The organism is Microbacterium sp. G2-16M (assembly GCF_055809115.1).
On record NZ_CM147897.1, the window covers coordinates 1475277 to 1532947 of the forward strand.

General features: G+C 71.0%; 44 protein-coding genes (2 of these 44 cut by a window edge). 28 read left to right on the forward strand and 16 right to left on the reverse strand.

The genetic code is table 11. The features are described 5' to 3' along the window. Positions 1 to 740 carry the end of an ABC-F family ATP-binding cassette domain-containing protein gene (locus AC0L6F_RS07005; RefSeq protein WP_473539680.1) on the forward strand. It extends 925 nt beyond the left edge of the window, so the window shows 740 of its 1665 coding nt (coding positions 926-1665); its start codon lies off the left edge, out of view; the stop codon is at positions 738 to 740. 118 nt (positions 741 to 858) lie between these two features. Next, positions 859 to 1038: a PspC domain-containing protein gene (locus tag AC0L6F_RS07010; protein ID WP_473539681.1), complete on the forward strand. Its 180-nt coding sequence runs from the start codon at positions 859 to 861 to the stop codon at positions 1036 to 1038. A gap of 38 nt (positions 1039 to 1076) precedes the next feature. On the opposite strand, the gene AC0L6F_RS07015 is transcribed toward AC0L6F_RS07010, so the two are convergent. Beyond that, positions 1077 to 1481, reverse strand: coding sequence for a GreA/GreB family elongation factor (locus AC0L6F_RS07015; RefSeq protein ID WP_473539682.1), 405 nt, complete (start codon positions 1479 to 1481; stop codon positions 1077 to 1079). Positions 1482 to 1588: 107 nt separating this feature from the next. Between AC0L6F_RS07015 and AC0L6F_RS07020 the strand changes: the two genes are divergently transcribed. From AC0L6F_RS07020 to AC0L6F_RS07065, 10 genes are all read left to right on the forward strand, one after another. Continuing rightward, positions 1589 to 6232, forward strand: a complete 4644-nt coding sequence (locus AC0L6F_RS07020; protein ID WP_473539976.1) for an ATP-dependent helicase — start codon at positions 1589 to 1591, stop codon at positions 6230 to 6232. Then, positions 6225 to 6998, forward strand: a complete 774-nt coding sequence (locus AC0L6F_RS07025; RefSeq protein WP_473539683.1) for a DNA-formamidopyrimidine glycosylase family protein — start codon at positions 6225 to 6227, stop codon at positions 6996 to 6998. Before AC0L6F_RS07020 ends, AC0L6F_RS07025 begins: the two co-directional genes overlap by 8 nt. A 169-nt stretch (positions 6999 to 7167) precedes the next feature. Then, positions 7168 to 8343 (forward strand): ABC transporter ATP-binding protein, encoded by a 1176-nt coding sequence (locus AC0L6F_RS07030; RefSeq protein WP_274635932.1) that lies wholly within the window; start codon positions 7168 to 7170, stop codon positions 8341 to 8343. 25 nt (positions 8344 to 8368) lie between these two features. Then, positions 8369 to 9562, forward strand: coding sequence for a polyamine ABC transporter substrate-binding protein (locus AC0L6F_RS07035; RefSeq protein WP_274635933.1), 1194 nt, complete (start codon positions 8369 to 8371; stop codon positions 9560 to 9562). Continuing rightward, entirely contained in the window at positions 9555 to 10445 is an 891-nt protein-coding gene (locus AC0L6F_RS07040) for an ABC transporter permease (protein ID WP_473539685.1), read from the forward strand. The genes AC0L6F_RS07035 and AC0L6F_RS07040 overlap by 8 nt, the downstream gene beginning before the upstream one ends. Further along, positions 10442 to 11398 carry an ABC transporter permease gene (locus AC0L6F_RS07045; protein ID WP_274635935.1) on the forward strand — a complete coding sequence of 319 codons (957 nt, stop codon included), beginning with the start codon at positions 10442 to 10444 and terminating at the stop codon, positions 11396 to 11398. Before AC0L6F_RS07040 ends, AC0L6F_RS07045 begins: the two co-directional genes overlap by 4 nt. Before the next feature lie 23 nt (positions 11399 to 11421). Beyond that, positions 11422 to 13068, forward strand: coding sequence for an amidohydrolase (locus AC0L6F_RS07050; protein ID WP_473539686.1), 1647 nt, complete (start codon positions 11422 to 11424; stop codon positions 13066 to 13068). A gap of 123 nt (positions 13069 to 13191) precedes the next feature. Further along, positions 13192 to 14637, forward strand: a complete 1446-nt coding sequence (locus tag AC0L6F_RS07055) for an NAD(P)/FAD-dependent oxidoreductase (RefSeq protein WP_473539687.1) — start codon at positions 13192 to 13194, stop codon at positions 14635 to 14637. Next, positions 14634 to 14981 (forward strand): cupin domain-containing protein, encoded by a 348-nt coding sequence (locus tag AC0L6F_RS07060; protein ID WP_473539688.1) that lies wholly within the window; start codon positions 14634 to 14636, stop codon positions 14979 to 14981. The genes AC0L6F_RS07055 and AC0L6F_RS07060 overlap by 4 nt, the downstream gene beginning before the upstream one ends. Positions 14982 to 15104: 123 nt before the next feature. Beyond that, on the forward strand, positions 15105 to 16292 hold the full coding sequence (locus tag AC0L6F_RS07065) for an MBL fold metallo-hydrolase (RefSeq protein ID WP_473539689.1): 1188 nt from the start codon (positions 15105 to 15107) through the stop codon (positions 16290 to 16292). 346 nt (positions 16293 to 16638) lie between these two features. Here AC0L6F_RS07065 and AC0L6F_RS07070 read toward each other — a convergent pair whose 3' ends face one another. Next, a complete protein-coding gene (locus AC0L6F_RS07070; RefSeq protein ID WP_473539975.1) occupies positions 16639 to 17778 on the reverse strand; it encodes an IS110 family RNA-guided transposase in 1140 nt (379 codons plus the stop codon). Between the two features lie 90 nt (positions 17779 to 17868). Then, entirely contained in the window at positions 17869 to 19500 is a 1632-nt protein-coding gene (locus AC0L6F_RS07075; protein ID WP_473539690.1) for a PucR family transcriptional regulator, read from the reverse strand. A 172-nt stretch (positions 19501 to 19672) separates the two neighbouring features. Between AC0L6F_RS07075 and AC0L6F_RS07080 the strand changes: the two genes are divergently transcribed. From AC0L6F_RS07080 to AC0L6F_RS07105, 6 genes are all read left to right on the forward strand, one after another. After that, a complete protein-coding gene (locus AC0L6F_RS07080; RefSeq protein ID WP_473539691.1) occupies positions 19673 to 21130 on the forward strand; it encodes an AAA family ATPase in 1458 nt (485 codons plus the stop codon). 254 nt (positions 21131 to 21384) lie between these two features. After that, complete coding sequence (locus tag AC0L6F_RS07085) at positions 21385 to 23163, forward strand: MFS transporter (RefSeq protein WP_473539692.1); 1779 nt, start codon at positions 21385 to 21387, stop codon at positions 23161 to 23163. Between the two features lie 55 nt (positions 23164 to 23218). Next, positions 23219 to 23626, forward strand: coding sequence for a transferase (locus tag AC0L6F_RS07090; RefSeq protein ID WP_259612633.1), 408 nt, complete (start codon positions 23219 to 23221; stop codon positions 23624 to 23626). 292 nt (positions 23627 to 23918) lie between these two features. Next, a complete protein-coding gene (locus tag AC0L6F_RS07095; protein WP_259613212.1) occupies positions 23919 to 25427 on the forward strand; it encodes a CoA-acylating methylmalonate-semialdehyde dehydrogenase in 1509 nt (502 codons plus the stop codon). A gap of 11 nt (positions 25428 to 25438) precedes the next feature. Next, positions 25439 to 26803 carry an aminotransferase class III-fold pyridoxal phosphate-dependent enzyme gene (locus tag AC0L6F_RS07100; RefSeq protein WP_473539693.1) on the forward strand — a complete coding sequence of 455 codons (1365 nt, stop codon included), beginning with the start codon at positions 25439 to 25441 and terminating at the stop codon, positions 26801 to 26803. A gap of 257 nt (positions 26804 to 27060) precedes the next feature. Beyond that, complete coding sequence (locus tag AC0L6F_RS07105) at positions 27061 to 28479, forward strand: aminobutyraldehyde dehydrogenase (RefSeq protein ID WP_473539694.1); 1419 nt, start codon at positions 27061 to 27063, stop codon at positions 28477 to 28479. Positions 28480 to 28752: 273 nt separating this feature from the next. Here the strand turns inward: AC0L6F_RS07105 and AC0L6F_RS07110 are convergent, their stop codons facing one another. Then, positions 28753 to 30138, reverse strand: coding sequence for an NAD(P)/FAD-dependent oxidoreductase (locus AC0L6F_RS07110; RefSeq protein ID WP_473539695.1), 1386 nt, complete (start codon positions 30136 to 30138; stop codon positions 28753 to 28755). 87 nt (positions 30139 to 30225) lie between these two features. Here AC0L6F_RS07110 and AC0L6F_RS07115 point away from each other — a divergent pair, with 87 nt between their 5' ends. The 3 genes from AC0L6F_RS07115 to AC0L6F_RS07125 all read left to right on the forward strand — a co-directional run bounded on the left by AC0L6F_RS07115 (position 30226) and on the right by AC0L6F_RS07125 (position 33103). Continuing rightward, positions 30226 to 30690, forward strand: coding sequence for an Lrp/AsnC family transcriptional regulator (locus tag AC0L6F_RS07115; protein WP_473539696.1), 465 nt, complete (start codon positions 30226 to 30228; stop codon positions 30688 to 30690). Further along, positions 30687 to 32084: an aspartate aminotransferase family protein gene (locus AC0L6F_RS07120; RefSeq protein WP_473539697.1), complete on the forward strand. Its 1398-nt coding sequence runs from the start codon at positions 30687 to 30689 to the stop codon at positions 32082 to 32084. Before AC0L6F_RS07115 ends, AC0L6F_RS07120 begins: the two co-directional genes overlap by 4 nt. Positions 32085 to 32446: 362 nt before the next feature. Further along, positions 32447 to 33103, forward strand: coding sequence for a LysR substrate-binding domain-containing protein (locus AC0L6F_RS07125; protein ID WP_473539698.1), 657 nt, complete (start codon positions 32447 to 32449; stop codon positions 33101 to 33103). Positions 33104 to 33412: 309 nt separating this feature from the next. Here the strand turns inward: AC0L6F_RS07125 and AC0L6F_RS07130 are convergent, their stop codons facing one another. From AC0L6F_RS07130 to AC0L6F_RS07160, 7 genes are all read right to left on the reverse strand, one after another. Then, a complete protein-coding gene (locus AC0L6F_RS07130) occupies positions 33413 to 35008 on the reverse strand; it encodes a S8 family peptidase (protein ID WP_473539699.1) in 1596 nt (531 codons plus the stop codon). Between the two features lie 277 nt (positions 35009 to 35285). After that, positions 35286 to 37760 (reverse strand): CHAT domain-containing protein, encoded by a 2475-nt coding sequence (locus AC0L6F_RS07135; protein ID WP_473539700.1) that lies wholly within the window; start codon positions 37758 to 37760, stop codon positions 35286 to 35288. A 45-nt stretch (positions 37761 to 37805) separates the two neighbouring features. Further along, positions 37806 to 38273 carry a hypothetical protein gene (locus AC0L6F_RS07140; protein WP_473539701.1) on the reverse strand — a complete coding sequence of 156 codons (468 nt, stop codon included), beginning with the start codon at positions 38271 to 38273 and terminating at the stop codon, positions 37806 to 37808. Further along, a complete protein-coding gene (locus AC0L6F_RS07145; protein WP_473539702.1) occupies positions 38263 to 38877 on the reverse strand; it encodes an RNA polymerase sigma factor in 615 nt (204 codons plus the stop codon). The genes AC0L6F_RS07140 and AC0L6F_RS07145 overlap by 11 nt, the downstream gene beginning before the upstream one ends. A 650-nt stretch (positions 38878 to 39527) precedes the next feature. Continuing rightward, positions 39528 to 41708, reverse strand: a complete 2181-nt coding sequence (gene glgX / locus AC0L6F_RS07150; protein ID WP_473539703.1) for a glycogen debranching protein GlgX — start codon at positions 41706 to 41708, stop codon at positions 39528 to 39530. 47 nt (positions 41709 to 41755) lie between these two features. Then, positions 41756 to 42235 carry a glutaminase gene (locus tag AC0L6F_RS07155; protein WP_473539704.1) on the reverse strand — a complete coding sequence of 160 codons (480 nt, stop codon included), beginning with the start codon at positions 42233 to 42235 and terminating at the stop codon, positions 41756 to 41758. A gap of 194 nt (positions 42236 to 42429) precedes the next feature. Next, positions 42430 to 43125 carry a GTP pyrophosphokinase gene (locus AC0L6F_RS07160; protein ID WP_473539705.1) on the reverse strand — a complete coding sequence of 232 codons (696 nt, stop codon included), beginning with the start codon at positions 43123 to 43125 and terminating at the stop codon, positions 42430 to 42432. Between the two features lie 132 nt (positions 43126 to 43257). On the opposite strand from AC0L6F_RS07160, the gene AC0L6F_RS07165 reads away from it, so the two are divergent. Together AC0L6F_RS07165 and AC0L6F_RS07170 are read left to right on the forward strand one after the other, a co-directional pair. After that, on the forward strand, positions 43258 to 43935 hold the full coding sequence (locus tag AC0L6F_RS07165) for a TetR/AcrR family transcriptional regulator (RefSeq protein ID WP_473539706.1): 678 nt from the start codon (positions 43258 to 43260) through the stop codon (positions 43933 to 43935). Then, positions 43932 to 45650: an MDR family MFS transporter gene (locus AC0L6F_RS07170; RefSeq protein ID WP_274635957.1), complete on the forward strand. Its 1719-nt coding sequence runs from the start codon at positions 43932 to 43934 to the stop codon at positions 45648 to 45650. Before AC0L6F_RS07165 ends, AC0L6F_RS07170 begins: the two co-directional genes overlap by 4 nt. Before the next feature lie 171 nt (positions 45651 to 45821). On the opposite strand, the gene AC0L6F_RS07175 is transcribed toward AC0L6F_RS07170, so the two are convergent. Further along, positions 45822 to 47009: a cation:proton antiporter gene (locus AC0L6F_RS07175; protein ID WP_473539707.1), complete on the reverse strand. Its 1188-nt coding sequence runs from the start codon at positions 47007 to 47009 to the stop codon at positions 45822 to 45824. A 53-nt stretch (positions 47010 to 47062) separates the two neighbouring features. On the opposite strand from AC0L6F_RS07175, the gene AC0L6F_RS07180 reads away from it, so the two are divergent. From AC0L6F_RS07180 to ctaD, 3 genes are all read left to right on the forward strand, one after another. Next, positions 47063 to 47677, forward strand: coding sequence for an FMN-binding negative transcriptional regulator (locus AC0L6F_RS07180; protein WP_473539708.1), 615 nt, complete (start codon positions 47063 to 47065; stop codon positions 47675 to 47677). Positions 47678 to 48046: 369 nt separating this feature from the next. Beyond that, the gene (locus AC0L6F_RS07185; protein ID WP_473539709.1) at positions 48047 to 49471 is read left to right on the forward strand and encodes an HNH endonuclease signature motif containing protein; all 1425 of its coding nucleotides are present in this window, start codon (positions 48047 to 48049) and stop codon (positions 49469 to 49471) included. Between the two features lie 77 nt (positions 49472 to 49548). Further along, complete coding sequence (gene ctaD, locus AC0L6F_RS07190; RefSeq protein WP_473539710.1) at positions 49549 to 51249, forward strand: aa3-type cytochrome oxidase subunit I; 1701 nt, start codon at positions 49549 to 49551, stop codon at positions 51247 to 51249. Between the two features lie 139 nt (positions 51250 to 51388). Here ctaD and AC0L6F_RS07195 read toward each other — a convergent pair whose 3' ends face one another. Continuing rightward, entirely contained in the window at positions 51389 to 52132 is a 744-nt protein-coding gene (locus AC0L6F_RS07195) for an NRDE family protein (RefSeq protein WP_473539712.1), read from the reverse strand. 35 nt (positions 52133 to 52167) lie between these two features. Between AC0L6F_RS07195 and coaBC the strand changes: the two genes are divergently transcribed. Then, entirely contained in the window at positions 52168 to 53370 is a 1203-nt protein-coding gene (gene coaBC / locus AC0L6F_RS07200; RefSeq protein ID WP_473539713.1) for a bifunctional phosphopantothenoylcysteine decarboxylase/phosphopantothenate--cysteine ligase CoaBC, read from the forward strand. Between the two features lie 111 nt (positions 53371 to 53481). Continuing rightward, complete coding sequence (locus AC0L6F_RS07205; protein ID WP_473539714.1) at positions 53482 to 54678, forward strand: phospholipase effector Tle1 domain-containing protein; 1197 nt, start codon at positions 53482 to 53484, stop codon at positions 54676 to 54678. Here AC0L6F_RS07205 and AC0L6F_RS07210 read toward each other — a convergent pair. The 3 genes from AC0L6F_RS07210 to AC0L6F_RS07220 form a co-directional block, all read right to left on the reverse strand. Further along, positions 54623 to 55861, reverse strand: coding sequence for an FAD-dependent oxidoreductase (locus AC0L6F_RS07210; protein ID WP_473539715.1), 1239 nt, complete (start codon positions 55859 to 55861; stop codon positions 54623 to 54625). The genes AC0L6F_RS07205 and AC0L6F_RS07210 overlap by 56 nt on opposite strands. Before the next feature lie 55 nt (positions 55862 to 55916). Next, positions 55917 to 57065 (reverse strand): mannose-6-phosphate isomerase, class I, encoded by a 1149-nt coding sequence (manA, locus tag AC0L6F_RS07215; RefSeq protein ID WP_473539716.1) that lies wholly within the window; start codon positions 57063 to 57065, stop codon positions 55917 to 55919. 390 nt (positions 57066 to 57455) lie between these two features. Continuing rightward, positions 57456 to 57671, reverse strand: the final stretch of a protein-coding gene (locus AC0L6F_RS07220; protein WP_473539717.1) for a ribokinase. Its footprint extends 612 nt past the window's final position; 216 of the gene's 828 nt are visible here — the last part of the coding sequence; its start codon lies off the right edge, out of view; the stop codon is at positions 57456 to 57458.

Below are 57671 nucleotides of genomic sequence, written 5' to 3' on the forward strand. Positions count from 1 at the left end.
AGTCCGCCGCCCGCGCCGCCCTGGACGCCGCCGAGCGTCGTGTGCGCGACGACGACGCGGTGCTGATCGACCTGCCCGACCCGGGCGTGCCCGCCGGGCGCCGGATCGCGACCCTCGCCGACGACGCGCGCGAGTGGGTCGTCGCGGGGCCCGAGCGGGTGGCCCTGATCGGGCCGAACGGCGCCGGGAAGACCACGCTGCTCGAGGAGCTGGTGGCATCGGCCGTGCAGAACTCCGGAGTTTCGGACGCGCCCGCCTCAGCCCGGGCCGATTCCGGCCCATTCGGGCTGCATCTCCGGAGTTCTGCACGCGCCCAGGCCCACACCGACCGCGTCGGATACCTGCCGCAGCGCGTGGACGGGCTGGATGATGCCGCCTCGGTGCTGCAGAACGTGCGGGCCGCCGCGCCCGGGACGCCGCCGGCCGAGATCCGCAATCGCCTCGCGCGATTCCTGATCCGGGGGGATGCCGTGGACCGGCCGGTCGCGGCGCTCTCGGGCGGCGAGCGGTTCCGGGTGGCGCTGGCGCGCCTGCTGCTGGCCGATCCCCCGCCCCAGCTGGTGGTGCTGGACGAGCCGACGAACAACCTCGACCTGGACACCGTGGATCAACTCGTGGACGCCCTGTCGGCCTACCGCGGCGCGGTGCTGGTCGTCAGTCACGACGACGCGTTCCTGCAGCGGCTCGGCGTGGACACGACCCTCGAGCTGACCCCCGACGGCCTGGCCGAGCGACGCTGAGCGACTCACAGGGTTCGGAGGATCGCGCCGACCTCGGATGAATTCGCCCAGGTCGTCCGAAGAAGGCCGGATTCTCCGGACCCTGTGAACGCGGGGGCGGCGGTGGGAGGATGTCGGCATGGCCACACTCATCCGTCCGCGCCAGGACCGCGTGTTCGCGGGCGTCTGCGCCGCCGTCGCGCACCGCTTCGGCTGCCGCGTCCTGGTCGTCCGCGTGCTCGCCGCGGCCGGCCTCATGTTCTTCGGCGTCGGCCTGTGGCCGTACCTGTTCCTGTGGGTGCTGATCCCGTCGGAGTGACGGCTGCGCGTACGGGAGTGACCGCTGCGACGTGATCGCTACGCGTACGGGGTGACCGCGACGATCGACACCTCGAGGGTCGCGCCGTTCGGCGCGGCGAAGCTGACCGCCTCGCCCACCCGGTGTCCGTCGATGGCGGAGCCCAGCGGGGACGTGGGCGAATACACCTCGATGTCGCCGTCGGTGCGCACCAGGTCGCGGCTGCCGAGCAGGAAGGTCTCCACCGAGCCGTCCGCCTGGAACTTCACGGTGATGCGCATGCCCGGCTCGACGACGCCGTCGTCGGGCTTCGTCCCGACCTCCGCACGGCGGATCAGCTCGCGCAGCTCGAGCACCCGCGCCTGCGAGGCCTCGTCGCTGGGCATGGCCGTGAGCTCGTCGAGTTCGCTCTGCAGGGCCGCGAGGGCGGCCGGGGTCATCCAGACGGTGTCCGTTCCGGTCACGTTCGACACGATCGGCTCCCTTCTCACTGTTCTCAGGGGTGGCAAAGAACTTCCAGCTTAGCCCGGATGTCGGTGATACCGGCAAAGATGGGGAGGTGGGCGACGTGATGGACCTCTTCGGCGCGGCGACGCGGGAGTGGTTCCGCGGCGCTTTCGCGCACCCGACCGACGCGCAGCGCGGCGCGTGGGAGGCCATCGCCGCCGGCAAGCACGCCCTCGTGGTGGCGCCCACCGGATCGGGCAAGACCCTGTCGGCGTTCCTCTGGGCGATCGACCGGGTCTTCCACGCGCGGGATGCCGGTGGCCCGGCCGCCGATCCGCGCCGCCCCACCACCTCCGGGCCGAGCACCGCGGCCCGACGCACCCGCGTCCTCTACGTCTCTCCGCTGAAGGCGCTGGGCGTGGACGTGGAGCGCAACCTGCGCTCGCCCCTGGTCGGGATCGCGCAGCAGGCGCGACGCCTCGGCGTTCCGATCCCGGATGTCACGGTCGGCGTGCGCTCCGGCGACACGTCGGCGTCCGATCGCCGCAGGCTCGTGACTGCTCCCCCCGACATCCTCATCACGACCCCCGAGTCGCTGTATCTCATGCTCACCAGCCAGGCCGCCGAGACCCTGCGCGGCGTGGACACCGTGATCGTCGACGAGGTGCACGCGGTGGCCGCCACCAAGCGCGGGGCGCACCTGGCGGTGAGCCTGGAGCGGCTGGACGAGCTGCTGGACCGGCCCGCCCAGCGCATCGGCCTGTCGGCCACGGTGCGGCCGATCGACGAGGTCGCCCGGTTCCTCGGCGGCGCGGCCCCGGTCGAGATCGTCGCCCCGCGGGCGACGAAGACATTCGAGCTGAACGTCGTGGTCCCCGTCGATGACATGCGCAATCCGCCGCCGGCGCCCGAGTCCCCGGCTTCCGGATCCCCTGCTTCCGACGACTCCGCCCCGGCAGCGGATGCCGCGAACGGCGATGCGGCCGACGGCCAGTGGTATGCCCCCGCCCCGGAGAGCACCGAGATGACCGGCTCGATCTGGCCGCACGTGGAAGAGGCCATCGTCGACCGGGTGCTGCAGAACAAGTCGACCATCGTGTTCGCGAACTCGCGGCGGCTCGCCGAGCGGCTGACCGGCCGGCTCAACGAGATCTACGCGGAGCGCCTCTCGGCCGATGCGGACGCCGACGAACCGCCCGTGCTCGCCAAGGCGCACCACGGCTCGGTGTCCAAGGAGCAGCGGGCCGAGGTCGAGGACGAGCTCAAGCGCGGCATCCTGCGCTGCGTGGTGGCCACCTCGAGCCTCGAGCTGGGCATCGACATGGGCGCGGTCGATCTGGTCATCCAGGTCGAGGCGCCGCCGTCCGCGGCATCCGGCCTGCAGCGCGTGGGCCGGGCCGGCCACCAGGTCGGCGAGATCAGCCGCGCGGCGCTCTTCCCGAAGCACCGCAGCGACGTGCTGCACACGGCGGTGGTGACCGAGCGGATGCTGTCGGGCCAGATCGAGGCGCTCTCGGTGCCGCAGAATCCGCTCGACATCCTCGCCCAGCAGACCGTGGCCGCCTGCGCCGTCGGTCCGGTCGATGTCGAGGGCTGGTACGTGACGGTGCGGCGCAGCGCCCCGTTCCGCACGCTTCCGCGCTCGGCGTACGAGGCGACGCTCGATCTGCTCGCCGGCCGGTTCCCGTCCGACGAGTTCGCCGAGCTGCGCCCCCGCGTGGTCTGGGACCGCGACCAGGGCACGCTCACCGGCCGCCCCGGCGCGCAGCGGATCGCGGTCACCAGCGGCGGGACGATCCCCGACCGCGGCATGTTCGGCGTGTACGCCGCCGGCGAGAAGGTCGGCGCCCGGGTCGGCGAGCTGGACGAGGAGATGGTCTACGAGTCGCGCGTCAACGACGTGTTCACCCTCGGCACGACCAGCTGGCGGATCGTGGAGATCACGCACGACCGGGTCAACGTCGTGCCGGCGTTCGGACAGCCCGGCAAGGTGCCGTTCTGGCACGGGGACGGCATCGGCCGTCCGGCCGAACTGGGCGAGGCGCTCGGCCGGTTCTCGCGCGAGGTGGCGGCCTCCGCACCCGAGAAGGCGCAGGCCCGGCTCGTCGAGTCCGGGCTCGACGAGAACGCCATCGACAACCTGCTGGGCTATCTGGCCGAGCAGCGCGAGGCCACCGGGACGCTTCCCACCGACCGGACGCTGACCGTCGAGCGCTCGCGCGACGAGGTCGGGGACTGGCGCGTCATCCTTCATTCCCCGTACGGCATGCAAGTGCATGCGCCGTGGGCGCTGGCGGTGAACGCCCGCATCCGCGAGCGGCTCGGGGTCGAGGGATCGGCGGTCGCCAGCGACGACGGGATCATCGCCCGGATCCCGGATGCCGAAGCCGAGCCCCCAGGGGCCGAGCTGTTCGTGTTCGAGCCGGACGAGATCGACCAGCTCGTCACCGACGAGGTCGGCGGGTCTGCGCTGTTCGCCTCGCGGTTCCGCGAATGCGCGGCACGCGCGCTGCTCATGCCCCGGCTGAACCCGGGCCGCCGCAGCCCGCTGTGGCAGCAGCGGCAGCGGGCCGCGCAGCTGCTGGAGGTGGCCCGCCGGCATCCGACGTTCCCGATCATCCTCGAGACGCTGCGCGAGGTGCTGCAGGACGTGTACGACCTGCCGGCGCTGCTGCAGCTGTGCCGCGGCATCGGCGAGCGCCGCATCCGGCTCGTCGAGGTCTCGACATCCCAGCCGTCGCCGTACGCCCGCGACCTGCTGTTCGGATATGTCGGCGCGTTCATGTACGAGGGCGACTCGCCACTGGCCGAGCGACGCGCGGCGGCGCTGTCGGTCGATCCGGCGCTGCTGAGCGAACTGCTGGGCAAGGTCGAGATGCGCGAGCTGCTCGACCCGGAGATCATCGCCCAGTTCGAGCGCGAGGTGCAGCGGCTCGACCCCGAGCGGCACGTGCGCGGCGTGGAGGGCGTGGCCGATCTGCTGCGGATGCTGGGGCCGCTGGATGCCGCCGAGGTCGCCGCACGGCTGGAAGCCGAGCCCGCCTCCGCGGCACCGACGCCGGCCGCGGCATCCACCCACCTCGACGCCCTCGTCGCCGCGCATCGCGCGATCCCGGTCACGATCGGCGGGATGCCGCGGGTCGCCGCGATCGAGGATGCCGGGCGGCTGCGCGATGCCCTCGGCACCGCGCTGCCGGTCGGCATCCCCACCGCGTTCCTCGAACCGGTCGCCGATCCCCTCGGCGACCTGGTGGCCCGGTTCGCCCGCACGCACGGGCCGTTCCGGGCGGATGCCGCGGCCGAACGCCTGGGCGTCGGCGTCGCGGTCGCGCGTCTCACCCTGCAACGGCTGGAGGCCGCCGGCCGGGTCACCAGCGGATTCTTCCTGCCGGAGGCCTCTGCCGGGTCCGGCCCGGACGACGCCGAGTGGTGCGACGCCGAGGCCCTGCGCCGGCTGCGGATGCGGAGCCTGGCGGCCATCCGCGGCAGCGTCGAGCCGGTCGCACCCCACGCGTACGCGCGCTTCCTGCCGGTGTGGCAGCACCTCGACCGGCCGCTGGAGGGCATCGACGGCGTCGCGGCGGTGGTCGAGCAGCTCGCCGGCGTGCCGATCCCCGCCAGCGCGTGGGAGTCGCTCGTCCTCGCCTCGCGGGTGCGGGACTACTCGCCCGGCATGCTCGACGAGCTCACCGCGAGCGGCGAAGTGGTGTGGTCCGGGCACGGCGCGCTGCCCGGCCGGGACGGCTGGGTCGCCCTGCACCCCGCCGATGCGGCGCCGGTGACCCTGGCCGAGCCGGTGGGCGAGATCGTGCCCGGATCGCTCGAGGAGCGGCTGCTGAATGTCCTCGGCGCGGGCGGCGCGTACTTCGCGGGTCAGCTGCGGACGCTGGCGGATGCCGAGAACGAGCAGTCTGTGATCGAGGCGCTCTGGTCGCTGACCTGGGCGGGGCGGGTGACCAACGACACGTTCGCGCCGCTGCGCACGCTGCTTTCGGGCGGGTCGCAGGCGCACAAGGTGTCGCGGCGCACGCCCCGCGCACGGATGTACCGCGGCGCGTCGCCGTCCCGGGCATCCGCCCCGCCGCGTCCGCCGGCGATCGGCGGCCGGTGGTCGGTGCTGCCCGCGCCCGAGGCCGACCCCGCGCTGCGGGCCACCGCGACGGCCAGCCTGCTGCTGGACCGCTACGGCGTGGTCACCCGCGGCTCGGTGGTCGCCGAGCAGGTGCCGGGCGGCTTCGCGCAGATGTATCGGATCCTCGCCGGATTCGAAGAGGCCGGGCACTGCCGGCGCGGGTACGTGATCGAGCGGCTCGGGGCGGCGCAGTTCGCGGCATCCGCCACCATCGACCGCCTGCGCGAGTTCGCCGGCCTCACCGACCCGCCCCCGCTGACCGCCCGCACCCTCGCGGCGGCCGACCCGGCCAATCCGTATGGGGCGGCGCTGGGCTGGCCGGCGCTGGAGGGCAGCGCGCACCGGCCCGGCCGCAAGGCCGGGGCGCTCGTCGTGCTCGTGGACGGCGAGCTCGTGCTGTACCTGGAGCGCGGCGGCAAGACCGCGCTGGCGTTCAGCGAGCATGACGCCGTGCTGGGTGCCGGATGCCGGAGCCTCGCCGAGACCGCGCGGGCCCGGCGCCTGGAGACCCTGACCATCGAGCAGGTGAACGGCGCGTTCGTGTTCGGCACCCCGGTCGGTCGCGCCCTGCGCGCAGCCGGCTTCGTCGAGTCGACGCGCGGGCTGACGCTGCGCAAGGTCACCGCCCGTGCCTGAGGGCGACACCGTCTGGCAGACCGCGCGCCGGCTGCACGAGGCGCTGACGGGGCGGACGCTGACCCGGTGCGAGCTGCGCGTCCCCCAGGCGGCGACCGTCGACCTCACCGGGCAGATCGTCCGAGAGGTGGTGCCGCGCGGCAAGCACCTCCTGCACCGGATCGGCGAGTGGACGCTGCACTCGCACCTGAAGATGGAGGGCATGTGGGTGGTCCTCGGTTCGGGCGCCCGCTGGCCGCGACCGGCACACACCGCCCGCGCGATCCTGTGCACCGCCGCATGCGACGCGATCGGGTTCGACCTCGCCGAGGTCGCCGTCGTGCCCACCCGCGACGAGTCCACGCTCGTCGGACACCTCGGCCCCGACCCGCTGCAGCCGGACTGGGATCCTGCCGAGGCCGCTCGGCGTCTGGCCGGCGACGCGCGTCCCGTGCACGTGGCTCTGCAGGATCAGCGCAACCTCGCCGGGCTCGGCAACGAGTACGTCAACGAGGTGCTGTTCGTCCGCGGCATCCTGCCCACCGCCCCCGCATCGCAGGTGGACGGCGTCGCGCTGGTGGCCACGGCGGCACGGATGCTGCAGTCCAACCGCGATCGGACGACCCGCACGTTCACCGGCGACAGCCGACGCGGCGCCGCACGCTGGGTGTACGGCCGCGACCGGCAGCCGTGCCGGCGCTGCGGCACCCCGATCCGGCGCAGCGCGCTGGGCGCCGACCCGACGCGGGAGCGGCTCGTCTACTGGTGCCCTTCCTGCCAGCGCTGACCCCGGCATCCCGCCCCCGCAGACCCGCGGGCATCGTCCGGACAGAGTGTCTGGCCGACGTCGACCGGCAGGCGGATTCGTCCGTTTCGGACCCGCGCGTATTGCGCCCGCGCGGGTCCCGGGATTGAATCGCGTTCCAAGGGGCGACGTCGCCCGAGAGGGAGGCTCCGTGACCACCACCACCCCGGCCCGTCCGGAACCCGAAACGGACGAGACGACGGGCGCGGTTGCGATCGAGCGGGTGACGAAGCGCTACGGCGACCAGACCGCCGTGGACGACCTGTCGCTGGACATCCGCGCCGGCGAGTTCCTCTCCCTGCTCGGACCGTCCGGCTGCGGCAAGACCACGACGCTGCGGATGATCGCGGGGTTCGAACGACCGGATGCCGGGGACATCCGGATCTCCGGACGATCCGTCCTGAGCCTGCCGCCGTACAAGCGCAACGTGAACACCGTGTTCCAGGCGTACGCGCTGTTCCCGCACATGAGCGTGGCTCAGAACGTCGCCTACGGGCTGCAGCAGAAGCGGGTGCCGAAATCCGAGGTGCGCGAGCGCGTGGCGTCCGCCCTCGGCATGGTGCAGATGGTCTCGTTCGCCGACCGGCGGCCGGCTCAGCTGTCCGGCGGTCAGCAGCAGCGCGTGGCGCTGGCCCGGGCGCTGGTCAATCGTCCGTCCGTGCTCCTGCTGGACGAGCCGCTCGGGGCGCTGGATCGGAAGCTGCGCGAGGAGATGCAGCTCGAGCTCAAGCTGATCCAGGCACAGCTGGGCATCACGTTCATCTTCGTCACGCACGACCAGGGCGAGGCCCTGTCGATGAGCGACAGGATCGCGGTGATGCGCGCCGGACGGATCGAGCAGCTCGCCGACTCGGACACCATCTACGGCGCGCCCGCATCGGCGTACGTCGCCGCCTTCGTCGGCCAGCAGAACTTCTTCGACGGCACCGTCGCCGCCGACGGATCGAGCGTCGACAGCGCGCACGCCCGGCTGCGCCCGGCGGCGCGGATCACCGATATCTCCCCCGGCATCCCGGCGCTGGCCGCCGTCCGGCCCGAGTTCGTCGAGATCTCGGTCGAGCGACCGGACGGCGACGCCAACGTCGCCGAGGGGCGCATCATCGGCGTCTCGCACCTGGGCGAGACCATGCAGTTCCTGATCCAGTTCGGTCGCGAGATGTCGATCATCGCGCGGCGCCCCACCCCGGACGCACCGCGGGTGGCCATCAACGACACGGTGTGGTGCACCTGGCGGCCGGAGTCGGTCCAGGTCTTCCCGACCGACGAATCCGCCATCCACGGCGGCTTCGTCCAGCCGCCCACCACCGGCACCGTCCGCACGCGCTGATACCCGACCGGCCGAGAGGAACACCATGCCCGAGAACAACACCGTCCGCATCCTCGCCAACCAGCCCGCGGCGAACCGCCTCGTGGGCGACATGACCCGGCGAGGGTTCTTCTCGATCGCCGGCATGGTCGGCGGCACCGTGCTGCTGGCCGCCTGCTCCAGCGGAGGCGGGGCGGGCGGCGGCGCCAAGCCGGGCCCGCAGGCCACCGGCGGCAAGCTGGAGAGCTCGCTGTCGATGTACTCGTGGGGCGACTACGACGCACCCGAGGTGCTGGCCGCGTTCACGAAGGAGCTCGGGCCGAAGCTGACCGTCGACTCGTTCGGCTCGAACGAGGAGCTGATCGCGAAGCTCGTGGCGGCCAAGGGCACCGGCGGGTACGACATCATCGTGCCGACCGGCGTGTACATCCCGCAGATGGTGCAGAACAACCTGCTGATGAAGCTGAACAAGGACCTCATCCCCAACCTGAAGTACATGGACCCCGCCTACCTCAGCCGCGGGTGGGACAAGAACAACGACTACTCCATCTGCAAGGCATGGGGCACCACCGGCTTCGTCTACGACAAGTCCAAGATCACCCGTGAGCTGAAGACCTGGAACGACTTCCTGGACTGCGCGCAGAAGGAGGCCAGCGGCAAGACGAGCGTGCTGGACGATCCCGCCGAGATCACCGGCATGTACTACTGGGCCAACGGCATCGACTGGAACACGACCGATGACGCCGAGATCGACAAGTGCGAGAAGTTCATCGTGGAAACGCTCGCCCCGCACATCGCGGCGTTCGACTCGTACCCGGGCAGCGGGGCCATCCCGCAGAGCGCGCACACCCTGATCGAGGTGTGGAACGGCGACGCCCGCCAGGGCATCCTCGCCTCGGACGACCCGGACAAGTGGCAGTGGGTGCTGGGGTCGCCGACCACCGAGCTGTGGATGGACAACTGGGCGATCGTCTCGTCCGCCCCGCATCCCGAGGCCGCGCACGCGTTCATCAACTTCGTGCTCACGCCCGAGAACCAGATCAAGAACGTCGACTACATCGGCTACCACACCGGCGCGAAGGACATCGAGGCGACGGCCCGCAAGGACGGCCTCGAGATGCTCGACCTGGTCTTCTTCACACCCGACCAGCTGGCGACGATGAAGGACGGCGAGGTCAACTCGGCGCAGACCCGCACGGTCGACATCTACAACAAGGCGAAGGCCGCTGCCGGTGCGTAGAGTCCGCCTTCCCGGCTTCATCCTCGCCGTCCCGGCGTGGCTGTGGCTGCTGGCCTTCTTCGTCGCGCCCGTCCTGGTGGTGTTCTGGTACAGCCTCGGATACAAGCCCGGGCTGTTCGCCACGCACGCCAATGACAAGCTGTCGCTGGACCGGTACGCCGAGGTGCTCACCCCGACGTTCTTCGACACGTTCTGGAACACCCTGTGGATCGGGATCGCCGGCACGCTGCTGTGCTTCGTGATCGGGGCGCCGGTCGCGTATTGGATGGCGCTGAAGGCCCCGGCGCGCATGAAGGGGCTGCTGATCGCCCTGGTGCTGGTGCCGTTCTGGACGAACTTCCTCGTGCGCACCATCGGCTGGATGGTGATCCTGTCGCCCGAGGGGTGGATCTCGCACGCGCTGCAGGCCGTCGGGCTGGCGCCGCTGGACATCCTCTACACGAGACCGGCGGTGCTCTTCGGGGTCGTGTACAACTATCTGCCGCTGATGATCCTGCCGCTGTTCGTCGCGTTCGACCGGGTCGAGCTGTCGGTGCGCGAGGCGTCCAAGGACCTCGGCGCCAACCGCTGGCGCACGTTCGCGCGGGTGACGTTCCCGCTGGCACGGCCCGGCATCATCGTGGGCGCCCTGCTCGTGTACATCCCGCTGATGGGCGACTACATCACGGCGACCGTGCTGGGCGGCGCGAAGGGCAACATGGTCGGCCAGCTCGTGGCATCCCAGTTCCAGACGGCGCAGAACTGGGCGCTCGGCTCGGCGATGGCGGTGATGCTGATCCTCATCATCCTGGGCTCGGTCGCCCTGATGGCCGGGATCATCTGGCTGCTCGCCCTGCCCATGCGCATGCGCAATCGGGTCACGATCCAGGAGGTCGCCGCATGACATCGGTCGAGCCCGGTCTGGGCAGCATCCCGGCCGCCGCCGTCGACATCGATGAGGGCACGCCCGTCTTCCGCGCCGGCGCCGACCGACACGAGGACGTGCCCCAGCACCGGCAGCGCCGCGCGATCACCGATCGGCTGCTGACGGTGTGGAGCGTGCTGGTCTACATCTTCCTGTTCACCCCGATCCTCGTGATCGTCATCTACTCGTTCAACAACGGCCGGCTGCTGGTCGCATTCGACAGCTTCGGCTTCGACGGCTATCTGGCCCTGTTCCGCAAGCCGGTGATCGCGGATGCCGTCATGGTGTCGCTGCGCACCGGTGCGATCGCCTCGATCCTGGCCTCGGTCCTCGGGACTCTCGCCGGGATCGCGCTGGCGCGCAAGCCCGGCAAGTGGACGTACTGGTTCGTCGGGATGCTGCTGCTGGTCGCCGTCACGCCCGAGATCGTGGACGCGGTCTCGCTGCTTCCGTGGCTCGTCTTCCTGGGCCAGGACCTGGGCATGTCGATCTTCAACGACGGCACCATGCGGCTGGTCGTGGGGCACTCGCTGTTCTCGGTCGCGGTGGTCACCTACATCGTGCGCGCCCGGCTGGTGGGCATGCCGGCCAACCTCGAAGAGGCCTCGGCGGACCTGTTCGCCCCGCCGCTGCGCACGTTCTTCCGGGTGACGCTGCCGCTGGCGATGCCGGCGGTGCTGGCCGGGCTCCTGCTCTCGTTCACGTTCAGCCTGGACAACACGATCGTCTCGGCGTTCGTGCAGGTGTCGGGGTCCACGCCGTGGCCGGTCTACGTGCTCAGCTCGCTGCGCAGCGGACTGCGCCCCGAGATCGCCGGCGTGTCCACCATCATGCTGCTGGTGACCCTGCTGGCCCTGTCCGTCGTCGCGATCGTGCTGAAGCGGGCCGGCGACTCCGCCGCCGACATCGCCCGCACGATGGCCGGCGGCTGACCAGATCCCCGAAGGAGTCCCCCATGCCCTACGCCGACCTCGTCTTCTCCGGCGGACCGGTCTTCACCGCGAACACGGTGCGCTCCCGCGCGAGCGCCGTGGCCGTCACCGCCGGGCGGATCGTCGCCGTCGGTCACGACCTGGGCGAACTGGTCGGCCCGCGCACCGAGGTGGTCGACCTGCGGGGGCGGATGCTGGTGCCCGGCTTTCAGGACGCCCATGTGCATCCGGTGTGGGGCGGACTGGACATGCTGCGGTGCGATCTGTCGCCGTACGAGTCGGCGCCGGACTACCTCGACGCCATCGGCCGGTACGCGGCATCCCACCCCGACGAGGGGTGGGTGCTCGGCGGTGGATGGGCGATGTCGGCCTTCCCCGGCGGCACTCCCACCGCATCCGCCCTCGACACCGTCGTGCCCGACCGGCCGGCGTTCCTGCCGAACCGCGACGGTCATGGCGCCTGGGTGAACTCGGTCGCCCTGCGGCGCGCGGGCATCGACCGCGACACCCCCGACCCGGCCGACGGGCGGATCGAGCGGGATGCCGACGGCGTCCCGACCGGCATGCTGCACGAGGGGGCGATGACGCTGGTCAACACGCTGCTGCCGGCCGAGCCGCCGTCGCGCCTGGTGGAGGCGCTGCGGCAGGGGCAGCGCTATCTGCATTCCTACGGGATCACCGCCTGGCAGGATGCGATCGTCGGCTCGTACGGCGATGCCGGCGACCCCGGGCCCGCCTATCTGTCGGCGGCCGCCGACGGACTGCTGACCGCCCGCGTCGTGGGTGCCATCTGGTGGGACCGCGCCGCCGGCCTCGAGCAGATCCCGTCGATCGTCGCGCGCCGCGAGCAGTACCGCGGCGGGCGGTTCGCCGCCACCAGCGTCAAGGTCATGCAGGACGGCGTGGCCGAGAACTTCACCGCATCGATGCTGGAGCCGTACGGCGACGGGCACGGGCATCCCACCGACAACTCGGGGATCTCGTTCGTCGACCCGGCGATCCTGAACGAGGCGGTGCCGCAGCTGGACGCGCTCGGCTTCCAGGTGCACTTCCACGCGATCGGCGACCGCGCGGTGCGGCAGTGCCTGGATGCCGTGGAGCAGGCGATCGGTCGCAACGGCCGCACCGACAATCGGCACCACATCGCGCACCTGCAGGTGGTGCACCCGGACGACATCCCGCGGTTCCGGCGCCTGGGCGTGGCGGCGAACATGCAGTCGCTGTGGGCGACGCTGGAGCCGCAGATGGTCGAGCTGACCCTGCCGTTCCTGGGCGAGCCGCGCGCGGGCTGGCAGTATCCGTTCGGCGACCTGCTGCGCGCCGGCACCGTGCTGGCCGCCGGCAGCGACTGGTCGGTGTCCAGCCCGAACCCGCTGGCCGCGATCCACACCGCGGTGAACCGCACCGCCGCACCGGGCTACGAAGAGGGCGAGTACGACCCGTTCCTGCCGGAGCAGGCGATCGACCTGGCGACCTCGCTGACCGCGTACACCGCCGGTTCGGCGTGGGTGAACCACCTCGACGCCGACACCGGGACGATCGAGGCCGGCAAGTACGCCGATCTGGTGGTGCTGGACCGCGATCCGTTCGCCGGGCCGGCCGATCAGATCGGCGCCACCCGGGTGCTGCAGACCTTCGTCGAGGGCGAGCGGGTCTACGCCGTGGACTGACGCGCGAGCCCTCCCGGCCGACAGCAGGAGATCCCGGCCGGGGAAGGAGATGTGAACGATCACACATCCTTCTGCCGCCGGAATCTCCTTCCCCCACCCTGCAACCGAACGGAGCTGATACCCGTGGGCACCACCGTCTTCGAACGACGCCGACCCGCCGCATCCACCGTCGCGCACGCCCTGCGCGACACCGCACACGCCGTCTTCTGGCGCGACGACCTGCCCCCCGGGCTGACGCCGGACCGGCCGGCACTGACCGGCGCGCACACCGCCGACCTGGTGATCGTCGGCGGCGGATACACCGGCCTCTGGGCGGCCCTGCTGGCCACCGAGCGGATGCCGGATGCCCGGATCGTGCTGGTGGAGGCGCAGCGGGTGGGCTGGGCGGCATCCGGGCGCAACGGCGGCTTCTGCGAGACGAGCCTCACCCACGGACGCGAGAACGGCCTGTCGCGCTGGCCGGACGACATGCCGCTGCTCGAGCGGCTGGGCATGGCCAACCTCGACGCGATCGAGGCCAGCGAGGCGCAGTACGGCATGGACTTCGAGTTCCAGCGCACCGGCGAGCTGTCGCCGGCGACCGAGCCGCACCAGGTGCCGTGGCTGCACGAGTGGCACGACGAGGCCGTCGCCCGGGGCGAGGAGGGCGTCGTCTTCCTCGATCAGGATGCCGTGCGCGCCCAGGTGAACTCGCCCACCTACCTGGCCGGGGTCTGGGAGCAGCGCACGTGCGGCATCCTGCATCCCGCGCGGCTGGCCGCCGAGCTGGCACGCGTCGCCGAGGAGCGCGGGGTCGAGATCTTCGAGCAGAGCCGGGTCCGCGCGCTGCAGACCCCGGGCAAGGTGCGCGCGACCGTCGTCACCGAGCACGGGCAGGTGCAGGCCGACCAGGTGATCCTGGCCACGAACGTGTTCCCGTCTCTGCTCAAGCGCAACCGGCTGATGACCGTGCCGGTGTACGACTACGTGCTGATGACCGAGCCGCTGACCGACCAGCAGCTGGCCTCGATCGGCTGGCAGGCCCGGCAGGGGATCGGCGACCTGGCCAACCAGTTCCACTACTACCGGATCACCAAGAGCAACCGCATCCTGTTCGGCGGCTACGACGCGATCTATCACTACGGCCGCAAGGTACGCGCGGAGTATGAGGACCGACCCGCATCGTATGAGCGTCTGGCCGGCCACTTCTTCACCACGTTCCCCCAGCTGGAGGGGCTGCGCTTCACACACCGGTGGGCGGGCGCGATCGACTCGAGCACCCAGTTCGCCGCGTTCTACGGCACCGCACGCGACCGCCGCGTCGCGTACGCCGCCGGTTTCACCGGACTGGGGGTGGGGTCGACCCGATTCGCGGGCGAGGTGATGCTCGACCTGCTGGAGGGCGCCGAGAACGAGCGGACGAGTCTGGAGATGGTGCGCAAGCGGCCGCTGCCGTTCCCGCCCGAGCCGGCCGCCGCGATCGGAATCAACGCCACCCGCTGGTCGATGGATCGCGCCGACCACAACGAGGGCAGGCGCAATCTCCTGCTGAAGACGCTGGATGCCGTCGGTCTGGGGTTCGACTCATGACCAGAATGGATGCCGGTGCCGCCGCGGTCGCGGCATCCCTGGAGATCCCGGACGAACCGGTGCCCGCCGACCGGGTGCGCGCCGGCTCGCCCCGGACCGGCTTCCTCGATCTGGACGAGACCGAGGGTCGGTCGATCGGAGTCTGGGAGCACACCCCCGGCGTCTCGACGGATGTCGAAGCCGACGAGGTCTTCGTGGTGGTCGCCGGCGCCGGACTGATCGAGTTCACCCGGCCCGCGCTGCCGCCGGTGGAGCTGCGCCCGGGAGTGATCGTGCGGCTCGCCGCGGGGATGCACACGGTGTGGACCGTGCGCGAGACCCTGCGCAAGGTCTACATCGCCTGATCGCGGCGCCGCGGCGTCCTGCTCGGCATCGACACCGGTGATACGCACCATCGGCGGATCGGGGTTTGCCGCGTCTCCGCCGTGGTGTCGAATGAAGCCACGCCTTCACGACCGGCGCCCTCGATGACGAAGGAGATGCGACGCAGCATGTGCGACGACGCCACGACGAACCCCGACGGAACCCCCGGCCCCCGCGACGCGACCCGATCCGGCATCTCACGGCGCGGGCTCCTCGGCGCCGCCGCGGCGTCCGCGGTCATCGCGACCACCAGCGGCCTGCTCCGCCCCTCGGCGCCCGCATCGGCCGCCGTCGCGTCGCGACCGCCGGCCGAGTCGAGAGGACTGTCGGTCACTCTGCTCGGCACCGCGGGCGGCCCGCCCCCGCAGGCCTACCGCAGCGGGATCTCATCGGCGCTGGTCGTCGACGGCAAGACGTACGTGATCGACTGCGGTCGCGGGGCCGTGAGCCAGTACATGCGCGCGGGGCTGTCGATGCCATCGCTGACCGGGATCTTCCTCACGCATCTGCACTCCGACCACACCGTCGACTACTTCTCGTTCCCGCTGCTGTCCGCCGGCGTCGTCGGGCCGCAGGGGTTCCAGTCGCCGATCGGAGTCTGGGGACCGGGGACCGCCGGCGAGCCGTCGAAGCTGGCCGGGGCGAGCGGACCCGTGCCGGGCATCGTCGAGCAGACGGCGCTGGCCAACCAGAGCTTCGCGGCGTCCACGACCTTCTTCCTCACCGAGCACTTCGGCGTGGACCCGGCCACCATGCTGCAGGTGCACGACGTGCTGCCCCCGGCATCCGCGGGCGCTTCTCCGGCGAACCCGGCACCGGCCATGGCGCCCTTCGACGTGATGGAGGACGACCGGGTGAAGGTGACGGCCATCCTCGTCCCGCACGGCGCCGTCTGGCCGTCGCTGGCCTACCGGTTCGACACCGATCACGGCAGCGTCGTCTTCTCGGGCGACACCGCGCGCACCCCCAACATCCCCACCCTCGCCCAGGGCGCCGACCTGCTGGTCCACGAGGCGGCAGACTTCGCCGCCCTGCCGAAACTGGGCTACCCGGCCCCGGTGATCGAGCACATCAAGCTCGTGCACACCGATGTGGCCGAGCTCGGAGCGGTGGCCCGGGAGGCGGATGTCGCGAAGCTCGTCGCAACACATCTCAGCCCTGCCGACTCGTCGGTGGTCTCAGACAGCGAATGGCGCAAGCTGCTGCGCAACAGCGCGAAGGCGGCCGGCTACCGCGGTGAGATCGAACTCGGCACCGACCTGATGCGGGTTCCCGTGGGCGGGCGCCGGTAGGCCGAGGGCGCAGATCTCGCCGGCTGAATTCGGCGGGCAGCTCCGAGCTGCTCGCCTGATATGTAGCTTCGTTTGTCAAGGGGGCAGGGTGGAGCGCCGCCGGGCTGGCTGCTCGGCGGCGCTCCGTCATTCGCTCCAGGGCGTTTCGGGGTGCGGCGTGTCTGGTGACGCGTGGTCAGTCTGATATGCGCGGGTTGGTTACCGCATGACCCTGTTTCGGCGAGAACGGTCAGGCTGGTCTGAGGTCGAGCGTGGCGATCGTGGTCGCCGCTCACAGGCGAATCGCTGGTCCGTTCCTCACGCTGCATGCTGTCCGGTGGTGCCGGGCGGGCGAATGAGCCTTCGATCAGTCCATGACGGCCAGAGACCAGCACCAGCCGGCGAGCTCGCGGGCGATCGCGGTGTTGGCAACCGTGTGCTTCTTCTTGTGCGTGGTCAGGACCTGCCACCGGTGGTGCAGGCGCCGGTTGCCGGCATCACCGCGCGCGGCCGCACCAGGGGTGCTCTTCGCCCACCGGTCGGTCATCGTCTTCCCAGCGACGTAGCGGGCCTTGTGGTGCCAGGCGGCTTCGATCAGCAGCCTGCGGGCGTGCGTGTTCCCGGTCTTCGTGATCGCCCCCAGCGACCTTGACCCTCCCGAGGAGTGCTCGGATGGGACCAGGCCGAGGTAGGCGGCGATCGTGCGGCCGGTGAACCTGTCCCAGTCGCCGATCTCGACCGCCAACGCGAGCCCGGTGAGGGTGGAGATCCCACGCAGACAGGCCAGCCGGTTCGTCACCGCGGTGAACTCACTGTCGGCGGCCAGGTCGGCGATCTGCGCGTCGAGCCGGTCCCGACGAGCGAGGGTCATCGTGACCGCGTCGAACGCGGCATCGAACGCGGCCAGGGTGCCGCGTCCTGCGTCGCCGAGACCGTCTTTGCGGACCCGGCGCAGCCAGGCATCATGGGGCCGATTCCAGGTCACGGACCCGTCATAGACGATCCCGCGGCGCAGCAGCAGCTTCGAGAGCCGGTGACGCGCCGACAGCAGATCCGTGCGGGCATCGTCCCGGGCCCGCACCAGATCGCGGGCCGATTCCTCCGCCACGGTCGGGACTCGCACCGCAACCAGCTCGTCCATCCGCAGCAACCGTGCCAGCAGCAGCGCGTCACGGGCGTCGGTCTTCACCCGATCCCCGGCCGGGCGGATCAGCTTCGACGGCGCCGCGACCGTCACCGGCACCCCGGCCGCGATCAGCATGCGTGCCAGCCCGAAACCCGTCGGCCCAGCCTCATACGCGGCAGCGACCGGCCCGTGCTGCTCCGCGATCCCGGCCACCCACCGTGCCACCCCATCACTGCCCGGCGGGAGCTTCGCCTCGACCACTTCACCCGTCGACGTGTCCAACGCCGCCGCTCGCACGCTGCGCGCGTGCACATCCAAACCAATCGTCGTACGCTCGTTGAACACCAGGGCCTCCGCTGCATGTCGGCATCCCCAGCCCATCTGGGGATGATCCACGAATCTGCACCGTGAGGCCCTGGGCCACAAGACCAACCTCAGAACCCCACCCTCATAGGGTCTGACCGGTGGGCGCTATCGACCCGAACTGCGACGGACCAGCAGCGCCAGATGCAGCGCGGTCTGGGTCTCGCCGTCGTCCAGGTCGACGTCTAGCAGCCGCTCGATCTGGGCGAAGCGCTGGTAGAAGACCGAACGCGAAAGGTGCGAGGCCGACGCGGCTGCCGTGCGATTCGCGGGGTGCGACAGCGCGGCGGCCAGCACGTCGAGCAGGTCGCCGTCGCGGGCCAGGTCGTGCTCGATCAGGGGCGCCAGCATCCGCTCTCCGTGCTCGAGCAGCCGGTGGTCGTCGCGGAGGGTGGAGACAAGACGCACGAGGGGTCGGTCGTCGGCGCGCCGCAGCTGTGGGCCGCTGCGCTCGCCGCGCACCCGGTTGCGGGCCAGATCGATCGCCTCCTGCAGCGAGACCAGCGCGGCATCCAGTCCGGTCGCCGGCGACCCCACCGACACCACGACGCGATCCGAGCCGTCGGTCGCCTCCACCCCGAACGCGAGCGCGGCGGCGTCGCTGAACACGCTGCCCGCCGGCAGCGACAGCAGGATGCCGGCGGCCGGACCGGCCACGTTCGCCGGCGCGGATCCGGTCACAGCGCGTCCCCCGACCGCCCGGGCCGCGGCATCCACGCGCTCCGGGGTGACCGTCGCCCGCGCGAGGACGACGCCGTGCAGCACGCGGCCCTCGACGGGCAGGCCGGCGGCGGCCAGGCGGGCGGCGGCGCCCTCGGTGCTCGCGAAGCGTCCGGACAGCAGGCGGTCCAGCAGCCGGCGACGTGCCTGTCGCTCCCATTCGTCGACCGGCCCGTCAGCGAGCCGCCCGAGGGCGAGGGCGATCGCGCCCTGCTGCAGCACGCCGAGTCGGCCGGCGGGATGCGCCGGCCCCGGCAGGGCGAGCAGGTGGCCCCAGCGGGTGCCGCGCGCCTCGACCGGCACCACCAGCCACCCGTCCTCGGCATCGCCGCGGTGGGCTGCCCGCGAACGGCGCTCCCAGTCCGAGAACAGCTCGTGCTCCATCGCGGGCGGGACCTCGGCGGCGACCACATCGTGGCCGAGGTTCTCCAGCACGACCGGGGCATCCAGGGTGATGGCGAGCTGCTGCACGACGTAGTCGGCGGGCGAACCGCGCAGGATGAGGGCGGTGAACCGGTCGCGCACCTCGTCGCGTGCCCGCAGCGCGGCGGTCTGCCGGTCGATGATCAGCCGGTGGACGACCTCGGTGACCGAGACGAACTTGACCTCTCGGTGCAGCACCACCAGCACGAGTCCGTGCCGCCGCGCGGCGTCGATGATCACCGCCGGGGTCCAGCGGTAATGCGCGCCCAGCTCGAGGACGAGCCCGGCCACACCGGCATCGACCAGTTCGGCGATGAACGCGTCGAGGGCCGCCGGGTCCTGCGGCCAGCCCGAGCCGGTCGACAGCAGCAGCTCGCCCCCGTTGAGCAGCCGGGCCACGCCGGCGCTGTCGGACACGTGCGCCCACCGCACCCGTGCATCCAGTCCGCCCTCGCCGACGAGCACCTCGGGCACCCCTTCGACGAGCGACGGCAGCGCGAGGATCTCGCGGACGGTCGGCAGCCCGGCGTCCGAGCGCTCGGCGCGCGGGCCCGGACGATCCGTCTCAGGCGAAGGGAGGGCGCGCTCGACGCTCATGCTCGGCATCCTCTCGCTCGGGTGATGGTGCCGGATGCTTCAGCTTATGCGGCCCCGGACCATCTGTCCGGAGCCGGCACGGCGTCTCCGGGCAGGTCCATTCCGTGCTGTTCTTCGACGATGGAACGAGCTCGCTGGTCTGGTGGCACCGGTGTGTGGGAGAGTCGATGGCATGTTGCGGGACGAGGATCATGATCTGATGCGTGCCGTCTCCGGGTACCTCCAGCAAGTGAACGAACTGGCGGCTCGGGAGGAGTCGTCGGTTCGGACACCGTTGGGTGATGTGATCAGCGATCATCTGGGCGTCGATGCATCGCAGGTGTCCGTCGTGGTGGAGCTCATCGCCGACCATCGTCTGGTCGACGCCGACCTCGCCCTGGATGACCTTACGCAGAGCGAGGGCCGCCTTCTCGGCGTCACCGGCGGCGAGCAGCGGCATCATCAAGGACTCGCAGAGTGGATCGCCAACCCGCACACGCGCTACGCACCCGGCCCCGTGGACTACGCCGAGCGGGCGACCGGTCCGAACTCGAGCAGGCGCGTCGTGTCGCTGGGCGTGCGACTCCTGCATTTCGAAGGCACCCCTCTCGCGCTCGCCCAGCGCGCCGCCGCCCCGCAGTACGGCAGAGCAGACGCGGTGGTCGAGGTCATGAGTGCGGACGACGCGGCGGTCTCTCGCTTTCTCGAGGCCCTTCGCCGAACGATGATCGAGAGAAGCGTGCTGCGCCGCCAGGTGCTGTCCTTTCAAGCCACCGAGTATGGGCGAGACGCCGGCGCGACGTTCGTGGAGCGCCCGTCGGTCCCCGCGGACGACATCGTGCTCGGGGCGGGAGTGCTGGAGGAGATCGTCCAGCATGTGATCGGCATCGGGAAACACAGGGAAGCGCTGCATCGTGCGGGTCAGCATCTGAAGCGCGGTGTGCTGCTGTACGGGCCGCCCGGCACGGGCAAAACCCTCACGGTTCGCCATCTGCTCACCGCGACGACCGACGTCACCGCTGTCGTTCTCACCGGAGCAAGCATCCGCTTCATCGGCGCAGCGACCGAGATCGCACGCACCTTCCAGCCCGCGCTTGTCGTGCTCGAGGACATCGACCTCGTCGCGATGGAGAGACATGGCACACCGCAGCCGTTGCTGTTCGAAGTGCTCGACGCGCTGGACGGGCTCGACGGTGACGCCGACGTGGCCTTCATCATGACGACGAACCGCGTCGAGGTGCTTGAGCGAGCCCTCGCCGAGCGCCCCGGTCGCGTCGATCTCGCTGTCGAGGTTCCGCTCCCCGCGCCGAGCGAACGGCGCCGCCTGTTCCGCCGGTACGCGCAGAGCCTGCCGTATACGGGTGCGGTGCTCGACGCGGAAGCGGATCGAGCCGAAGGGACGACGGGCTCGTTCGCTAAGGAGCTGATGAGGCGCAGCGTGCTGCGCGCAGTTCAGGCCGGGCGTGAACCCCGCGACGAAGACCTCACCGCGGAACTCGACCGCCTCATGGACTCACGTGAGCAGCTCACCCGGTCCATGCTCGGATCCCACGGCGAACAGGCGGCCGAGATGCCTCCGGACGGGTACCACGCGGCCGGACCGCTGCCCAGCGGATACCACGCGGCGACCTTCGGATGGGTGGGCGGCTGACCGCTCCCGTTCAGCGCTCGAACACGACCTCACCGGCGACGACGGTGACCGCCGTCTGCAGTGAGACCAGCGTCTCGGCGGGCATCTCGAACGGATCGCGGGGGCGCCTCCGCTTCCTGAACGATCGGTCGGTATTCCGCGCGTATAGTGGTGCCGACCCCCGGAAACGGGAGCCGTGCATCCCACGCCGGGGCGACGGCCGCCGTCCCGGTCCCTGTGCGAGGAGGACCGGTGCGAGAGAAGACGATGCCGGCATGACCGTGCGCGAGACGCGGCCTCGGGTCCCACGGCGCACGTCGCTGAGCACCCGCTCCGCGCGCCGGGCACGGCGGGCCGCGATCCGCACCGCGAGCCCGCACTACCGCTGGATCGCCCTGTCGAACACGACGCTGGGTGTGCTGATGGCCTCCATCAACGCGTCGATCCTGCTCATCGCCCTGCCGGACATCTTCCGCGGGATCGGCGTGAACCCGCTCGAGCCCGGCAACACGAGTCTCATGCTCTGGCTGATCATGGGCTACATGGTGGTCACCGCCGTGCTCGTGGTCAGCTTCGGCCGGCTGGGCGACATCTACGGCCGGGTGCGGATGTACAACGCCGGCTTCGCGGTGTTCACCGTGTTCTCGATCCTGCTCGCGGCCACGTGGATGCAGGGCACGCCGGCCGCCCTGTGGATGATCGTGATGCGCATCCTGCAGGGCGTCGGCGGGGCGATGCTGTTCGCCAACTCGAACGCGATCATCACCGACGCCTTCCCGGTGGCCCAGCGCGGGCTGGCGCTCGGGCTGAATCAGGTCGCCGGCATCGCCGGGTCGTTCATCGGGCTCATCATCGGCGGGCTGCTCGGCCCGATCGACTGGCGGCTGGTGTTCCTGGTGTCGGTGCCGGTCGGGGTGATCGGCACCGTCTGGGCCTACATCAGCCTGCATGACACCGGCGTGCGCCGCCGGGCTCGGGTGGACTGGTGGGGCAACGTCACGTTCGCCGTCGGTCTGGTCGCGGTGCTGGTCGGCATCACCTACGGCATCCAGCCGTACGGCGGCCACACCATGGGCTGGACGAACCCCGCGGTGCTGGCGGCCCTGGGCGGCGGCATCCTCGTTCTGATCGTGTTCGGCGTGATCGAGACGCGGGTCGCCGAGCCGATGTTCCACCTGTCGCTGTTCCGCATCCGCGCCTTCACCGCCGGCAACCTCGCCTCGCTGCTGAGTTCGCTCGGCCGCGGCGGGCTGATGTTCGTGCTGATCATCTGGCTGCAGGGCATCTGGCTGCCGCAGCACGGATTCGACTTCGCGTCGACGCCGCTGTGGGCGGGCATCTATATGCTCCCGCTGACGGTCGGCTTCCTCCTGGCCGGACCGGTCTCGGGCTGGCTCAGCGACCGGTTCGGCGCGCGCACCTTCGCGACCGGCGGGATGCTGCTGGCGGCGGCCAGCTTCGTCTGGCTGCTCCTGCTCCCGGTCGACTTCTCCTACCCGCCGTTCGCGGCGGCACTGCTGCTGAACGGGATCGGGATGGGCGTGTTCGCCGCGCCGAACCGGGCCGGGATCATGAACAGCCTCCCGCCGGGCGTGCGCGGGGTGGGCGCGGGCATGAGCACCGTGTTCCAGAACGCCGCGATGGTGCTGTCGATCGGCATCTTCTTCTCGCTGATGATCACCGGGCTGGCCCGGTCGCTGCCCCAGACCCTGTCGGCGGGCCTGATCGCCCACGGTGTGCCGGCCGCCGCCGCGGCGAAGGTCGCGTCGCTGCCGCCGGTGAGCGTGCTGTTCGCATCGCTGCTGGGCTACAACCCGGTCCAGACGCTGCTCGGGCCGGACGTGCTCGGCCGGCTGCCGGCATCCTCGGCCGCCTACCTGACCGGGCGCGGCTTCTTCCCCTCGCTGATCTCGCAGCCGTTCGCGGACGGGCTGACCGTCGCGTTCGCGTTCGCGATCATCGCCTGTCTGGTCGCGGCGTTCGCGTCGGCGCTGCGAGGCGGGAAATACGCGTACGACGAACCGGTTTCGCAGATGGGGTCGGGAATGCGATGATTTCTTACAGGGTTATTCCTATTACCGGCAGCACCTGATGTCGGGGGAGGACACTGTGGGCAAGAACTACGTGGACATCGAGAACGATTCGGGCGAGACCCTGCGCTATCGCAAGCATGCGAACGGGCGCGGGCTGATCGCCCATGGGGCGAAGGTGCACCCGAGCGCCATCGTCGAAACCGGCGCGTACGTCGAACCGCGCGCCCAGATCGCCGCCGGCGTGCATGTCGGCCACGGCGCCTGGGTCGAGGCGGATGCCGTGATCGGCGCGGGCGTGCAGATCGCGCCGCACGCGCACATCGGACCGGGCGCCGCCATCGGCGCGAACGCGAAGATCGGCGTGCGCACGCACATCGGCGATCACGCCATGGTCGCCGTGGGGTCCCTGATCGGCGACGACGAGACCATCGGCGACGGCGAGCGGATCGCGACCGACCGCCGCGGACTGCGGCTGGCCGCCTGAGCCGCACCGGCGACACGCGGCAGCCGGACGAAGCGTCCGGCGAGCCGTGAACTTCGCGACGGATCGGGCCTGCTGACGTGCGGCATCCCCTGGAAAGCTGGGGGCAACACGCGGGAGTGGGGATCAGGCGATCTGTCCGGAAGGACGGGCGCGCGTCCCTCGCCGGGCCGACCGGGCCGGCGGACCCGTGCCGCCCGGAAGGACCCCGATGAACACATCCGCGAGCACGGCCGTGGTCGGATCCGTGACCACAGCATCGTCTGACGACGCGGCCGCGGCATCCGATCTCCCGATGGTCGGCCACTGGATCGACGGCGCTCCCCGCGCGTCGGCGAGCGGGCGCACCGCGCCGGTGTTCGATCCGGCCACCGGCCGGCGTCGCGCCGAGGTCGCGCTGGCCGACCAGGCCGACGTGGATGCCGCGATCGCGTCCGCGCAGCGCGGCTTCCGGGAGTGGGGCGGCTGGTCGATCGCGAAGCGCCAGCGCGTGCTGTTCGCGTTCCGCGAGCTGCTGAACGCCCGCACCCGCGAACTGGCCGAGATCATCTCCGGCGAGCACGGCAAGGTGGTCTCGGACGCGCTGGGCGAGGTCATGCGGGGCCTCGAGGTCGTCGAGCTGGCCTGCGGGTTCCCGCAGCTGGTCAAGGGCGGGTTCAGCGAGAACGCCTCCACCGACATCGACGTGTACACGCTGCGTCAGCCGCTGGGCGTGGTCGGGATCATCTCGCCGTTCAACTTCCCGGCGATGGTGCCGCTGTGGTTCTTCCCGGTCGCACTGGCCGCCGGCAACGCGGTCATCCTCAAGCCCAGCGAGAAGGACCCGTCGGCGGCGCTGTGGCTGGCCCGGCTGTGGTCCGAGGCGGGCCTGCCGGACGGCGCCTTCACGGTGCTGCAGGGCGACAAGCAGGCCGTGGACGGCCTGCTGCACTCCCCCGCGGTGCAGGCGATCTCGTTCGTCGGATCGACGCCGATCGCGCAGTACATCTACGAAGAGGCATCCCGTCATGGCAAGCGCGTGCAGGCGCTCGGCGGGGCGAAGAACCACATGCTGGTGCTGCCCGACGCCGACCTCGACCTCGTCGCCGACCAGGCCGTCAACGCCGGCTACGGCGCCGCGGGCGAGCGTTGCATGGCCGTGTCGGTCGTGCTGGCCGTGGGCGAGGTCGCCGACCCGCTGCGGGCCAAGATCGTCGAGCGCATCGACCGGCTGAGGGTGGGGCCGGGCACGGATGCCGTCGAGCCCGACATGGGGCCGCTGATCAGCGCCGCGCATCGCGACAAGGTCGCCGGCTACGTGGGCGTCGCCGAGCAGGACGGCGCCGACATCGTCGTGGACGGGCGCGGGTTCACCGTGGACGGGCACGAGGACGGCTTCTGGTTCGGGCCGACGCTGATCGACGGCATCCCGACCGACTCCCGCGCCTACCAGGAGGAGATCTTCGGCCCGGTGCTGTCGATCGTGCGGGTGGCCACCTTCCAGGAAGGCCTCGACCTGATCAACTCGGGCCGGTTCGGCAACGGCACGGCCATCTTCACCAACGACGGCGGGGCCGCACGACGCTTCCAGAGCGAGGTGCAGGTCGGCATGATCGGCATCAACGTGCCCATCCCGGTGCCGGTGGCGTACCACTCGTTCGGCGGGTGGAAGGCGTCCCTGTTCGGCGACGCGAAGGCGTACGGCGTGCACGGGTTCGACTTCTTCACCCGTGAGAAGGCCGTCACCGCGCGCTGGGTCGATCCGGCCACGCGCGGCCGCTCCGCCCGGGGCGGCATCGACCTCGGCTTCCCGCAGAACGACTGAAGGACCCGCTCATGACCGACACGCTGCCGACCACCGTCGACCGGGCCGCCGACGCGCGGGTGCGCGCCGACGACCGCGGGCACGTCTTCCACTCGTGGAGCGCGCAGGCCCTCATCGACCCGCTGCCGGTCGCCGGCGGCGACGGCGCCACGTTCTGGGACTACGCCGGCAACAGCTACCTCGACTTCTCGAGCCAGCTGGTGAACCTGAACCTCGGGCACCAGCATCCCGATCTCGTCGAGGCCATCCAGCGACAGGCCGGGCGACTGGCCACGATCCAGCCATCGATGGCCAACGACGTGCGCGGCGAACTGGCCCGGCGCATCAGCGAAGTCGCCCCCGACGGGTTCTCGAAGGTGTTCTTCACCAACGGCGGCGCCGACGCGGTCGAGAACGCGGTGCGCATGGCGCGCCAGTTCACCGGCCGGCGCAAGGTGCTGGCGATGTACCGCAGCTACCACGGCAACACCACCACCGCGATCTCGCTGACCGGCGACCCGCGGCGCTGGGCGAACGAGCCCGGCGACGGGTCGGTGGCGCGCTTCTTCGGGCCGTACCCGTACCGCTCGCCGTTCCACTCGACCTCGCCCGAAGAAGAGACCGCGCGGGCGCTGGAGCACCTCGAGCAGACGATCGTGCTCGAGGGCGCCGCCACCATCGCCGCGATCATCATCGAGACGATCGTCGGCACCAACGGCATCCTCGTCCCACCGCCGGGTTACCTGGCCGGGGTCCGCGAGCTGTGCGACCGGTACGGCATCGTCTACATCGCCGACGAGGTGATGGTCGGCTTCGGCCGGATCGGCGAATGGTTCGCGTTCCAGGCGTTCGACGTGGTGCCCGACCTGATCACGTTCGCCAAGGGGGTGAACTCCGGGTACGTGCCGCTGGGCGGCGTGGTCGTCTCGGACCGCATCGCCGGACACTTCGACACGGTGTCGTTCCCCGGCGGCCTGACCTATTCCGGGCATCCGCTGGCGTGTGCGGCCGGCGTCGCCACGTTCGAGGTGTTCGAGCGCGACGGCATCCTCGCGCGGGTCCGCGATCTCGGCGACCGGGTCGTCGGGCCCCGGCTGCGCGAGATCTCGCGACGGCACGCCTCGGTCGGGGACGTGCGCGGCATCGGCCTGTTCTGGGCGATCGAACTGGTGCGCGACAAGCAGACCCGCGAGCCGCTCGTGCCGTTCAACGCGACGGGGGCGGATGCTGCGCCGGTCGCCGCGGTCGCGGCGGCCTGCAAGAAGGGCGGCGTGTGGCCGTTCACGCACTTCAACCGCCTGCACGTGGCCCCGCCGCTGGTGATCTCCGAGGACGACCTCGTGCGCGGCCTCGACGTGATCGATGCCGCGCTGCACGCCGCGGACGAGTACGTGTAAGTCCCTGAGCGAGCCGACACAGGTCCCTGAGCGAGCCAAGCCAACACAGGTCCCTGAGCGAGCGAAGCGAACACAGGTCCCTGAGCGAACGAAGCCAACACAGGTCCCTGAGCGAGCGAAGCCAACACAGGTCCCTGAGCGAGCGAAGCGAACACAGGTCCCTGAGCGAGCGAAGCGAGACGAAGGGCCGGAAGGATCGAAGCGAACACAGGTCCCTGAGCGAGCGAAGCGAGACGAAGGGCCGGAAGGATCGAACCATGACCCTGCACAACATCATCGACGGCGCGGCGGTCGAGCCGTCCGGACCGCTGCTGGATCTCGTCTCACCCGTGACCGGCGAGGCCTATGCACAGGCCGGAGTCTCGACCGCCCTGGACGTGGATGCCGCGTTCGCCGCGGCATCCCGCGCCTTTCCGGGCTGGCGCGATGCGACGCCGGCCGCCCGCCAGCTGGCGCTGTTCCGGCTCGCCGACGCTCTTGCCGCGCACGCGGACGAGTTCGCCGACCTGGAGTCGCGCGACACCGGCAAGCCGCGGGCGAGCCTGGTCGCCGACGAGATCGACCAGTCGGTCGATCAGCTGCGGTTCTTCGCCGGCGCGGCCCGCGAGCTGAACGGCCGGGCGGCGGCGGAGTACGCCGAGGGGTTCACCTCGTACGTGCGGCGCGAGCCGATCGGCGTGGTCGCGCAGGTGACGCCCTGGAACTATCCGCTGAACATGGCGATCTGGAAGATCGGGCCGGCCCTGGCCGCCGGCAACACCGTGGTGCTCAAGCCGAGCGAGACCACGCCGTCCACGACGGTGCGGCTGGCCGAGCTGGCCGCCGAGATCCTGCCGGCGGGCGTGTTCAACGTGGTCCTGGGCGACCGCACCACCGGCGCGCTGCTGACCGAGCATCCTGTGCCGCAGCTGGTCGCGATCACCGGCTCGGTCCGGGCGGGGATGCAGGTGGCCGCCGCGGCGGCGAGCAGCCTCAAGCGCGTGCATCTCGAGCTCGGCGGCAAGGCTCCCGCGGTCGTGTTCGCCGACGCCGACCTGGCGCGTGCCGCCGCCGGGATCGCCCAGGCGGCGTTCTTCAACGCCGGGCAGGACTGCACCGCCGCGACCCGGGTGCTGGTCCAGGCATCCGCCCACGACGCGCTGGTGCACGAGCTGGTGGCGTATGTGCGGGGCAACATCCGCACCGGCGCACCCGATTCGGGGGCCTTCTTCGGGCCGCTGAACAATGCCGGGCAGCTGGAGCGCGTGGCCGGGTTCATCGACCGGCTGCCCGCGCATGCGCGGATCGAGACCGGCGGGCGCCGGCAGGGCGAGGCGGGGTACTTCTTCGAGCCGACGATCGTGTCGGGCGTGCACCAGGACGACGAGATCGTCCAGTCCGAGGTGTTCGGCCCGGTGCTGACCGTGCAGCCGTTCGAGACCGAGGCGGATGCCGTGGCCCTGGCCAACGGCGTGCCCTATGCGCTCGCGGCCTCGACGTGGACGACCGACCACGCCACCGCGATGCGGATGAGCCGGGCGCTGGACTTCGGCTGCGTCTGGATCAACGCGCACATCCCGTTCGTGTCCGACATGCCGCACGGCGGGTTCAAGCAGTCCGGATACGGCAAGGACCTCTCGATCTACGGCTTCGAGGACTACACCCGCCTCAAGCACGTGATGTCCAGCCTCGCCTAGCTCCGCCCCTCCTCTCTCGCCGAGATTGTCCTCCGTCCGCCGAGGTTGTCCTCCGTCCGCCGAGGTTGTCCTCCGTCCGCCGAGGTTGTCCTCAACAACCTCCCGGTACCGAGCACAACCTCGCTGAACCGACGACAACCTCGCGGGACGAACGACAATCTGGGCCAACAAACGACAACCTCGCTGAACCGAGGACAATCTCGCGGTACGAACGACAACCTGGGCCAACAAACGACAACCTCGCGCGACCGACGACAACCTCGGCGGGCCGGGTCAGTGGCCGGAGATGAGGTCGGCGATGCGCGCGACCGGCGATGTGCGCGAACCGCCCCGCGCCTCCTGCGCGTCGGCCATGCCGTACGCGGCATAGATCGCGTTCACGGCGATCCAGCGCAGCGGCTCGACCTCCCACTTCCTCGCGCGATGCCCGACCCACGGCAGGTGCACGAGGTCGGTGTCGCGCTCGAGCACGAGATCGGCCAGCGTCCGCCCGGCCAGGTTCGTCGCCGTCACACCGGTCCCGACGTATCCGCCGGCCCAGCCCAGCCCGGTGCGCCGGTCGTGCCCGACCGACGCGGCCCAGTCGCGCGGCACCCCCAGCACGCCCGACCACGCATGCGCGATCGGCACCGCGGCCGCCGCCGGGAACGCCCGGTGCAGCAGCCGGGTCAACCCGCGGACGGTGCGGTCCTGCGTGCGCCCATCGGTGTCGACCTTCGACCCGTACCGGTACGGCACGCCGCGACCGCCGAACGCGATCCGCCCGTCGGCGGTGCGCTGCGCATACGTGTACACGTGCGCCAGGTCGCCCAGCGTGTCGGCGTGCGCCCAGCCGATCTGCTCCGATACCGCCGCCGGCAGCGGTTCGGTCACCAGCAGCGACGAGTTCATCGGCAGCCACGTGCGGTGCTCGGCCCGCAGGTTCGCGGTGAATCCCTCGGTCGCCCGCACCACGTGCGCGGCCCGCACCGACCCGCGTGCCGTGCGCACCAGCCCCGGCTCGATCGAGACGGCCGGCGTGTCCTCGTAGATCACGGCGCCCGCGCGCTCGACCGCCGTCGCCAGCCCGCGCACGAGCTTGGCGGGGTGGATGCGGGCGCAGTGCGGATGCCACATCCCGCCGAGCGGACGGTCCACCGCGACCCGCTCCCTGGTCTCGGCCGGCCCGAGCGCGGCGACATCCGCCCCCGGCCAGTCCGCCTCGGCGGCCACGACCGCCTGCAGCCGGGCGAGCTGCGCCGGCGTGTAGGCGACGTTGAGCTCACCGCCCTTCGCGATGTCGCACGCGATGCCCTCGACGCCGGCGACCCGGATCACCTCGTCCACCGCCGCGTTCAGGGCGGCCTGCTGACGGATGCCGCCGTCCCGGCCGTACTGCTCCCGTCCGCCGGTGACCGAATTCGTCAGCCACCCGCCGTTGCGACCGGATGCCCCGAACCCGGCGAAGCGCGCCTCCACGACCGCGACCCGCACCGACGGGTCGAGCGCGCGCAGGTAATACGCCGTCCACAGTCCGGTGAACCCGGCGCCGACGATGCACACGTCCACGTCGACATCGCCCGGCAGCGGCTCTCGGGGGGTCGGCATACCGAGCTGCTGCCACCAGAACGACACGCCGCCGTTGCGCATGCGACCACCCTGTCCAGATGCGTTTTCCATCTTCTTCGCGCCATCCTAGCTACGGAATCCCTCTTGTAGAAGCGTCTGGACAACTGATACCGTGCAGACGGGCGAAGGAGACGAAGGATGCCGCAACCTGCACGCGCCGCGATCGATGACACCTCGAAGGCGATCATCGAACAGCTGCAGGCGGATGGGCGACGCTCGTACACCGAGATCGGGCGCGCCGTCGGCCTCAGCGAGGCCGCTGTCCGCCAGCGCGTCCAGCGCCTCACCGAGAGCGGTGCGATGCAGATCGTCGCGGTCACCGATCCGCTCCAGCTCGGCTTCGCCCGGCAGGCGATGATCGGGGTGCGCGTCTCGGGCGATGCCCGCGCGGTCGCCGATGCGGTCACCGCGCTGCCCGGCGTGACCTACGTCGTGCTCACCGCCGGCACATTCGACGTGCTCGTGGAAGTCGTCTGCGAAAGCGACGACGAACTGCTCGAAATGCTGAACGGCAGCATCCGCCCCCTTCCCGACGTCGCCCACGCCGAGGCGCTCGTCTACCTCAAACTCCACAAGCAGCTCTACGACTGGGGCACACGATGACCATCACCAGCACTACCCGCACCGAAGCCGAACTGCAGCAGATGGCCAAGGACCACCTCTGGATGCACTTCGCCCGGCAGTCCGTGATGACCGACGGCCCCGGCGTGCCGATCATCACGCGCGGCGAGGGCCATCACATCTGGGACTCGCAGGGCCGCAAGTACATCGACGGGCTGTCGGGTCTGTTCGTGGTCAATGCCGGCCACGGCCGCAAGCGGCTGGCGGATGCTGCTGCCCGCCAGGCCGAGCAGCTCGCGTTCTTCCCCATCTGGTCGTACGCCCATCCGTCCGCGATCGAGCTCGCCGACCGGCTCGCCGGCTACGCACCGGGAGACCTGAACCACGTGTTCTTCTCCACCGGCGGCGGCGAGGCGGTCGAGACGGCGTTCAAGCTCGCGAAGTACTACTGGAAGCTGCAGGGCCGGCCCACCAAGCACAAGGTCATCTCGCGGTCCATCGCCTACCACGGCACGTCGCAGGGAGCCCTGGCCATCACCGGCATCCCCGACATGAAGGCGATGTTCGAGCCTGTCACCCCGGGCGGGTTCCGCGTGCCGAACACGAACTTCTACCGGGCCGACGAGGCAGGATTCCCCGGCGGCACCGAGGCGGAGTTCGGCCTGTGGGCGGCGAACCGGATCGAGGAGATGATCCAGTTCGAGGGTCCCGACACGGTCGCGGCGGTGTTCCTTGAGCCGGTGCAGAACTCGGGCGGATGCCTCCCCCCGCCGCCGGGATACTTCCAGCGCGTCCGCGAGATCTGCGACAAGCACGACGTGCTGCTGGTCTCGGACGAGGTGATCTGCGCGTTCGGGCGCATCGGCGAGTACTTCGCCTGCGACGCCTACGGCTACCAGCCCGACATGATCACGTTCGCCAAGGCCGTCACCAGCGGATACTCGCCGCTGGGCGGCACGATCGTCAGCGATCGCATCTATGAGCCGTTCGCGCACGGGAACGCCTCGTTCCCGCACGGGTACACGTTCGGCGGGCACCCGGTCTCGGCTGCGGTGGCCCTGGAGAATCTCGACATCTTCGAGGAGGAGGGGCTGCCGGCCCGGGTGCGCGAGAACTCGCCGGCGTTCCGATCGACCCTGGAGAAGCTGCTCGACCTGCCGATCGTGGGCGACGTGCGCGGCGACGGCTACTTCTTCGGCATCGAGCTGGTCAAGGACAAGGCCACCAAGGAGACGTTCGACGAGGACGAGTCCGAGCGGCTGCTGCGCGGCTTCCTGTCCCGGGCGCTGTTCGATGCCGGGCTGTACTGCCGCGCCGACGATCGTGGCGACCCGGTCATCCAGCTCGCCCCTCCGCTGACCATCGGGCAGAGCGAGTTCGACGAGATCGAGCAGATCCTGCGCGGCGTGCTCACCGAGGCCTGGACGCGGCTGTAGGCGGTGGCAGGACTGGGTACCGCGCCGCCGCCCGGACTGCGGCATCCATTCCTGGCCCGTTCTGCTCGCAGGAACATTTCGCGATCCGGGCGCGTCACCCCGGCGTGTCGCGGGGGCTGAGCCAGATCTTCCTGCGAATTGAACGGTCCTCTCGATCGCGCTCGGTAGCGTCTCCATGAGCGATCTCGAGGTGTCGGCGACACGCAGCGTCGCTGCGCGTGCGACGGCCGAGCCCGCGGCGCACACAGGACGGGATGCCGGGGTCCTGTCGGGCCTCAACGACTAGGTTGAACAGTATGGCGAGCAGGCGATCCGGCGGAGGACGAGGACCCCGGCGCACCGCGAAGCCGGGTACCGGTCGGGTGCCCAAGAAGCCGGCCGCCGAGAAGACGCCACGGAAGAACCCGCCGACGCCGGGACCCCTTCCCGCCGGCCCGTTCCGTCTCGGTGCGGTCGCCGGCGCGACTCCGGGCAAGTGGATCCGCATCTGGGAGGAGCGGATGCCGCGCAATCCGCTCGAACTGATTCCGCTCACCGCCGCCGCGCAGCGCGACGCGATCGGATCGGGCGAGGTCGACGCGGCCCTCGTGCGCCTGCCGATCGACCGCGCCGGACGGCACGTGATCGCGCTGTACGACGAGGTGCCGGTGGTCGTCGTCCCGGCCGAATCGGATCTGACCGCCGCCGACGAGCTCGAGGCCGCCGACCTGGCCGGCGAGGTGCTGATCACCCCGGCCGACGACGTGCTCGGGTTCACGGCATCCGGCACGCGGGAGCCGAGCGTCGCTGCGCCCGAGACGACCGAGGATGCCGTGGCCACGGTCGCCGCCGGTGTCGGCGTCGTCGTCGTGCCGATGTCGCTGGCCCGGCTGCATCACCGCAAGGACGTCACCTACCGGCCGCTGCGCGGAGGACCGATCTCGACCGTCGCGCTCGTGTGGGACGCCGACCGCCCCTCGGACCTGATCGACGCCTTCGTCGGGATCGTGCGCGGCCGCACCGCGAATTCGTCGCGCTGAGGCCTGATCACGCGCCGGGGGCGGCCTCGGCCCTTCGTCTCGGTCGCTGCGCTCCCTCGCTCAGGGACCCCTCCGACACCAGGTCCCCGAGCGAGCGCAGGACCGACGTCAAGCCCCGTCCGACGCCCGGCCCTTCGTCTCGGTCGCTGCGCTCCCTCGCTCAGGGACCTCTCCAACGCCAGGTCCCCGAGCGAGCGCGGGACGGCCCTTCGTCTCGGTCGCTGCGCTCCCTCACTCAGGGACCTCTCCAACGCCAGGACCCTGAGCGAGCGCAGCGAGACGAAGGGCCGAAACCCCGCACACCGCGCCCTACAGCTCCTCCTGACGGAGCTGGTCGACGATCTTGGCCGATGCCGCGGCCCTAGCTGCGGCATCCGCCCCCTCGTCGAGCGCATCCAGGCGCGCGGCGATGCTGCCCGACACGAGCGGGGCGGCGAACGAGGTGCCGCTCCACACCGCGAACCCGCCGGTGAAGTCGTCCGGATCGAGCGAGTCGCGCTCCTTGCCGTGCGCATCGCGCCGCGTCACCGCCTGGGCCCCGCCGTTGAAAGCCGGGAATGTCGAGAGCACCGACACCCCGCGCGCATACAGATCGATCCACGGGGCGGTGTTGCTGAACAGCGCCACGGTGCGGCCGTTCGGATTCTTCGCCCCGATGGCGAGCATCGGCGCGCAGCCGTCCTCACCGGGGAACGCCGCCGGGAACATCGGCCGATCGGTCGCGTCGTTGCCGGCGCTGCACACGATCGTGGTCCCCGCCGCCGCGATCTCCAGGAGCACCAGGCGCAGCCCCGCGCTGTACAGCACGTCCTCGGGGGTCTCGTGGTAATACCCCAGCGACAGGTTCAGCACGTCGATGCGCTGTCCTCCGGGCAGCCCCTGCGCGTGACGCAGCACGAGCTCGGCGACCTGATCCATCGCGTCGATGAGGTCCGACTCGATCACCCGGCCCAGGCTGTCGGCGATGCGCGGTGCGAGGATGTCGGCATCCGGGCATGCCTGATGCACGACTCCGGCCACGAACGTGCCGTGCCCCGATACCGGATCGATCTGCCCGTCCAGCGGCCCGACCAGATCCGGATTCAGGTCCGGGTCCTCTGCCATGTCGGTCAGGCCGATCGGCACCCCATCGAGCTCGACCCGGGTGCGCACGACCCCGGGACGGAACCACGGATGCTTCGCGCAGCCGGTGTCCATGATCATGACGATCGGACGATCGCGCTTGCGTTCGCGCGAACGATGGGGCGCGTCGCCGACCCACGTCACGGCTTGACGGCCGCCGAACCCGGGCAGAGCGTAGGCGCCGAGTCCCGCCGATGCCGGGTTCGTCGAACCGAACGGGTTCGTCGAGGTGAACGGATTGGTCGACGTGAACGGGTTCGTCGATGTGAACGGGTTCGTCGAGCCGAAGGGATTAGTGGAGGTGAACGGATTCATCCCGATCGGGCCCACGGTCAGCAGGTGGTCGAGTCCGACGCCATCGAGGTCCACGCCCTGCCGTGCGGCAGCATCCAGCACAGCCCACGCGTCCGGAACCGACCCGGCCGCTGCCCCCTGGGCGAGAACCTGCACCCTCGTCACCGACGTCGCCCGCGGCCCCTCGCGCCCGGGCCGCGAAGCGCGCCGCTCGATCGTGACAACCGGCTGCGGCTCGAACTGCCAGCCGGCGCTCACGAACGCCGCATTGAGATCGCGCACGACCTCGTTCACGTCCCGCCGGCCCGACACGAGCAGGCGATCCGGGATGTACACGGTCGGGAAGACCCGGCTCGGACCGGGTTCGGCCGGCGGCTGCAGGACCACCCCGAGCGGCTTGATCGCCTCCTCGCGCTGCTCCCAGCTCGCTCCCCCGCGCCGGGCGTCGACCGGCTCACCCGGCCCGTTCTTGTCCGTCTGGTCGTCCATCGTGGCCTCCTCGCCGTGCGCAGCGCGCGCTCCCCGTGATCTCGAACTCTAGCGGTCCCCGCGGCGCCCCAGCGAGGCGGATTCCCCTGGAAAGACGGGGAGGATGCCGGCTTGCACCGGCATCCTCCCCCTTGGGTTCGGCGACGGCGCCCCCAGAACACCGTCCCCACTCGCTGCGCTTCCCCTGTGGGCCCGACTCCCCAGTCATGCGGCCCGGTCGCGCTGCGAACGTCCCACCGTGTCAGAGCGGGGGCATCCCTCGCTGATACACGCGCAGTCAGAAACCCACGCCGTGCGCCTGGAACGGCGTCACCAGTCCGGTGCGGGCGGATGCCGCGGCCAGCGCCTCGGCAGGGTCCACCCCTGCCGACAGCTCGGTGTGCATGGCCCCGAGCAGTTCGCAGGCGGCGTCGTCGGCGACCACCACCGGAGTGGCGATGACGCATCGCGCGCCGGCTGACAGCCACATCCGCGCCATGCCGATCGCCTCCTCACCCCAGCGGACCGACGAACGGCCGCCCTCGCAGGCCGAGAGGATCACGATCGCCGGAACCCGTCCGATCCGATCGATGTCGTAGCCGAAGAGCGTGCCATCGGCCAGTTCCAGCCCCGAGAAGAGGGCGTTGTCGGCCGCGTGCTGGCCGTGCGCCGCGATGTGCAGCACATCGACCCGGGACGCGAGCTCGGTCACGGCATCCGCCCTCGCATCCTCCCGATCCACGATCACCGGGGCAGTCCATGCCGCCGCGGCGGCACGTACCTCCTCATCGCCCCGGGCCACGCGAGGCCCGACGGCGAATCCGGCGGTCGCGACCGGAGTCCGCGGTCGCTCGCGATCCCGCACCCACTGCGACGCCGACGCGGCGAGCGTGAACGCGCGGCCGCGCATGGCCGGCAGCATCGCCCAGGGGATGCCGGAGAGGATGCCGGGGGCCGTGATCACCACGCGGCGCGAGCCGACCGCCGCCAGCGGACCGTCCAGCAGGGCCGCCGACAGCGCCTGCAGTCGCGCTTGCAGCGATTGCAGGACCGCGGCCGCGAGGGGGCCGGTGCGCACGGTCGCGGCCATGTCGAGATCGGCGCGCAGCCCCGGCATGAGGTCGCGGATGGCGGCCAGGCCCGGCAGCGGGACGACGCGCTGCGCATCCGCGGTGACCACGAGGGCGGTCACCGCATCCCCGGAGTAGATGTACGACAGCACGGCCGTGGCGTCATCGAGCGCGCTGACCAGTTCGGGCAGCGGGATCCGCTGATATGCCTCGCCCGAGGAGGTCTGCGTCCATTGCCGGGTGCGCGCCCGCTCTCGCAGCACCATCCCGCGCGCGCTGGTCGCCCACGCCGGATCGTCGGCACGCAGCATCCGCAGCTCGGCGAGGTCGGCGGCGAGGTCCGGGTCGGGCGGTGGGCGCAGCGGCACCACCTGTTGGCTGAGCTGCCGGGCGCGCTCGGACCACTCGAACACGACGTCGGGTCGTCCCGAGCGCGCCGCGGCGTCGAGGCCGACCAGCGCGAGACCGTTCCCGTGCATCGCCACAGAGGTCTGCAGGTCGAGGCTTCCGAACGCCGCGCGCCACCGGGTCAAGTGGTCCAGGCCTCGTGCGGCATGGCGGCGGGCCGCTGCATCGTCCCCCCGGGCGCGCGCACTGACGGCCCGAGCCTCATGCGCCAGCAGCTGCACCTGAATCGGCGCCGACGCCGGCACGCGGATCGCCGAGCCGTGGGGTCTCTGCCCGTGCCGCGCCTGCCATATCGCCAACCCCAGTCGCAACGACGCTGCTTCGCTGGGGAATCCGGCGCGACGCAGCCGGGTAGCGAGCCCGGCCACCTCGTCGGTGGAGGGGATGCGCCCGGCATCCGGCAGCCGCCCACCGCCGCGTCGCACCGCCCCGCCGCTGAGCGCGGCGCGCATCCGCACGGCCTCGGCGCGCGCCGCCCACGTCCGGTTGCCGAGCAGGTCGAAGCGTCGCGCCGCGGCTGCGGCCGTACGGCGAGCACGCGGCGGGTCGTGGGTCAGCTGCGAGCAGGCGAGCTGGAATTCCGCCTCGGCCCGCAGCTGGGTCATGCGGTGCGCGCCGAACAGCTTCGCCGTCGCCGCCAGCAGCTGCTCCGCGTCCCGCGTCAGACCGGCGTCGCGCAGCACCTCGGCGCGGTCGGTGTCGCAGATGCCGGCGGTGATGGGGGATGCCGCGGCCCGGGGGCGCGCCTCCTGCATGCCGCGCAGCGCCGCGACCAGGTCGCCCTGCAGCAACGCCACGTACGCACGGTTGTGCTCTGCCTGACCACCGTCCACCGGCAGGCCGGACTCCGCGAAGATCCGTGCGGCGACGTCGAGGTCGACGGCCGCGCTGTCAAGATCGCGCACCTGCAGTCGGGCGACGCTGCGGTTCATGCGCACGCGCGCCTCGGCCACGGGGTCGTCGGCGAGTCCGGCGATCGCATCGGACAGCAGCCGCTCGGCGTCGCGCAGGCGCCCGCCCACCAGCGCGAGCGCACCGAGCTGGCCGAGCAGCACGGCACGCGTGCTCTCCTGCAGCTCGGTCAGGGCGAGGGCGTCACGGCACAGGCGCTCTGCCTCGCCCGGATGCCCCGTGCGCTGCAGCACCACCGCCTGGGTGCCCATGATCCGCGCCCGCAGGTCGACGTCCTCGACGATGGCCGCAGCACGTTGCAGCGTGTGCTCGGCCGCCGCGAACCGTCCGCGGATGCTCTCCTCGACGGCACGACGATGCAGCTGCTGCGCGCTCGGGGCCACGCCTCTATCTTGGCGCAGGCCGACGACTCCGGGAATCCGTCGCGGTCACACCTCGAACTGCGGCGTCTGGAACTCGCGCACCTCGTCGCGGGCCCCGCGCACTGTCAGCCGCACCCGGATCAGCCCCGCACGCACGCCGTCGAATGCGAACCGGCCGTGCTCGCCGACATCCGCCTTCTTCTCGTGATCGCCCTGGACCAGTCGCACCGCGACGGCCGCAGCATCCACCCACCCGTCGATCCGGCGGTCGCCGTCCTCGGTGACGGTCACGTGCAGCAGCACACTCGTCTCGCCGTCGCTGAACTGCAGCGTCGAGGTGTCGCCCTCGCCGCGCACCTCGGCGTACTCGCCTTCGACCATGGTGAGCAGCGCGTACTCGCGAGTGAGGTCTTCGACCGCGACCGCGGCGACCATGCGGTCGACCAGGCCAGCCGGCTCGGGATCATGCTCCCGCCACATCGCGCGCAGGTGCGCGAACATCGCCGCATCGGCGGCGAAATCCTCATGTTCCATACGCCATCGCCCCCTCATCGCCCAGCAGTGCGCGCAGCTTGACCAGGCACCGCTGGCGAGTCGGGCCGATCGAGCCGATCGGCATCGACATCTCCTGCGCCAGCCGGGCGTAGTCCGGGCGCTCCTCGAACGCGATCACCCGCAGCAGCCGCTGACAGCGCTCGGTGAGCTGGCCGACGGCATCCCACAGGCGATGCGCCCCGTCCAGGCGGGTGGCGGATGTCTCGGCCGACTCCTGCGTCGGCAGCTTGGGCTCGAGATCCTCGGTCTCGGTGACGTCCGCGCGCCGCTGGGCGCGTCCGACGCGCCAGGCCTCGCGGCGGGCGGTCGTGGTCAACCAGCCCGACACCGCCCGCGCGTCGGCGATGCTCTCGTGCCGGCGGACGAGGGTCAGCCAGGTCGTCTGCACGACATCCTCGGCCAGCGCCGCGTCGAGCCCGTAGGCGCGCACGATGTGCCACAGTGTCGGGGACATCAGCCGGACCAGGTCGTCCATCGCTCGCGCCTCGCCGTCTCGCCATGCGCGGAACAGCGTGCCGGCGCGCTCCCAGCGCGGCAGCTCGTCCGCGGGCTCGGCCGACGCGGCATCCCCCAGATTCGTCATGATGACCATTGTGTCCACAACAACCCAGAGCACGGTAGTCCTCCCCCTGATACCTCCCGCCCCTCCGCCGCGCTTCTCGCTGCGAAATCGTACGATTTGGCCGAGTGCACATGAGTCTGGGCCGAGTTTGATGTGCAGTCGGGAAATTGATGTGCAGTCGCGGGTGCGGCGGGGTGCGGCGTGTGCGGCGTGCAGGCTGCGGCGCCCGGGCGGGGGCTCGAGGTCGGCGGTCGAGTGCGGGGGTGCTGCGATTGCGGCGGCTGACACCGTTGCAATTCAGTCGACGCAAAATGCGGGCTTCAACGCCAGCGAGCAACCATATGTGACGACCGAACAGCGACCCACGAATCCAGTCGACGCAAAATGCGGGCTCCAGCGCCCGCGAGCAACCATATGTGACGACCGAACAGCGACCCACGAATTCAGTCGACGCAAAATGCGGGCTCCAGCGCCCGCGAGCAACCATATGTGACGACCGAACAGCGACCCACGAATTCAGTCGACGCAGAATGCGGGCTCCAGCGCCCGCGAGCAGCCATGTGCGTCGACTGAGCGACCAGGATGTCACGCCTCGGCCGCGCGCCCTCAGCGCCCGCGAGCAGCCATTTGTGACGACCGAGCGACCAGGATGCCACGGCCCGCCCGCGCCCTCAGCGCCCGCCCGCGCCCGCCGGCTTCGCCGCGGCCAGCGACGCCTCGACCGTGTGATCCGGGCCCTTCGCCTCGTCGCTGTGCGCACGCAGCACCGCGAGCGCCCGAGCCTCGAGGGTGACATTGCCTCCGGGCGGCACGGGGTGGTCGCCGTTGCCGTGCGCGCCGGTCTCGACGACCAGGTCCCAGCTCGGGCTGGCCTTGACCCACGGGATGCGGAAGTCGATCGCCTCGTCGCCCGCGTTGAACAGGACGATGAAGTGCCGATCGGTGATCGTGCGACCCCGGGCATCCCGCTCGCGGATCCCGTCGCCGTTGAGGAACACGCCGATCGCGCGGCCGAAGCCCGACTCCCAGTCCTCCGGCTGCATCTGCGTGCCGTCCGGCCGCAGCCAGGCGATGTCGGGCACCGGCGCGCCTTCGCTCCGACGGATCGGACGCCCCTCGAAGAACCGGCTCCGCCGGAAGGTCGGATGCTTCCGCCGCAGCTTCGAGAGCTTCGCGGTGAACTCGATCAGCGGCAGGTCCGCGGCATCCCAGTCGATCCAGGTCAGCTCGCTGTCCTGGTTGTAGCCGTTGTTGTTGCCCTGCTGCGTACGGCCGAGCTCGTCGCCGTGCGAGATCATCGGCACGCCTTGGCTCAGCAGCAGCGTCGCCAGGAAGTTGCGCTGCTGCCGTGCGCGCAGCGCGAGGATCGCGGGGTCGTCGGTCGGCCCCTCGACACCGCTGTTCCACGAGCGGTTGTCGTCGGTGCCGTCGCGATTGTCCTCGCCGTTGGCCTCGTTGTGCTTCTCGTTGTACGAGACCAGGTCGCGCAGGGTGAAGCCGTCGTGCGCGGTCACGAAGTTGACGGATGCCACGGGCCGGCGCCCCGAGTGCGCGTACAGGTCGCTGGACCCGGTCAGGCGCGACGCGAACTCGCCGAGCGCCTGCGGCTCGCCGCGCCAGAAGTCGCGCACGGTGTCGCGGTACTGTCCGTTCCACTCGGTCCACAGCGGCGGGAAGTTGCCGACCTGGTATCCACCCGGTCCGACATCCCACGGCTCGGCGATGAGCTTGACCTGCGAGATCACCGGATCCTGCTGGACGATGTCGAAGAACGCCGACAGGCGGTCGACCTCGTAGAACTCCCGTGCCAGGGTCGAGGCCAGGTCGAACCGGAACCCGTCGACGTGCATCTCGAGCACCCAGTACCTCAGCGAGTCCATGATCAGCTGCAGGGTGTGCGGATGACTGACGTTCAGGCTGTTGCCGGTGCCGGTGTAGTCCGTGTACCGGGCCGGGTCCTTCTCGTCGAGCTTGTAGTAGGCGGCATTGTCGATGCCGCGCATGCTCAGCGTCGGGCCGAGCTCGTTGCCCTCGCCGGTGTGGTTGTAGACGACATCCAGGATCACCTCGATGCCGGCGGCGTGCAGGGCCTTGACCATCGCCTTGAACTCCTGCACCTGCTGGCCGCGGTCGCCCCCCGAGGCGTACCCGTTGTGCGGGGCGAGGAACGCGATGGTGTTGTAGCCCCAGTAGTTCGCGTGCGCGTGATCGGCCGAGCTGGCGGCATCCACGAACTGGTGCACGGGCATCAGCTCGATCGCGGTGACCCCGAGCTTGCGCAGATGCGCGATGATCGCCGGGTGCGCGAGGGCGCTGTACGTGCCGCGGATCTGATCCGGGATGTCGGGGTGCCGCTCGGTCAGCCCCTTCACATGCGCCTCGTAGATGACCGTCTGGGCGTACGGGGTGTGCGGTGCGTGATCGCCGTTCCAATCGAAGAACGGGTTGACCACGACGCCGCGGACGGTGTCCGGCGCCGAGTCGTCGTCGTTGCGCTGCTCGGGGTCGTCGAGGTCGTACGCGAACAGCGACTGCCCGTGCACCATCTGCCCCTCGACCGCCTTGGCGTACGGGTCGAGCAGGAGCTTGGCCGGGTTGGCGCGCTTGCCCTCGGCCGGTTCGTACGCGCCGTGCACCCGGTAGCCGTAGCGCTGGCCGGGCGCGATCTGCGGAAGGTAGGCGTGCCAGACGTACCCGTCGACGTCGACGAGGTCGACGCGGGTCTCGGCGCCGTCGTCGTCGAACAGGCACAGTTCGACGCGCTCAGCGGCCTCGCTGAACAGCGCGAAGTTCGTGCCGTTGCCGTCGTACGTCGCGCCCAGCGGGTACGCCGCCCCGGGCCATGTCTCCATCGTTTCCCCACCTTGAGTCGACGTTCCAGACTACCCGAGGTCGCGTCTCAGCCCGGCGGGGCCAGCAGCAGCGCGATCCGGTCGTCGAGGTAGCCCTCCAGCGGGACGAGCGCCCCGGTCCGGCTCCAGCGGATGCCGGGCACCGAGCCGAGCATCGCCAGGGGGCCGGATGCCTCGCCCCGCGCGAGCGCGGCCGGGTCGAGCCGCTCCCACCCGATGTGCACGGGCTCCCCCTCGGCGAATCCGCCGCGTCGGGCCGCTGCGGCCAGCGCCGCCCGCTCGCGCTGCGACTCGGCGGTGAACCCGCGCCGCACATCCTCGCGCGCCCGCAGGATGTCGCCGGTGGCCAGCACCTCGTCGTCGGTCAGCAGCAGGGCGCCCAGATGCCAGGCGGTGCCGCGCGGCTCGATCCGCGGGGGGCGGGCGATGCCGAGGATGCGCCGCGGCACGATCAGCTCGCCCAGCCGCTCGCGCGGGAGCTCCGCGAGACGCCGCCGTGCGGCATCCATCATCTCCGCGACGTCCACCCGGCCAGGCTACCGGCGGGTGGGCGTGCAGAACTCCGGAGATCCGGTGCATGCCCGGCTGGCGCGGCGCGGGATCCCGGGGCGATCACTCCCGCGGCGCGCGAATCTCCGGAGTTCTGCACGCCGCCCCGCGGTGTCCGGCCCTGGACACCCCGGCCCCGGACACCTCGACCCCGGGCACGCCCGCAGCCGGCTCAGACCGCGAGGATCCGGGTGCTCTCGATCTCGCGCGTGCCGCCGTGCATCTCGCGGTGCAGCCGCTCCATCCGCTCGTCGAGGAGGGCGGCCGAGTCGGCGGCATCCTTCAGCTCCGCCAGCAGGTCGCCGGGCACCTGCTGCTGGTACTTGTAGTAGATCTTGTGCTCGAGGCTGGCCCAGAAGTCCATCGCGATCGTGCGGAACTGCACCTCGACCGGCACCTCGATCGGACCGGTGGACAGGAACACCGGAACCTGCACGATCGCGTGCAGACTCTTGTAGCCGTTGGGCTTGGGGTGCGAGATGTAGTCCTTGACCCGGAGCACCGAGATGTCGGGCTGCGTGGTCAGCAGGTCGAACAGCCGGTAGGCGTCGGCGGTGAAGCTCGTGGTGATCCGGATGCCGGCGATGTCGGTGATGTGACTGCGGATGCTGGCGAAGTCAGGGTCGATGCCCTTGCGCACGACCTTGTCGACGATGCTGTCCGGGGTCTTCACCCGACTGGAGACGTGCTCGATCGGGTTGTATTCGTGCAGGTACTGGAACTCGTCGCGCAGGATGTCGATCTTGGTCGAGATCTCATGCAACCCGAACTGGTACGGCAGCAGGAATCGCTGCAGCTCGTCTCGCAGGGAGCGCAACTGGGACGGGGACATGTCGACGGGGGCGTCGATCTCCGGCTGGTCGAGCATGGCCCCACCCTATGGATCAGGGCTGAGAGTCAGGCCAGCGTCGGCGGCCCGACTTTACGAGTCGGCTGTGAATTATGCACGAGTGCATGTTTGCATTTGCGCAACTTCGGGTACGCGAGGAAGATTGCACGAGTGCAAGAAGAAGCTCCCCTTCCCGGACTGCGCGAGCGCAAGCGCGAGCAGACCCGCCGGCGCCTCGAGACCGCGGCGGTCGAGATCGTCCTCGAGGACGGTCTGGACAAGCTGACCATCGATGCGCTGAGCGAACGTGCCGAGGTCTCACCCCGCACGTTCTTCAACTACTTCGACAGCAAGGAAGATGCGATCCTCGGCGTGCGCACGCAGGAGGACACGCAGGAGCTGGTCGCCGAGACCCTCGAGGGCATGCAGCCCACCTCCCTGCTGGACGGCGTTCTCGAGCTGCTGAGCGCCGTCGTGCGCGGCCCCGGCCGCGACCTGCACGAGCAGCGGCACCAGATCGTCCGCGCGCATCCCGAACTCCTGCAGCGCAAGTTCTCGCACATGGATGGGATGCTGAGTCCGCTCAGCGACGGCGTGCGCGCGCTGATCGACCGCACGTCGGTGCCCGCGGAGAGGGATGCTGCGAAGAAGGATGCCGTGAAGAAGGATGCTGCGCCCTGCTCGGACGAGCAGGCCCAAGTGGTCCTCATGACCTGCGGCGCCGCCATGCGCGCCGCCACGATCGAGCTCACCCGCGAGCACTCAGACCTCTCCACCGATGAAGCAACGGCACGACTGCGCACCCGCGCGGCCGCGCTGGTACGAGAAATGACAGGACTACTGCAATGACCGCAACCGCGGACACGGCGGCCGTAGAGCCGCACCACACCCGGAACATCCTGCTGGTGTTCGCCGGGCTGATGGTCACGATGCTGCTGGCATCGCTGGACCAGACGATCTTCAGCACCGCGCTGCCGACCATCGTGGGCGACCTGCACGGCGTCGACCAGATGACCTGGGTCATCACGATCTACATCCTGGCCTCGACGATCATGCTGCCGGTGTACGGCAAGCTCGGCGACCTGATCGGCCGCAAGGGCATCTTCATCGCGGCGATCTCGATCTTCATCCTGGGATCGATCATCGGCGGCTGGGCGCAGGACATGCCCTGGCTGATCATCGGCCGCGGCGTGCAGGGCATCGGCGGCGGCGGGCTCATGATCCTGTCGCAGGCGATCATCGCGGATGTCGTGCCCGCCCGCGAGCGCGGCAAGTACATGGGCATCATGGGCGGCGTGTTCGCCATCTCGTCCGTGGCCGGCCCGCTGCTGGGCGGCTGGTTCACCGATGTGATCGGATGGCGCTGGGGCCTGTGGATGAACATCCCCCTCGGTATCCTCGCCATCGTCGCGGCCGTGATGTTCCTGCACCTGCCCAAGCACCCGAAGCGCAAGGTGAAGCTGGATGTGCTCGGCATCGCACTGCTGGCCCTGGCATCCACCGGCATCGTCCTGATCACGACCTGGGGCGGCCATGACGCGCCCAACGGGTACGCCTGGGATTCCCCGCAGATCATCAGCCTGATCGTCGGCACCGTGCTGGCCGCCGTCGCGTTCGTGTTCGTCGAGATGCGCGCCGCCGAGCCGGTGATGCCGCTGCACCTGTTCCGCAAGCTGAACTTCAACCTGATGACCGCTGCGGGCCTGGCGATCGGCGTGGCGATGTTCGGCACGCTCGCCTACATCCCCACCTACCTGCAGATGGTGACCGGGGCCAACGCCACCCAGTCGGGTCTGCTGATGATCCCGATGATGGGCACCGTGCTGCTCTCGTCGATCGTGTCGGGGGCGCTGGTGAGCCGGACCGGACGGTACAAGTGGGCGCCGATCACCGGCACCCTCGTCACCGCCGTCGGAATGGTGCTGCTGTCGACCATGACCGCCGACATGCCGGTGTGGCTGATCTGCGTGTTCCTCGGCGTGATGGGCCTGGGCCTCGGCCTGTGCATGCAGATCTTCGTGCTCGTCGTGCAGAACACGTTCCCGGGCTCGGAGGTCGGCGTTGCCACCTCGACGAACAACTACTTCCGGCAGATCGGCGCGTCGCTGGGCTCGGCGATCGTCGGGAGCCTGTTCGCCACGCGGCTGCTGGACCTGCTCAGCGAGCGGATGCCGGCCGGCGCCGGCGGCTCGGCCGGCGGAGCCAACAGCCTGACGCCCGAGCTGGTCAAGGGCCTGCCCGAGCCGATCCACGGCATCATCGTGGGCGCCTACAACGATGCGCTGACGCCGATCTTCCTCTACATCCTGCCGCTCGTGCTGATCGCGACCGTGCTGGTGTGCTTCGTCAAGGAAGTGCCGCTGAAGAAGACGATCGACCGCGGCGACGTCGCGGCCGAGAGCCTGGAGATCGACGGTGCCGACTCAGTCGCGGTCGTCACCGGCGCGCTGAGCGTGGTGAGCGAGGACGGCACGACGGCGGCCGCGGCGTCGACGTCGGCGACGGCGACGCTGACCGCCGAGCGCGAGGCTGCCGGGGACGACCCGGCCGCCGACCGCCCGTAGGTCCCTGGCGCCCCCCAGGTCCCTGAGCGAGCGAAGCGAGACGAAGGGCCGGAACCGCACAGGTCCCTGAACCAGCGGCACCCGCACAGGTCCCTGAGCGAGCGAAGCGAGACGAAGGGCCGGAACCGCACATCCGCGGTTACCGGCCCTTCGCCGTATCGCCGCGCCGGCTCAGGCGTGGTCGTCGGCCGTGGTGCTCACCGGCACGCGGTCGCCGTGCAGCGACATGGCGATCAGCGGGAACAGCAGGACCGACAGCATCCCGGCTCCGACCAGGACCGCGGCGGCCGCCGTGGAGAGGATGCCCTTGTCCACGCCGATCCCGGTGACGGCCACGATGATCGGCAGACCGGTGGCGCCCATCAGCCCCGTCGCGATGCGGTCGCGCATGCCCGATCCCGGCGGCGTGGCCAGCAGCGACGGGATGCCGCGGACCACCAGCAGCACGAGCACGGTGATCGCGACCAGGCCGAGCAGAAGCGGGGTCTGCAGCAGCGAGCGCAGGTCGAAGGTGATGCCCGTGTAGATGAAGAAGATCGGCACGAGGAAGCCGAAGCCGACGGCTTCGATCTTGCTCTCGACCTCTTCGCGATCGTGCGCGTCGGCGTCGCGGATGAGCAGGCGCCAGACGATGCCGGCGGTGAACGCGCCCAGCAGCATGTCGATGTCGAGGAACACGCTCAGCGCGACCAGCGCCGCCAGCAGCAGAAGCACGACGCGCACCGCGAACTGGCCCGAGGTGTGCAGCGTCGCGCTCACGAAGCGGTGCAGCGCGCCGCGCGGGGCGGCGAACGCGTACCAGATCGCTCCGCCGGCCAGGAGCACGTAGACGGCCAGGACGATCGTGGCCGCGCCGGGCGAGCGGGCGCCGAGGAACACCGAGATCGCGACCAGCGGGCCGAATTCGCCCACCGCCCCGAGCGCGCCGACGGCGCGGCCGAACGGGGTGGCCATCTCGCCGGTGTCGCGCAGGATCGGCAGCAGGGTGCCCAGCGCGGTCGAGGCCAGGGCGATCCCGATAATGATCGCGCCCTCGCCCGGGGCCACGATGAGGCCGAGCGCGACGCCGGCGGCCAGGCTGATCAGCCAGCCCCAGATCGCGCCTTTCCCGGAGCGGCCGCGCAGCGCGCTGAGCTCGATCTCGGTGCCGGCGACGAAGAACAGCATCGCCAGCCCGAACTCCGACAGGGTGTGCACGAACTCGGACGGCTGGGCCCAGCCGAGCACCGACGGGCCGATCAGGATGCCGAGCACCAGCTCGAACACGACGACCGGGATCCGCACCCATCGTCCCAGCGCCCGCGCGGCCACGGGCGCCAGCACGGCCATCAGCGGGATCAGCACGAAACTCGGATTCACGCGATCAGGCTAGCTTCTGCGGGGCCTCTCGCGCCGCCGCGTACGCTCGAGGCATGTACGTGCCGCACTTCAATCGCATCGACGACCTCGACGCCGCGCGGGCGTTCGTGCGACAGGCCGCCGTCGGCACGCTGGTCACTGCCGGCCCGGACGGCGTGCCCGACGCGACGCTCCTGCCGATCCTCTGGGACGGCGACCGGGTCATCGCGCACTTCGCGCGCGCGAACGAGCACTGGAAGCGCATCGCCGATGGTGCCGCGGGGCTGTTCATCGTGTACGGGCCGGACGCGTATGTCACGCCGACCTGGTACGCGGCCAAGGCCGAGCACGGCAAGGTCGTGCCCACCTGGAACTACTCCGCGGTGCACCTGCGCGGAGCGGTGACCGTGCACGAGGACGCCGAGTGGCTGCGGGATGCCGTGACCGGCCTCACCGATCGGCATGAGGGCGAGCGCGACCATCCCTGGGCGGTAACGGATGCCCCGGAGAAGTACGTCGCCGGGCAGCTGCGCGCGATCGTCGGGCTCGAGATGCAGGTGGCGGACATCGACGCCAAGGCCAAGTGGAGCCAGAACCGCTCGGACGCCGACCGCGCCGGTGTGGTCGCGGGGTACGAGGCCGACGGCCGCCCCGAGCAGGCCGCGCGCGTGCGCACCGGCACGCTCTGACCCCGGCATCCCGCCGCCGACCGGCCGGGGCTCAGCCGCGGTCGCGCTCGACCGCCGGCGCGCGCTCTCCCCGGCATCCCCCTCGCCGGCCACGATCCGCGAGATCAACCCATGTACGGCATGAGCGCCTCCAGGCGTGCACCAGCGTGATCTCGCGCTCTCCCGCGCCCATCCCCCTCAGGGTTCGGAGCATCGTGCGAACTCCGCATGATTCGGCCGGAATCGTCCGAGGTCGGCGCGATCCTCCGAAGTCTGTGAGGACGCGGCCTGACTCCTCTCGCAGGTCGCGTCGGTGCGCCGGAGCGAACCTGTGGATAACTCTCGGCGTCGTCGATTCGGATGTCGGAGCCCCCGTGAATAATCGAAGCTATGGACGAGCTCACGGAACGACTGGATCGCATCGGCGATGCGCTGTCGTCCGTGGTGCGCACGGCATTCGACGACGACGCGATGGCCGCGGCATCCGATGACGACTTGCTCCGGCTGCTGCGACGAGCATCCGAGGTGGGCCGGCTCGCCGACGCGATGCTGGTCGAGGCGACCGGGCACATCCAGGCGCGCGACGATGCGGCCGACCGTCGCGATCGGCTCTGTTCGCGCAAGGGATGCCGTGACACGAACGAGTTGCTGCGGCGGGCGACCCGCTGCTCGTCGCAGCGCGCCGCCGAGCTCGGTCGTGCCGCGCGGGGCGTTCGCCGTCGCCTCGCCGTGTCCAGCGGCGAACTGCTGCCGGCCCGGTTCCCGTGCCTCCGTGAGGCGCTCGGCGCCGGCGAGGTCTCGTCCGAGGCACTGAGCGGCATCTTCCGGGTGCTCGAGCAGGCACTGCCGACCGCGACCGTCGAGCAGCGGCTGGCCGCCGACGAAGAACTCGCGGCGGCCGGCCGCGGCGCCTCACCCGGGGGTCACCCGCCGGCAGGGTGCGACGATCTGCGACTGCAGGCCCAGGTGTGGGCGGCGGTGCTCGACCCCGACGGCGCCGAACCCCGCGACGACCGGGCAACCCGGTTGCGTGAGTTGCGTCTGGGGCGCGCGCGGGATGGCATCGTGTCATTGCGCGGCAATCTGCTGGTCGACGTCGCCGCACAGCTGCAACTCCTGCTGGACGCGCAGAACAACCCGAAACGGCAGGGACCGACCTTCGCTCCGATCCCCTCCGACGACTCTGATGAGCCGCCGAAGTCCCTTGCCGACCCGCGCACGATGCCGCAGCGGGCGCACGACGCGTTCGCTGCGATCCTGATCGCCGCGGCAGGCTCAGCCGACACGCCCACCCTCGGAGGCGCTGCGCCGACCCTCACCGTAGCCGTGCGTGCCGAAGACCTCGAGTGCGGCAGGGGCTACGCCCATATCGATGGGATCGACGAGCCGGTGCCGCTGCACGTGGCACGGCACGCCGCCTGCTGCGGCAAGATCGAGCGGGTCATCCTCGACGCGTTCGGACGCATCCTCGACATTCAGGTCCGGGACCGCATCTTCACCCCGCATCAGCGCCGAGCGATCGCGCTGCGCGACGGCGGGTGTGCGATCCCAGGGTGCAACGTACGCGCGACATGGTGTGAGATCCACCACGTCCGCGAACACTCCGAGGGCGGCGAGACTTCCACCGACAACGGGGTGGCACTGTGCTGGTTCCACCACCGGACGCTCGAGACCAGCGGCTGGGAGGTGCGGATCTTGAACGGTGTTCCACAGGTCCGCGGCCCTGCCTGGTGGGACCCGCACCGCCGATGGCGACCCGTGGACAACCATCCGCTCTGGATGCGAAAACGAGTGGGCGCCCACCGCACCGGGTGAGCGCAAGGCAGAGGCATTCCGCGTCGAGTTCCGGCCGAACGGCCCACGAACCCCGCGAAGCGTGGGAACATGCGGGTATGGCGACCACGACTCCGGTCGACCTGACAGACACGAAGACGTCATCTCTCCCGCCTCGCCAGGCCGAACTCCTCACCCGCACCCGCGTTGCGCAGAAGGGCAACATCGTCGTCCGGTGGATCACCTCCACCGACCACAAGACGATCGGGTACATGTACCTGATGGCCTCGGTGATGTTCTTCATGCTCGGCGGGGTGATGGCCCTGATCATCCGGGCGGAGCTGTTCGAGCCGGGGATGCAGATCATCCCCACGGACGATCAGTTCAACCAGCTGTTCACGATGCACGGCACGATCATGCTGCTGATGTTCGCGACGCCGCTGTTCGCCGGGTTCGCCAACGCGATCCTGCCGCTGCAGCTGGGGGCGCCCGATGTGGCCTTCCCCCGGTTGAACGCGTTCGCGTTCTGGCTGTTCCTGTTCGGGTCGACGATCGCGGTGGCCGGATTCCTGACCCCGCAGGGGGCGGCGGCGTTCGGCTGGTTCGCCTACCAGCCGTTGGCCAACGCGACGTTCTCGCCGGGCGCCGGCGGCAACCTCTGGTTCATGGGCCTGGCCATGAGCGGGTTCGGCACCATCCTGGGTGCGGTGAACTTCATCACCACGGTGATCACGATGCGCGCTCCGGGCATGACGATGTGGCGCATGCCGATCTTCTCGTGGAACATCCTGCTCACCAGCGTCCTGGTGCTGATGGCCTTCCCGGTGCTCGCGGCGGCGCTGCTCGCGGTAGCGGCCGACCGCATCCTCGGCGCACACCTCTTCGACGCCGCGAACGGCGGTGTGCTGCTCTGGCAGCACATGTTCTGGTTCTTCGGCCATCCGGAGGTGTACATCATCGCGCTGCCGTTCTTCGGCATCGTGACCGAGATCTTCCCGGTCTTCAGCCGCAAGCCCGTCTTCGGCTATCGCACCCTCATTTTCGCGACCATCGCGATCGCGGCACTGTCGGTGTCGGTGTGGGCGCACCACATGTACGCGACGGGGGCGGTGCTGCTGCCGTTCTTCTCGCTCATGTCGATGCTGATCGCGGTGCCCACCGGGGTGAAGATCTTCAACTGGATCGGCACCATGTGGCGCGGATCGGTGACGTTCGAGACGCCCATCGTGTTCGCGATCGGGTTCCTCACGTCGTTCGTGTTCGGCGGCCTGACCGGCGTCATCCTCGCCTCCCCGCCGCTGGACTTCCATGTCACCGACTCGTATTTCGTGGTCGCGCACTTCCACTACGTCGTGTTCGGCACGGTGGTGTTCGCGATGTTCGCCGGGTTCTACTTCTGGTGGCCGAAGTGGACCGGCAAGATGCTGAACGAGCGCCTCGGGATGGTGCATTTCTGGATGCTGTTCATCGGCTTCCATATGACGTTCCTGGTGCAGCACTGGCTCGGTGTCGCCGGGATGCCGCGTCGATACGCGAACTACGCTCCGTCTGACGGATTCACCTGGATGAACCAGGTGTCCAGCATCGGCGCCATGCTGCTGGGCGCATCGATGATCCCATTCCTGTTCAACGTGTGGGTCACGACCCGAAAGGCGCCAAGAGTGACGGTGAACGACCCGTGGGGCTTCGGCGCGTCGCTGGAGTGGGCGACGAGCTGCCCGCCGCCGCGGCACAACTTCACGTCGATCCCGCGGATCCGCAGCGAGCGCCCCGCGTTCGACCTGAATCATCCCGAAGCTGTGGAGCCCGCGAAGGTCTGACGCGGCGGAACGAGGACAACCTCGGCGAACCGAGGACAATCTCGGCGGACGCGGGACAACCTCGCGGGACCGAGGACAACCTCGCGCGACCGAGGACAACCTCGCGGGACGGGGGACAACCTCGCGGGGGCGACGCGGGTCAGGCCGGGGGGACGAGGGTGATCGGGCTCCAGCGGCCGGGATGGGCCAGCTCGGCGTACTCGACCGCGACGCCGGCGGGGCCGACCTCGGCCGTGCACAGCAGCAGCGACTGGGTCGGGTAGCCCAGCGGCCGGTTGTCGCGGATGATCGCGCGCTCGTCGGTCGGATCCAGCTGGGCACTGCGGGCCAGGACGGCGAGCCACGACTCCTCCCAGCGGGGGGCATCCGCCGGGTCGTCGGCATCCCACTCGGCGGCCGCGCGAGCGAACGTGTCGTGCCAGGCCACGATCCGCGCCGACCGCGCGTCGTCGAGGTCGTGGTGGGCGATCATGTGCACGCCGGGCGGCACGGCGACCTCGGTGCGGGTCGTCCCGTCCCACGTGATGATCCGGACGCCATCGGGCCGGACGTCCACGAGGTTGAACCCGGGCACGGCCTCGGTCGGCGCGATCGGCTGCCCCGCGACCGCCTGCAGCGCGATTCCGCCGCGCGAGATCGGCGCAATGCCGTCCGGCACGTCCGGGCTGTGCCGGTTCAGCAGGATCGCGAGCCGTCGGGCCGAGGCATCCGCCGCCAGCCACGCCCCGCCCGCCCGCACGTCGCGCACGCCGACGACGCCGGGCCGTTCGGGCCACGAGGCAGCCAGCGGCAGCCAGGGGCGGTCGGCGTCCTCGTCGCGCACGGCGAGGATCCGCACGGTCTCGTCCGGGAGCTCGGGCACCCGCATGATCACGGTGCACATCGGATGCCTCCGCCGATCAGTGGCAGGATCGAGCCATGTTCATCGTCGTGGGAGTGACCGGTGGGATCGCGGCCTACAAGAGCGTCCACCTGGTGCGGCTGCTGGTCAAGGACGGTCATGACGTCCACGTCGTCCCGACCGAGGATGCGCTGCGGTTCGTCGGGCTGCCGACCTGGGAGGCGCTCAGCCGCCACCCGGTCACCACCAGCGTGCACGACGACGTCCCGCAGGTGCGCCATGTCGCCCTGGGCCAGTCCGCCGATCTGGTGATCGTCGCTCCTGCCACAGCCAACTCCCTCGCGAAGATGGCCGCCGGCATCGCCGACGACCTGCTCGGGACCACCCTACTTGCCACGACGGCACCGGTCGTCGTCGCGCCGGCCATGCACACCGAGATGTGGCGGCACCCGGCCACGCGGGCCAACATCGCCACGCTCGCCGCCCGGGGCGTGCACGTGGTCGGGCCGGCGGACGGAGAGCTCACCGGGGGCGACTCAGGGCCGGGACGGATGCTCGAGCCGGAGGAGATCGTCGCCGCCGCCCTCGCGATGCTGCGCCCGCAGGATCTGGCCGGCCTGCGCGTCGCGGTCTCGACCGGAGGCACGCGCGAGCCGATCGACCCGGTGCGGTTCCTCGGCAACCGGTCCAGCGGGCGCCAGGGCATGGCGCTCGCGCGGGCCGCCGCCGATCGCGGGGCGACGGTGACGCTGGTCGCCGCGCACACCGACGACGGCGTGCTGGCCGACGCCGCCGGGCTCACCGTCGTGCGCGTGGCCACGGCCGCCGAGCTCGACGACGCGATGGCGGATGCCGCGGAAGGCGCCGATGTGGTGGTGATGGCGGCCGCGGTCGCAGACTACCGGCCGGCAGAGACATCCGACGCGAAGCTCCGGAAGGATGCCGTCGACGGGCCGGGACGAGTGCTCGACCTTGTCGAGACCGCCGACGTGCTGGCGGGACTGGTCCGCGCGCGCCGCGACGGGCAGACCATCGTCGGCTTCGCCGCCGAGACGGTCGGCTCGCATGAGGAGCTGCTCGAGCGCGGCCGGCGCAAGCTCGCCCGCAAGGGCGCCGACCTGCTCGTGGTCAACGCCGTGGGCTGGACCCAGGGGTTCGAGAGCGGCGACAACGAGGTGGTCGTCCTCGCAGCCGGCGGCGAAGTCGTGGCCGAGGCATCCGGAACCAAGCGCGCCGTCGCCGACGCGGTCTGGGACGCCGTGCGCGCCGTCCGCGGCTGAAACCCCGCGCCCGACCCCGCGAAGGGGGATGGCGAGGCGCGGGGGGACGGAAGGGGCGCGTGTATCAGGGGGCGGGCGGCGGGGGTCTTCCTGGTGAGCGGGGAGGTTCCGATGAGTGCTCCGTACAGCCCGAAGAACATCGTCGTCTGCCTGGACGGCACGAGCAACGAGCTCGACCACCATCCGACGAATGCGGCGAAGGTGTTCATGATGCTCGACCTCGACGACCCGGCGACGCAGATCGCCTACTACGACCCCGGCGTCGGGACGCTGCCCTCGGCCACCGCGCGCGGCGCGATCGGACGCCGGCTGTCGCGGCTGGGCGGCCTCGCCTTCGGCTTCGGCATGCGCCGGAAGGTGAGTCAGGCCTACGGGTGGCTGGTCGAGAACTACCGTCCCGGCGACCGCATCTACATCTTCGGGTTCAGCCGCGGCGCGTACACCGCACGGGCGCTGGCGGCGCTGCTGGCGCGACCGGGCCTGCTGCGCAGCGGATCCGAGCACCTCGTCGACTACGCCGTCGCGCAGTATGTCAAGCCGGTCGGCACGAAGAAGGCGGTCGCGCTGCGCGCCCGCGAGGCCCAGGCGTTCGCCGATGCGCTGTGCTGGGGCACCGCGGGCGAGCCGGTGGCGCCGGCATCCGGGGGATTCGCGGATGCCGTGCCCGACGAGCTCGCCGGCGACGTGCACGCGATCCCGGTCGAGTACCTCGGCATCTGGGACACCGTGGAGGCGTGGTTCGCGGGGCTCGGAAGCCTGGACTGGCCCGACACCTGCTCGCTGTGGAACGTGCGCCGCCTGCGGCACGCCGTCTCGATCGACGAGACCCGGCGCTCGTTCCGCTACCTGCCCGTGGATCGCCGCGACGGGTTCGAAGAGGCGTGGTTCCCCGGGGTGCACTGCGACGTGGGGGGCACGTTCCACGATCACGACTTGGCCACCATCGCCCTCAAGTGGGTGTTCGACGGGGTCTGCGACCAGCTCCAGCTGCGCGATCGCCGGCCCGCCGAGATCTACGCGCGCTACTGCACGGTGGAGCGGACGTTCGCCCAGACCGCTCCCCTGCACCAGAACTCATGGGTCTGGAACCTGCTGATCCCGCTGCGCCGGCACCTCCCGGACGACGCCGTGCTGCACGAGTCGGTGCGCGAGCGGCGGGCCGCGGTGCCCGCCTACCTGCCGAAGCTGGCCCGGGCGGAGGCAGCCGATCGCTGGACCGACCCGGAATGGTGGATGCCGCGGCCCGCCGCCGTCACAGTCGCTCCGGCCGGAACCCGTAGCCGACCAGACGTGCCAACAGCGGCTTGAGGACCGGCAGGGCGGTCCGCAGCACGGCGCGCTGCATCCGCGTCGGCGGATTGTCGACCAGCCGGCCGACGCGCCCGGTCGCGATGACCCGGTGCCCGGCGCGCTGGATCCGCTGCATCAGCGCGGTCGGCCGCTCGCGCCGCGCCTGCACGGCCGCACACGCGCGATCAACCGCGTCGTCGGAGGTGTCCGGGACGGCGGCCTTTCCGGCTCCCCCTCCCAGCGCCGGAATCAGCACACGGGCGGCGGCCACGGCATCCTGCACCGCGTAGTTGATGCCCACGCCGAACATCGGCGACATGGCGTGCGCCGCATCCCCGATGCACAGGACCCCGGGCTGCCACCAGCGCGGCAGGCGGTCGATCTGCACCGACAGCAGCTTGACGTCGTCGTACGAGGCGACTGCGCCGACCACGTCGGCCAGCCGCGGCACCGTGCGCGCGACCCGGTCGCGGAACGCCCCGATGCCCTGCTCCTGCAGCCGGTCGAGCGATCCCTTGGCCACCAGCAGCGCGCACTGCAGATACTCCGGCCGCGGGATCGTGATCGCCATCCCCTCGGCGTTCGCCCACGCCAGCGTGTCGGGCACCGGACGCTCGGGCCGCGGCACCCGGAACCACAGCACGTCCGTGTCGACCGGGCTCACCTGCGGCACCAGCGCGAGCGCGCGGCGCACGGTCGAGGACCGCCCGTCGGCGGCCACCACCAGCCGTGCGGTGACGGTCAGCTCACCGTCGGCGGTGCGCGCCCGCACCCCACTAATACGGCCGCCGCTGCGGATCACGTCGGTCACCTCGGCGCCCATGTGCAGGTGGAAGGACGGATGCTCCCGCCCGGCGTCGGCGAGCAGGTCGAGCAGATCCCACTGCGGCATGAGCGTGACGAACCGGTTGGGTGCCGGCAGCGAGGTGAAGTCGACCGCGTGGATCCGGATGCCGTTGATCACGACATCCAGCCGCGGCAGCGGGGCGTGCTCGATGGCCTCGAACCGCGCGCGCAGCCCGAGCGCGTCGAGCAGGTTCAGGGTGGAGGGATGCACGGTGTCGCCGCGGAAGTCGCGGAAGAAGTCGTCGTGCTTCTCGAGCACGGTCACGTCGATGCCGGCGCGAGCCAGGAGCAGCCCCAGCATCACCCCGGCGGGCCCGCCGCCGGCGATGCACACGTCAGTCCCCGGTGCGGTCACGCTCGCAGGATACGCCCGATCTCCGGTTTCGCGCAGGGGGGCGGGCGCGGGCGGCTCAGACGCCGGTGGCGAGGAACAGCCGGCCCGAGCCGGTGATGCGCACCTCGGCGGGTGCGTCGATGAAGACGACGGCGCCGTGGTCGGCGGCGGCATCCGCCCCGTCCGCCGACAGTGCGAACGACCCCTCGACGGTCAGCGCGATCGCGGCCGAGCCGGTCTGGACGGTGGCGTCGCCGGTGATCAGCAGCAGCTCGAACCCGACTCCGGCGCCTGACGGCACGGACATCGGCCGGTAGGCGACCACATTCGCGCCGCGCGCGAGCGGCGCGAGGCGCGACGGGGGGCCGGGCGTGAAGTCGAGCACCTTCGCCAGCTCGTCGCGGTCGACGTGCTTGGGAGTCAGCCCGCCGCGCAGCACGTTGTCGCTCGGGCCCATCAGCTCGACGCCGGTGCCGCGCAGGTACGCGTGGATGTTGCCCGCCGGCAGCCACAGCGCCTCGCCGGCGGCGAGCGTGACGTGGTTGAGCATCTGCGCGACGAGGATGCCCGGGTCGCCGGGATATTGACGCGACAGCCGATCGATCAGCTCGAACCGACGCGGGTGGACCTGCGCGATGACCGACGCCGCGGCCACGGCGGTCGCGACCTCCGTCGCCCCGGACAGCAGCCAGGCGAAGCCCTCGCGGACCCCGGAGGCCGCGGCATCCTGCCACGGCGCCAGCTCGTGCGGCGCATCGGATGCCGCGGCCAGCGCATCGATGAGGTCCCGCGTCTCGTCGACCGGCCGGAAGCCGCACAGCGCCTCGAACCCGTCCTCGACGGCGACGATGAGCTCGGGCTTCGCGTTCGGATCCTTGTAATTGCGCTCGCGTGCGGTCAGCGGAATGCCGGCGGCCTCTTCACGCGCGAACCCGTCGGCCGCCTGCTCCGGCGTGGGGTGCGCCTGCAGCGAGAGGGGGGATGCCGCGGCCAGCAGCTTCAGCAGGTACGGCAGCGCTGTACCCGACCGCTGCTCCCAGCCGGCCAGGTCGTCCCACGGGATGTCCTGGTCGAGGGCGCGGCTCGGCGAGAGCGGGTGCGCGCCGAGCCACAGCTCGGCCTCGGGCCCGCCGGTCGGAGTCCAGCCGAGCGTGCGGGTGACGCCGTCGACCGCGCCCCAGGCGTAGTCGCGGGGAGTGTTCGTCAGTGGGATGAGGGCGGTCATCGCGTCCTTTCGGCCGAGCGGCCCCTCCAGCGTACGGGGGTGCCGGAGCCGGGCCGCGCGTTCGGTCGTCGCGATCCGGGGCCTGCCACGGACGGAAGCAGCAATTCGTGACGACCGAACCGCGGGCCGCCGACAGGCGCGAACTTCAGTCGACGCAAATGGCTGTGCGACGACCGCCGGAGCAGCCGTATGCGTCGACCGAACCGCGGCCGCTGACGTCCGCGAGGTTCAGTCGTCACAACGCGGGGCCTGCCGCGGGCCAAAGCCACGGTTCGTGACGACCGAAGCGGCGGGCGCGAGGTTCAGTCGTCACAACGCGGGGCCCGCCGCGGGCAGAAGCCGCAGTTCGTGACGATCGAACCGACCGTCAGGCCGGATACGGCCCGACCGTCAGGGCAGGTAGGCGTCCAGCGGCTGCAGCCGCGGCTGACTGCGCTCGTCGGCCACCGCGGCGGCGCCCACGGCGCAGGCGGCCCGCAGTGCGGCCTCCTCGTCGAGCCCGCGCAGCAGCGCCACCGTCAGCGCCGCGGCGAACGCGTCGCCGGCACCCACGGTGCTCACGACGGATGTCGGCACCGACGGCGCCGCGGCGATCTTCACGCCGCC

Excerpts from the sequence above, each read along its gene's own strand:
- AC0L6F_RS07010 (WP_473539681.1), top strand. The coding sequence starts at position 859 with ATGGCCACACTCATCCGTCCGCGCCAGGACCGCGTGTTCGCGGGCGTC.
- AC0L6F_RS07020 (WP_473539976.1), top strand. The coding sequence starts at position 1,589 with ATGGACCTCTTCGGCGCGGCGACGCGGGAGTGGTTCCGCGGCGCTTTC.
- AC0L6F_RS07035 (WP_274635933.1), top strand. The coding sequence starts at position 8,369 with ATGCCCGAGAACAACACCGTCCGCATCCTCGCCAACCAGCCCGCGGCG.
- AC0L6F_RS07045 (WP_274635935.1), top strand. The coding sequence starts at position 10,442 with ATGACATCGGTCGAGCCCGGTCTGGGCAGCATCCCGGCCGCCGCCGTC.
- AC0L6F_RS07050 (WP_473539686.1), top strand. The coding sequence starts at position 11,422 with ATGCCCTACGCCGACCTCGTCTTCTCCGGCGGACCGGTCTTCACCGCG.
- AC0L6F_RS07060 (WP_473539688.1), top strand. The coding sequence starts at position 14,634 with ATGACCAGAATGGATGCCGGTGCCGCCGCGGTCGCGGCATCCCTGGAG.
- AC0L6F_RS07065 (WP_473539689.1), top strand. The coding sequence starts at position 15,105 with ATGACGAAGGAGATGCGACGCAGCATGTGCGACGACGCCACGACGAAC.
- AC0L6F_RS07070 (WP_473539975.1), bottom strand. The coding sequence starts at position 17,778 with ATGGGCTGGGGATGCCGACATGCAGCGGAGGCCCTGGTGTTCAACGAG.
- AC0L6F_RS07075 (WP_473539690.1), bottom strand. The coding sequence starts at position 19,500 with ATGAGCGTCGAGCGCGCCCTCCCTTCGCCTGAGACGGATCGTCCGGGC.
- AC0L6F_RS07080 (WP_473539691.1), top strand. The coding sequence starts at position 19,673 with ATGTTGCGGGACGAGGATCATGATCTGATGCGTGCCGTCTCCGGGTAC.
- AC0L6F_RS07085 (WP_473539692.1), top strand. The coding sequence starts at position 21,385 with ATGACCGTGCGCGAGACGCGGCCTCGGGTCCCACGGCGCACGTCGCTG.
- AC0L6F_RS07095 (WP_259613212.1), top strand. The coding sequence starts at position 23,919 with ATGGTCGGCCACTGGATCGACGGCGCTCCCCGCGCGTCGGCGAGCGGG.
- AC0L6F_RS07100 (WP_473539693.1), top strand. The coding sequence starts at position 25,439 with ATGACCGACACGCTGCCGACCACCGTCGACCGGGCCGCCGACGCGCGG.
- AC0L6F_RS07105 (WP_473539694.1), top strand. The coding sequence starts at position 27,061 with ATGACCCTGCACAACATCATCGACGGCGCGGCGGTCGAGCCGTCCGGA.
- AC0L6F_RS07110 (WP_473539695.1), bottom strand. The coding sequence starts at position 30,138 with ATGGAAAACGCATCTGGACAGGGTGGTCGCATGCGCAACGGCGGCGTG.
- AC0L6F_RS07115 (WP_473539696.1), top strand. The coding sequence starts at position 30,226 with ATGCCGCAACCTGCACGCGCCGCGATCGATGACACCTCGAAGGCGATC.
- AC0L6F_RS07120 (WP_473539697.1), top strand. The coding sequence starts at position 30,687 with ATGACCATCACCAGCACTACCCGCACCGAAGCCGAACTGCAGCAGATG.
- AC0L6F_RS07130 (WP_473539699.1), bottom strand. The coding sequence starts at position 35,008 with ATGGACGACCAGACGGACAAGAACGGGCCGGGTGAGCCGGTCGACGCC.
- AC0L6F_RS07140 (WP_473539701.1), bottom strand. The coding sequence starts at position 38,273 with ATGGAACATGAGGATTTCGCCGCCGATGCGGCGATGTTCGCGCACCTG.
- AC0L6F_RS07145 (WP_473539702.1), bottom strand. The coding sequence starts at position 38,877 with ATGACGAATCTGGGGGATGCCGCGTCGGCCGAGCCCGCGGACGAGCTG.
- glgX (WP_473539703.1), bottom strand. The coding sequence starts at position 41,708 with ATGGAGACATGGCCCGGGGCGGCGTACCCGCTGGGCGCGACGTACGAC.
- AC0L6F_RS07160 (WP_473539705.1), bottom strand. The coding sequence starts at position 43,125 with ATGCTCGACCAGCCGGAGATCGACGCCCCCGTCGACATGTCCCCGTCC.
- AC0L6F_RS07170 (WP_274635957.1), top strand. The coding sequence starts at position 43,932 with ATGACCGCAACCGCGGACACGGCGGCCGTAGAGCCGCACCACACCCGG.
- AC0L6F_RS07180 (WP_473539708.1), top strand. The coding sequence starts at position 47,063 with ATGTACGTGCCGCACTTCAATCGCATCGACGACCTCGACGCCGCGCGG.
- AC0L6F_RS07185 (WP_473539709.1), top strand. The coding sequence starts at position 48,047 with ATGGACGAGCTCACGGAACGACTGGATCGCATCGGCGATGCGCTGTCG.
- ctaD (WP_473539710.1), top strand. The coding sequence starts at position 49,549 with ATGGCGACCACGACTCCGGTCGACCTGACAGACACGAAGACGTCATCT.
- AC0L6F_RS07195 (WP_473539712.1), bottom strand. The coding sequence starts at position 52,132 with ATGTGCACCGTGATCATGCGGGTGCCCGAGCTCCCGGACGAGACCGTG.
- coaBC (WP_473539713.1), top strand. The coding sequence starts at position 52,168 with ATGTTCATCGTCGTGGGAGTGACCGGTGGGATCGCGGCCTACAAGAGC.
- AC0L6F_RS07205 (WP_473539714.1), top strand. The coding sequence starts at position 53,482 with ATGAGTGCTCCGTACAGCCCGAAGAACATCGTCGTCTGCCTGGACGGC.
- manA (WP_473539716.1), bottom strand. The coding sequence starts at position 57,065 with ATGACCGCCCTCATCCCACTGACGAACACTCCCCGCGACTACGCCTGG.